Origin of the sequence: Staphylococcus sp. HMSC035D11, from assembly GCF_001836075.1 — a bacterium.
In the GTDB taxonomy this organism is placed as follows: Bacteria; Bacillota; Bacilli; order Staphylococcales; family Staphylococcaceae; genus Staphylococcus; species Staphylococcus hominis.
Genome location: NZ_KV827285.1, coordinates 1 through 42,796 on the forward strand (window position 1 = coordinate 1; position 42,796 = coordinate 42,796).

General features: G+C 32.5%; 40 protein-coding genes, 4 pseudogenes and 1 riboswitch. Of the genes and pseudogenes, 8 read left to right on the forward strand and 36 right to left on the reverse strand.

Translation table 11 applies throughout. From position 1 onward, the window contains the following. Positions 1–449 precede the first annotated feature (449 nt). Positions 450–545 carry a type I toxin-antitoxin system Fst family toxin gene (locus HMPREF2647_RS11065; protein WP_000493114.1) on the reverse strand — a complete coding sequence of 32 codons (96 nt, stop codon included), beginning with the start codon at positions 543–545 and terminating at the stop codon, positions 450–452. 522 nt (positions 546–1,067) lie between these two features. On the opposite strand from HMPREF2647_RS11065, the pseudogene HMPREF2647_RS09950 reads away from it, so the two are divergent. Beyond that, a pseudogene (locus HMPREF2647_RS09950) lies at positions 1,068–1,217 on the forward strand (alcohol dehydrogenase); the annotation flags it as partial. Between the two features lie 82 nt (positions 1,218–1,299). On the opposite strand, the pseudogene HMPREF2647_RS11395 reads toward HMPREF2647_RS09950, so the two are convergent. From HMPREF2647_RS11395 to HMPREF2647_RS09960, 3 genes and pseudogenes are all read right to left on the reverse strand, one after another. Beyond that, a pseudogene (locus tag HMPREF2647_RS11395) lies at positions 1,300–1,410 on the reverse strand (winged helix-turn-helix transcriptional regulator); the annotation flags it as partial. Between the two features lie 80 nt (positions 1,411–1,490). Next, positions 1,491–3,749: an ATP-binding cassette domain-containing protein gene (locus tag HMPREF2647_RS09955; protein ID WP_070860020.1), complete on the reverse strand. Its 2,259-nt coding sequence runs from the start codon at positions 3,747–3,749 to the stop codon at positions 1,491–1,493. A 572-nt stretch (positions 3,750–4,321) separates the two neighbouring features. Then, positions 4,322–4,840, reverse strand: coding sequence for an immunodominant staphylococcal antigen IsaB family protein (locus tag HMPREF2647_RS09960; protein ID WP_017174773.1), 519 nt, complete (start codon positions 4,838–4,840; stop codon positions 4,322–4,324). A gap of 603 nt (positions 4,841–5,443) precedes the next feature. Between HMPREF2647_RS09960 and HMPREF2647_RS11500 the strand changes: the two genes are divergently transcribed. Further along, a complete protein-coding gene (locus HMPREF2647_RS11500; protein ID WP_017174772.1) occupies positions 5,444–5,566 on the forward strand; it encodes a hypothetical protein in 123 nt (40 codons plus the stop codon). A 24-nt stretch (positions 5,567–5,590) separates the two neighbouring features. Next, positions 5,591–5,725: a hypothetical protein gene (locus HMPREF2647_RS11505; RefSeq protein WP_002449300.1), complete on the forward strand. Its 135-nt coding sequence runs from the start codon at positions 5,591–5,593 to the stop codon at positions 5,723–5,725. Positions 5,726–5,796: 71 nt separating this feature from the next. Here the strand turns inward: HMPREF2647_RS11505 and rarD are convergent, their stop codons facing one another. The 10 genes and pseudogenes from rarD to lpdA form a co-directional block, all read right to left on the reverse strand. Beyond that, entirely contained in the window at positions 5,797–6,702 is a 906-nt protein-coding gene (gene rarD, locus HMPREF2647_RS09965; protein WP_070508237.1) for an EamA family transporter RarD, read from the reverse strand. A 136-nt stretch (positions 6,703–6,838) separates the two neighbouring features. After that, complete coding sequence (gene thiC / locus HMPREF2647_RS09970; RefSeq protein ID WP_049416101.1) at positions 6,839–8,581, reverse strand: phosphomethylpyrimidine synthase ThiC; 1,743 nt, start codon at positions 8,579–8,581, stop codon at positions 6,839–6,841. Between the two features lie 202 nt (positions 8,582–8,783). Then, positions 8,784–8,888, reverse strand: a riboswitch (TPP riboswitch). Between the two features lie 187 nt (positions 8,889–9,075). After that, complete coding sequence (locus tag HMPREF2647_RS09975; RefSeq protein WP_017174769.1) at positions 9,076–9,291, reverse strand: zinc ribbon domain-containing protein; 216 nt, start codon at positions 9,289–9,291, stop codon at positions 9,076–9,078. 6 nt (positions 9,292–9,297) lie between these two features. Further along, a complete protein-coding gene (locus tag HMPREF2647_RS09980) occupies positions 9,298–10,071 on the reverse strand; it encodes a membrane protein (protein WP_048680853.1) in 774 nt (257 codons plus the stop codon). After that, entirely contained in the window at positions 10,061–10,399 is a 339-nt protein-coding gene (locus HMPREF2647_RS09985; RefSeq protein ID WP_048680855.1) for a PadR family transcriptional regulator, read from the reverse strand. Before HMPREF2647_RS09985 ends, HMPREF2647_RS09980 begins: the two co-directional genes overlap by 11 nt. 152 nt (positions 10,400–10,551) lie before the next feature. Further along, a pseudogene (locus tag HMPREF2647_RS09990) lies at positions 10,552–11,490 on the reverse strand (dihydrolipoamide acetyltransferase family protein); the annotation flags it as partial. A gap of 180 nt (positions 11,491–11,670) precedes the next feature. Beyond that, positions 11,671–11,835 (reverse strand): annotated as a pseudogene (locus HMPREF2647_RS11635) (biotin/lipoyl-containing protein); the annotation flags it as partial. 14 nt (positions 11,836–11,849) lie between these two features. After that, entirely contained in the window at positions 11,850–12,890 is a 1,041-nt protein-coding gene (locus tag HMPREF2647_RS09995) for an alpha-ketoacid dehydrogenase subunit beta (protein WP_049419901.1), read from the reverse strand. A gap of 69 nt (positions 12,891–12,959) precedes the next feature. Next, positions 12,960–13,913 carry a thiamine pyrophosphate-dependent dehydrogenase E1 component subunit alpha gene (locus HMPREF2647_RS10000; RefSeq protein WP_017174766.1) on the reverse strand — a complete coding sequence of 318 codons (954 nt, stop codon included), beginning with the start codon at positions 13,911–13,913 and terminating at the stop codon, positions 12,960–12,962. Positions 13,914–13,954: 41 nt separating this feature from the next. Further along, a complete protein-coding gene (gene lpdA, locus HMPREF2647_RS10005) occupies positions 13,955–15,307 on the reverse strand; it encodes a dihydrolipoyl dehydrogenase (protein WP_049419900.1) in 1,353 nt (450 codons plus the stop codon). Between the two features lie 259 nt (positions 15,308–15,566). Here lpdA and HMPREF2647_RS10010 point away from each other — a divergent pair, with 259 nt between their 5' ends. After that, the gene (locus HMPREF2647_RS10010; RefSeq protein ID WP_049419899.1) at positions 15,567–16,184 is read left to right on the forward strand and encodes a CadD family cadmium resistance transporter; all 618 of its coding nucleotides are present in this window, start codon (positions 15,567–15,569) and stop codon (positions 16,182–16,184) included. Positions 16,185–16,235: 51 nt separating this feature from the next. Here HMPREF2647_RS10010 and HMPREF2647_RS10015 read toward each other — a convergent pair whose 3' ends face one another. From HMPREF2647_RS10015 to HMPREF2647_RS10045, 7 genes are all read right to left on the reverse strand, one after another. After that, on the reverse strand, positions 16,236–17,069 hold the full coding sequence (locus HMPREF2647_RS10015; protein WP_049419898.1) for an energy-coupling factor transporter transmembrane component T family protein: 834 nt from the start codon (positions 17,067–17,069) through the stop codon (positions 16,236–16,238). 2 nt (positions 17,070–17,071) lie between these two features. Next, on the reverse strand, positions 17,072–18,778 hold the full coding sequence (locus tag HMPREF2647_RS10020; protein ID WP_049419897.1) for an ABC transporter ATP-binding protein: 1,707 nt from the start codon (positions 18,776–18,778) through the stop codon (positions 17,072–17,074). 87 nt (positions 18,779–18,865) lie between these two features. Continuing rightward, complete coding sequence (locus HMPREF2647_RS10025) at positions 18,866–19,420, reverse strand: ECF-type riboflavin transporter substrate-binding protein (protein WP_049419896.1); 555 nt, start codon at positions 19,418–19,420, stop codon at positions 18,866–18,868. Positions 19,421–19,436: 16 nt separating this feature from the next. Further along, entirely contained in the window at positions 19,437–20,285 is an 849-nt protein-coding gene (locus HMPREF2647_RS10030) for an SAM hydrolase/SAM-dependent halogenase family protein (protein ID WP_049419895.1), read from the reverse strand. 195 nt (positions 20,286–20,480) lie between these two features. Further along, a complete protein-coding gene (locus HMPREF2647_RS10035; RefSeq protein ID WP_049382215.1) occupies positions 20,481–20,888 on the reverse strand; it encodes a carboxymuconolactone decarboxylase family protein in 408 nt (135 codons plus the stop codon). A 16-nt stretch (positions 20,889–20,904) separates the two neighbouring features. Continuing rightward, positions 20,905–22,101, reverse strand: a complete 1,197-nt coding sequence (locus HMPREF2647_RS10040; protein WP_070548079.1) for a 3M3SH-releasing C-S lyase — start codon at positions 22,099–22,101, stop codon at positions 20,905–20,907. 172 nt (positions 22,102–22,273) lie between these two features. Beyond that, positions 22,274–22,786, reverse strand: a complete 513-nt coding sequence (locus HMPREF2647_RS10045) for a DUF308 domain-containing protein (RefSeq protein ID WP_049419894.1) — start codon at positions 22,784–22,786, stop codon at positions 22,274–22,276. 291 nt (positions 22,787–23,077) lie between these two features. On the opposite strand from HMPREF2647_RS10045, the gene HMPREF2647_RS10050 reads away from it, so the two are divergent. After that, positions 23,078–23,764 carry a type 1 glutamine amidotransferase domain-containing protein gene (locus HMPREF2647_RS10050; RefSeq protein ID WP_049419893.1) on the forward strand — a complete coding sequence of 229 codons (687 nt, stop codon included), beginning with the start codon at positions 23,078–23,080 and terminating at the stop codon, positions 23,762–23,764. Between the two features lie 70 nt (positions 23,765–23,834). On the opposite strand, the gene HMPREF2647_RS10055 is transcribed toward HMPREF2647_RS10050, so the two are convergent. After that, positions 23,835–24,656: a LysR family transcriptional regulator gene (locus HMPREF2647_RS10055; protein WP_049414181.1), complete on the reverse strand. Its 822-nt coding sequence runs from the start codon at positions 24,654–24,656 to the stop codon at positions 23,835–23,837. Positions 24,657–24,769: 113 nt separating this feature from the next. Between HMPREF2647_RS10055 and HMPREF2647_RS10060 the strand changes: the two genes are divergently transcribed. Next, positions 24,770–25,765 carry a YeiH family protein gene (locus HMPREF2647_RS10060; protein WP_049419892.1) on the forward strand — a complete coding sequence of 332 codons (996 nt, stop codon included), beginning with the start codon at positions 24,770–24,772 and terminating at the stop codon, positions 25,763–25,765. A gap of 76 nt (positions 25,766–25,841) precedes the next feature. Here the strand turns inward: HMPREF2647_RS10060 and HMPREF2647_RS10065 are convergent, their stop codons facing one another. The 7 genes from HMPREF2647_RS10065 to HMPREF2647_RS10095 all read right to left on the reverse strand — a co-directional run bounded on the left by HMPREF2647_RS10065 (position 25,842) and on the right by HMPREF2647_RS10095 (position 33,438). Beyond that, on the reverse strand, positions 25,842–26,699 hold the full coding sequence (locus HMPREF2647_RS10065) for an ABC transporter substrate-binding protein (RefSeq protein ID WP_070813089.1): 858 nt from the start codon (positions 26,697–26,699) through the stop codon (positions 25,842–25,844). Between the two features lie 135 nt (positions 26,700–26,834). Next, the gene (locus HMPREF2647_RS10070) at positions 26,835–28,178 is read right to left on the reverse strand and encodes a dihydrolipoyl dehydrogenase family protein (protein WP_070860022.1); all 1,344 of its coding nucleotides are present in this window, start codon (positions 28,176–28,178) and stop codon (positions 26,835–26,837) included. Positions 28,179–28,195: 17 nt separating this feature from the next. Continuing rightward, entirely contained in the window at positions 28,196–28,636 is a 441-nt protein-coding gene (locus tag HMPREF2647_RS10075) for a MarR family winged helix-turn-helix transcriptional regulator (RefSeq protein ID WP_070860024.1), read from the reverse strand. Positions 28,637–29,003: 367 nt separating this feature from the next. Beyond that, the gene (locus HMPREF2647_RS10080; protein WP_070860026.1) at positions 29,004–30,707 is read right to left on the reverse strand and encodes an ABC-ATPase domain-containing protein; all 1,704 of its coding nucleotides are present in this window, start codon (positions 30,705–30,707) and stop codon (positions 29,004–29,006) included. A 265-nt stretch (positions 30,708–30,972) separates the two neighbouring features. Continuing rightward, complete coding sequence (locus HMPREF2647_RS10085; RefSeq protein ID WP_017174751.1) at positions 30,973–31,212, reverse strand: hypothetical protein; 240 nt, start codon at positions 31,210–31,212, stop codon at positions 30,973–30,975. Between the two features lie 449 nt (positions 31,213–31,661). Continuing rightward, positions 31,662–32,441, reverse strand: coding sequence for a (S)-acetoin forming diacetyl reductase (locus tag HMPREF2647_RS10090; RefSeq protein ID WP_017174750.1), 780 nt, complete (start codon positions 32,439–32,441; stop codon positions 31,662–31,664). A 106-nt stretch (positions 32,442–32,547) separates the two neighbouring features. Next, a complete protein-coding gene (locus HMPREF2647_RS10095) occupies positions 32,548–33,438 on the reverse strand; it encodes a LysR family transcriptional regulator (protein ID WP_017174749.1) in 891 nt (296 codons plus the stop codon). 130 nt (positions 33,439–33,568) lie between these two features. On the opposite strand from HMPREF2647_RS10095, the gene HMPREF2647_RS10100 reads away from it, so the two are divergent. After that, positions 33,569–34,753, forward strand: a complete 1,185-nt coding sequence (locus HMPREF2647_RS10100) for an MFS transporter (protein ID WP_017174748.1) — start codon at positions 33,569–33,571, stop codon at positions 34,751–34,753. Between the two features lie 118 nt (positions 34,754–34,871). Here HMPREF2647_RS10100 and HMPREF2647_RS10105 read toward each other — a convergent pair whose 3' ends face one another. From HMPREF2647_RS10105 to HMPREF2647_RS10115, 3 genes are all read right to left on the reverse strand, one after another. Next, positions 34,872–36,266 (reverse strand): YfcC family protein, encoded by a 1,395-nt coding sequence (locus tag HMPREF2647_RS10105; RefSeq protein WP_070860028.1) that lies wholly within the window; start codon positions 36,264–36,266, stop codon positions 34,872–34,874. A 177-nt stretch (positions 36,267–36,443) separates the two neighbouring features. Next, positions 36,444–37,733, reverse strand: coding sequence for an arsenite efflux transporter membrane subunit ArsB (arsB, locus tag HMPREF2647_RS10110; RefSeq protein ID WP_061544165.1), 1,290 nt, complete (start codon positions 37,731–37,733; stop codon positions 36,444–36,446). A 185-nt stretch (positions 37,734–37,918) separates the two neighbouring features. Beyond that, the gene (locus HMPREF2647_RS10115; protein ID WP_017174745.1) at positions 37,919–38,794 is read right to left on the reverse strand and encodes a hypothetical protein; all 876 of its coding nucleotides are present in this window, start codon (positions 38,792–38,794) and stop codon (positions 37,919–37,921) included. Between the two features lie 204 nt (positions 38,795–38,998). Here HMPREF2647_RS10115 and HMPREF2647_RS10120 point away from each other — a divergent pair, with 204 nt between their 5' ends. After that, positions 38,999–39,670 (forward strand): M15 family metallopeptidase, encoded by a 672-nt coding sequence (locus HMPREF2647_RS10120; protein WP_017174744.1) that lies wholly within the window; start codon positions 38,999–39,001, stop codon positions 39,668–39,670. 104 nt (positions 39,671–39,774) lie between these two features. Here HMPREF2647_RS10120 and HMPREF2647_RS10125 read toward each other — a convergent pair whose 3' ends face one another. The 4 genes from HMPREF2647_RS10125 to panB form a co-directional block, all read right to left on the reverse strand. After that, entirely contained in the window at positions 39,775–40,584 is an 810-nt protein-coding gene (locus HMPREF2647_RS10125) for an alpha/beta hydrolase (protein ID WP_017174743.1), read from the reverse strand. A gap of 235 nt (positions 40,585–40,819) precedes the next feature. Then, positions 40,820–41,203: an aspartate 1-decarboxylase gene (gene panD, locus HMPREF2647_RS10130; protein WP_002449536.1), complete on the reverse strand. Its 384-nt coding sequence runs from the start codon at positions 41,201–41,203 to the stop codon at positions 40,820–40,822. Between the two features lie 5 nt (positions 41,204–41,208). Beyond that, on the reverse strand, positions 41,209–42,060 hold the full coding sequence (gene panC / locus HMPREF2647_RS10135; protein ID WP_061544151.1) for a pantoate--beta-alanine ligase: 852 nt from the start codon (positions 42,058–42,060) through the stop codon (positions 41,209–41,211). Next, positions 42,044–42,796, reverse strand: a 753-nt coding sequence (gene panB, locus HMPREF2647_RS10140; protein WP_070860029.1) for a 3-methyl-2-oxobutanoate hydroxymethyltransferase, incomplete at its 5' end; no start/stop codon positions are given. The genes panC and panB, both read right to left, overlap by 17 nt.

Genomic DNA, 42,796 nt, shown 5'->3' on the forward strand with positions numbered 1-42,796 from the left:
TTATATTATAAATTCAACTTTGCAACAGAACCAAGATTTATTTCACTCATTAGATAACGTGTTACAAAATTATTTAAAAAGTATTGTTAATTATGACGAAAATTTACATGATTATTTGAAGGATTATAGACATTATTATTCTCATTATTTTCCACCATAAGAAAAAACCTACATATCAAAAAGATAATATATTTAATATCTCCAATTTTGTTCTTCAACTTCATAAATCCTTTATAATGTTTAAGATAGGCATTCCCTCTAGTGAAATAGTATCTTTATTAAAGATCACTCACTAGTTAGTAATCAATAAACTATTTTGCATTCCTCTATTAACCAGTGTTATAATTTGATTAACAAATAGTGTACTAACATGATAAACACCGAGCCCGATAACTATTCGCAGTAGTTATCGGGCTCTTTTGGTGTATTAGCTATATGTCGTCGCTAAATTACTTTTCACGATTATTCAGCCAATGAGAAAATAACGTGAGTATAACTCCTACTATGATAGGAGCTATAATAGTTACAAATAGTGTACTGAACATGATGTCACCTCCTTCCATGCTAAATACAGCACAGAAGTGAACGACGACCTTTGTATTATATCATTTCTAATAATTGAGTTACAGATGACTTCCGATAAGTTAAATTATGTATTATTTTCTGTTTTTCTCTTTCCTTGTATTTTTTCAAATTCTTCTATATGGTTCAAAATCATTGTTGGAGTAATATTAATATATATACTTTCAAACTTTATTTTGGGGTAAATAATAGAAAAATTATTTACATTGATATTCTGAGATAGTGAGGCGTATAAGAAAATAAATTTGATGGTGAATGAATGGGGAATATCCTCCTTTTGTTATAGATACTATTTTCAAAAAAAGATGATTATATTCAATAAATTCACATGATTTATATGTAAATTATGTATATTTAACACAAAATAATAATTACTTAATTTACTCGTTTGAGTTTGTATTTTAATAACAGGCGCATATTTGCTAAAAGAGGATGATTGTATGAAATCAGTTACTTATCAAGGATATAAAAATATGGAAGTATGTGAAGTAAATAATCCAACAGAAATTATCACTCATACTATGCCGTTAGAAGATGTAAAAGAAGTTTATGACATCTTTGATCAAAAAAAAGATAATACTATTAAAGTTATTTTAAAACCACAATACTATATAGATAAAGACGCCTTACTTTGAATAACTCGTTCAAAGTTGAGGCGTCTTTTACCTATATATTTAAATTTTAACATTTTTCTATTTAGAAATTTCTTCCAGAAATTCATCCCCCCCAATCACAAATTGCATAAACTACTTTATCGAGTGTTTTTCCTATGTTTGTTAACTTATACTCAACTTTTGGTGGAACTACTGGATAGACAATTCTTTCAATATTTCTATATTGAAAGAATCTATGATAAGAAAAGAGTTGAATGAATATAATAAATATAAACTCATCCAACTCTTCTATTTCTACTGATTGATATAGCGTTTCAAGTGTTTAGATGTCAATGTTTCTGAACTATCAATAAAGTTTTTAGGTGTTCCACTAAATTGGACCTTTCCGCCATCCAACCCAGGGCCTGGACCGACATCGATGATCCAATCTGCTTCACACATAATCGATAAATTATGTTCAATCAAAATAACTGTATTGTTTTGATCAATTAAATCATCAAAACACTCCATCAATATAGGGATATCCGATTCATGTAGGCCTGTGGTTGGTTCGTCAAAAATAAAAATACTATTTTTTATCTCTTCATCTAAATGTTGTGCTAGTTTCACGCGTTGAATCTCTCCACCAGACAAAGTGGATAAAGGTTGTCCAAGTGACATATAATTCAAACCTGTTTTACTTACAGATTGTAATTTTGACTTAATATCATTCTTTTTATCAAAGAAAATAATACCTTCGTCAACCGTCAAATCGAGAACATCGGCGATTGAATACCCATCTATGGTAGCATCTAATACTTCTTGTTTATAACGTTTACCATGACAAACTTCACATGTCTGTGAAAAATCACCCATAAAAGCAAGTTCCGTTTTAATGTAGCCCTTTCCACCACAATTTGGACAGGCACCTTTTGAGTTATAACTAAACATAGCTTTATTTAAGCCTGTTTCTTTACTGAAAAAGCTTCTTACGCTATCAAAAACACCTAAATACGTTAACAGATTAGATCTATTAGATCCTTGAACTGCTTTTTGATCAATAAAGATGGTATGGTCATTATTTTCAAAACCTGCTTTAACAAGGGTACTCTTACCTGAACCAGCAACGCCTGTTAAGACTGTTAATACGTGTTTAGGTATAGACGTTTTTACGTTATTTAAATTGTTTTGTGTCACAGGACCGATATTATAAAAATGGTTCGCTTCACGAATATTCTCTTTTAAATTATGTTTGTGACGTAATGCGTTACCTGTCGAAGTATTTGAAGAGAGTAATTCATTATATGTTCCTTCAAATGTGATTTCACCACCATTTTTTCCTGAACCTGGTCCCATATCTATGATATAGTCCCCTTCTTTAATAACATCGGGATCATGTTCAACAATTAACACAGTATTACCTTTGTCTTTTAAAGATTTTAAAATTTCATTGATTTTAGCTATATCTTCCGGATGCAAACCAACACTTGGTTCATCTATAATGTAAACTAAATCCGATAAAGAACTATTTAAATGACGTATTAATTTAAGACGTTGCGCTTCACCGCCTGATAATGTCGTTGTGACACGGTTAAGCGTTAAATAACTTAATCCAATATATTTTAGTGCTTCTAACTGCTTTTTGAGAGGATCAATAATATATTTAGCTGTTGGATCCTCTAATTTATTAAGAAACTCTAAATTTTCCTTAATTGTCATTTGTGTGAAATCAGAAATATTTTTACTCATAATTTTAGAACTTAATATTTTCGAGTTTAAACGTTGACCTTTACATGTAGGACATATTTTATTATTTACTACATTTTTAAGATGTTTGGCATAGCGTTTTTTATTAAATTCTTTATCGCCTAAAAATATTCTACTGAATCTAGGTATTAGCCCTACATATTTAGCTGACTTTCTCCATTCTTTAGGAGGATTTTTTAACGTCATTGGCTCTTGATATAAAAATAATTCTAATTCATCTTTTGTATAGTCTTTTAATTTTTTATTATTATCAAATAAACCACTATCTCGATAGGCTTTACCACGTTCTTTATCTGGTCCAAAAGAAGGAAAGTCTATGGCACCTTCATTTAAAGACTTATCCCAATCTAGTAATTCATCTAAGTTAATGTCTTCAATATACCCTAATCCTTCACAAGTTTTACACATGCCCTTAGGACTATTGAAGGAATATGCATCTGAATAGCCAACAAACGGTTCGCCTATTCTAGACCACAGTAATCTAACGGAGGCATATATATCCGAAACTGTTCCTACCGTAGAGCGAGAATTCCCATTGAATCTTTTCTGATTAATTGTCATTGCTACAGGAAGATTTTTAATTTTTTTCACTTTCGGTCTAGGTTGTTGATTTAAATGAAATTGGATATAACTGGAATAACTTTCATTTAGTAGCTGTTCAGATTCCGCAGCAATAGTATTAAACACTAAAGATGATTTCCCTGAACCAGAACGTCCTGTAAATACGGTTACTAAGTGTTTTGGGATATTTACATCTATGTTTTTCAAGTTATTTTGTGAAGCACTTGTAATATTAATAAAATCCATTAAGTATCCTCCCTTTATAATCTTTACAACATTGATTATTGCATATTAATCAATGATTAACTACTTATTCAAAAGACGACAACTTTAAGTCTTTTATATTACAAATTATTCCACCAATTCAATCCGTCTTCACTAAGTAATTTTTCACTTTCTTTAGGTCCATAGCTTCCAGAGTCATAATTAGGAAACTGCGGCTGTTCTTGTTTTCATACATTTACAATATCAACGAGTAATATAAAAATGTTTTCAAAATTCAATTACACTATATTTATATCAATAGCGTTAATATTTATTAATACTGAAATTTTTGTCATCTACGAACATATTAATATAAATAGAATTATAAAATTTAAAATATAACTCATTTGTCAGTATTATTTTAGGATTGCTAGTTATCATTTCATGGTTATTTGTTTTACGAGAGTACCAACATGGACATGAGAAAACAGAAAAAGGAAAGTTAGTCATTATCATTGCTTGTATATTAACTTTCATTATGACATTCATCAATATACTTGATTAACACAAAGAACAGCACCTCGCGATGAGGTGCTGTTCTTTTATATCTTTTATTATGACACAGTAACATGATCCACGTAGCCATCCGTAACATGGAATGTAATATGACCTTTGCCTACTGTGTAACCGTATAGTCCATTTGTTTCATCTGTTTGTTTCTCAGTCAGTGATGGTTGATATTGATAATGATCTCCGTAAACGTCTTTCACTTGTTCTAAGCTTACTTTTTTAGGTGCGACCTTAAAATCAATCATTGCTGCTGTGTTGCCTTTGACTTGATTAAATGTTTGGTCATATACTTTTTTTGTTGATGTACCGTTTTGATACTGCTCATTCACTTTAATTCCGTTAAATGTTACATTTCCAGCTTTTAACGCATTATAGAACGTGTGATTTAATACGAATTCGCCACCTGACTTTGTATAACCATGATAATGATAATAATAGCCTTGTGACGTATGTGTTTGTGCCTGTGCTTCATTTGATACACCGTTATGCTCAGTTACATTAAACCCTAATACTGTTCCTAAAGTAATACCACCAACGACCATTGCTTTTGCAAATTTCTTCATTATGGATCACTCCTCTTATAGAATTATAATGAACTTCCACCTTTAATATATAATATTACACTCAAATATTCAAATTTTTATAAATTAAAATATAAATTTATTGAAATATAATTAATTGAAAATCCAATTAATTATATAATACTTATAATATTACTCTACTTTTTATTCTTTCATTATTTTTAATTTGTATTCAACACATGTTAGCCTTAAATCATACATATTTTAATTGATAAGGAGAGAACTAATGAAAACAATACGTTATTTCCTATACTTTTTTATCGTTTATTTTATAATCTTTTATTTAGCACAACGACTTTTAAAATTAGATCTAGGTATTGTGCGTTGTTTCATTTCATCTGTTGTTTTCGCTATAATGATGAGTTATTTTGCTTACTTTGCGAAGAAACTTAATAGATAATACCTATGTTTATTTGTCATACTTCTGCTTCATTCTATTAACGGTACTTCTTTCTATATCAGTAGTCATCCTATGAAAAGTTAAAAAACGTCATGACATGGTATCAATTGCTAGAAATGTAAATAATAAAAATAATGAAGAATATGTCGTGCAGATTCTTAGATTTAAAGGAGGTATTGTCTATAATGAAGATCATTGATGTAGCTATGTATCTTGTTCACTCTACAATACCTTTATTAAAATTAACGATGGACATGTTTTTTTATTTTGAAAACGGGAATACTTCACTATACGCTTTAACTACGTAAAACTTAATAAATGGAGGTCATATTATGGCTGGATATAAATCACCAGGACGTAAAATTTCTGAATATATTGGCATTATTGCTATCGTAGCAGTATTTGCTGGCGTTTTTTATAAAAACCTTAAAAATGAAAACCAAACTGGTAACGGTTCTTTAGGCTAATTTAAATATTTTTTATAGATGATAAATAGAGCCATCCTTCACTCATCAAGTAGTGAGGGGTGGCTTGTTTTTTATTCTGGTCTAGGACTACGTTTCATTTTAATATATTGAGAGATACTATAAAGCGCAATACCAATCCAAATAAAGATAAATGTAATGAATTGGTGGATATCGAATTTTTCTTTAAATACGAAGATACCGAGTAAAAAGATAATCGTTGGACTAATGTATTGAATAAATCCTGTCAGTGATAGCGGAATGCGACGAGCGCCCGCTGAGAATAAAATAAGTGGGACAGCTGTTACCGCTCCAGAGAATAAGAGTAAAAATGTACTCATATTCAAACCGACTGATGATTGGTGTGCTTGCCATAAATAAATGATATAAATCAGTCCTGCTGGTGCTGTCACAATACATTCAATCGCAATCCCACTCATTGCTTCAACACGTACCAATTTTTTTAGTAAACCGTAAATCCCAAATGAGAATGCCAACATTAAAGAAATAATTGGAAATTCTCCTATCTTCATTGTCATGTAAATGACGCCAATTACGGCTGATACAATCGCTAACGTTTCAAACTTATTGAAACGCTCTTTTAAGAAAATAAATGCGAGTAAGACACTCACTAATGGATTAATATAATAACCTAAACTGGTTTGTAGCACATGACCATTAGACACTGCCCAAATGAATGTTCCCCAGTTAATCGTAATCACATAACCTGCAATAATAATCGCAACAAGTTGAATCGGATGTGCTACGAGTTGATTGATATCATGTTTAAGCGCTTGTGATTTTTTTAATACAAAAATCATTAGAATCATAAAAACCATCGCAAGGATAATGCGATATGCTAAAATTTCAAATGCGCTAATACCGTGAATGAATCTCCAATAAATAGGTAGAATCCCCCATAATAAATGCGCCCCTAACGCAAATAAAATTCCTTTTTTAAATTCTGCATGATTATCCATGCTAAACCCTCCTAGCAATATTACCCTGGAAATATGTATAACTCTATCGTATCAGTAGTTAAACGAAATGGATATATCTAGAAGAATTTTTAAAAAAAAGGTAGCAATTTATATCGCTACCTCTTTACCATTATCATTAATGATATATTCTATTGCCGCCTTCTCTAAATTCTTCGGCTTTCTCTTTCATGCCTTCAAGTTGTTCTTTGTAGGAATCGCGAATATCATGTGATAAGCGCATTGAACAGAATTTTGGTCCGCACATACTACAGAAATGTGCAATTTTCGCTGATTCTGCTGGTAATGTTTCATCGTGAAATTCTCTCGCTCGATCAGGATCTAACGCGAGGTTGAATTGATCAATCCAACGAAACTCAAAGCGCGCTTTACTAATTGCATCGTCGCGTTCTGTTGCCCCTGGTAAGCCTTTAGATAAATCTGCTGCATGTGCTGCAATTTTATAAGTGACCACACCATCACGTACGTCATCTTTATTTGGTAAACCTAAATGTTCTTTAGGTGTCACGTAACATAACATTGCCGTACCATGACTCGCAATTTGAGCAGCACCAATGGCAGATGTAATATGGTCATATGCTGGTGCAATATCTGTTACAAGAGGTCCTAATGTATAAAATGGTGCTTCTTTACAATAAAAATCTGCTAAATCTTGGTTTTCTTTAATTTTATGCATTGGAATATGCCCTGGACCTTCAATCATAACTTGCACATTATGTTTCCAAGCAATATCCGTTAACTCACCTAACGTTTTCAACTCCGCAAATTGACTTTCATCGTTAGCGTCATAAATTGAACCAGGTCGTAAACCATCTCCTAGAGAAATAGCAACATCATATTGACTTAAGATTTCACAAATCTCATCGAAGTGTGTATATAAAAAGCTTTCTTCGTGATGTGCAAGACACCATTGTGCAATAATTGAGCCACCACGAGAAACAATCCCAGTTAAACGATCAACAGTTAATGGAATATAGTGAAGACGTAATCCTGCGTGAATAGTAAAATAATCGACCCCTTGTTCAGCTTGTTCAATTAATGTATCTCTATACGCTTCCCATGTTAAATCTTCTGCCACCCCATTTACTTTTTCTAACGCTTGATAGATGGGCACTGTTCCTACTGGTACAGGTGAGTTACGTAAGAGATACTCACGAGTTGTATGGATATTTTTTCCTGTAGATAAATCCATAATCGTATCTGCACCCCAATGTGTGGCCCAAACTAATTTTTCAATTTCTGCTTCAATAGATGAAGACACAATAGAGTTACCAATGTTCGCGTTGATTTTTACAGAGAAGTTTTTACCAATAATCATTGGTTCAGATTCAGGATGATTGATATTATTAGGAATAATCGCGCGTCCTCTCGCAATTTCTTCCCTTACAAATTCTGGTTCCACTTGTTCTCTAATTGCTACAAATTTCATTTCTTTAGTGATAATCCCTTGTTTAGCGTAGTACATTTGTGTAACTGGTGTATCTTTACTGCCACGTCTTGGTTGATATTCGAATGGATGAGCTACATAGTTTTTATGGCCTTCTTTTGAAAAACCGTTATCAATCGATTGAATACGGCGACCTTCATAATGTTCAACGTCTTCACGTGCTTCAATCCATGCATCGCGAACCTTTGGAAGTCCATGATTGATATCAACCTCATAACTGTCATCATGATAAGGACCTGCTGTATCGTACACTACGACAGGTTCATTTTGAAAACTACGTTGTTCTAATTGGGTATCAGAAAGTTCAATTTCTCGAAATGGTACAAAAATATCACTATCATTACCTTCACCTTTTTTAAAAATACGTTTACTTGCTGGGAACGTTCTTTTAAAATTGATTTTTTCTTGTTTCATTAACAATGCCTCCTAAGTTAGGTTACTAGAAGGGTCTAATATCACTGATTATATAATTCATAAAAAAAGCATTCAGCTTAATACTGAATGCATAAGAATAAGTGAATATATACGAAAATATATGTAAGTATCATAATGAAGAAAATGATTCATCGTTAAATTGACCTTTTCATCAAATTATGAAAACATCCATATGTCATTGTAAAGTGACTCACTGGCTTCCCTACGCTAGTATTAACTAGATCAGGTTCAAAGGGTTGGAACATGATGTTCCTTTCAGCAATATAAAGCACCCCTAGCAGAGATTATTAAATTATAGGTTACTTAACCTATACTTATACAATGACTTAAAATTCCAAGAATATCAAGTCATTATATTAAATATTTTTATAACTTTTAGACATCCGAAAGTCTAACTTCACACAACCCGAAGTCTTACCCAAAGATTGAAAAAGCAGCACCCATAAGGGTTACTGCTGTTTTATTCCTTTGACTTATCCTCCAAAGAACAAATCAATAAAGTCTCTACTTCTGTTTCTATCTTGTTTATAAAATTCGGTATATCCACAATTTTTACAAGTTATCGTCTTAAAATTATTATGTTGTACATCTAAAAATTTAGACAATCCTGAGCCTGTTGCAGATAATGTACCTTCTTCTACTTCTGTATGACCACATTTTATACAACCTTGATTTTGGTTTTCTGACATAATGAATCACTCCTTCACTTTATTTTTACGTTTTTTAAATGTAGAGATGAAAAATGCAATATTCAATATTAACAATAAAGCAATGGCTACGATTAATGAAACAATAATAGATTGAGATTCTGAGCGACTGCATATTTTAACTACCCACCCAATTATATCTGGTAAACAAACAATGAATATCACTAAAGCAAACAAACGCTGTTTCAACATAAAACATAAAGTCATTACAATTAATAACAGAATCAGTCCTATGATCACACTCTTTGATTCAGTTAGTGTAATGATATGATAAATGGAATAGCGTTTTGTAAGATACGTACTTAATAAGATGAGACCAAAAATAACTGCACCCCATATAAAAGCATAAATATATACTCGTCGTTGCTCTCCATACTTTACAAGACCGTTTCTAATTAAGAAAAAAGGTAAAATCGTAGTTATACAAAAGATAAATAAGATATTAATAATAAAACCAATTGTCACATTAAGTTGTTCTGTAAAAAAGTTTGGGATAATAAAAATAGCTAGCATAAATGCTGAAAATAAAGCTAAATATTTAAATAACCCCCTAGTTAAAATTATATATTCTGAGAATTGATCAGCATAATCTTTTACTGGCGTATTTAGAATATCACTAACATCATCGTGATTCTTTTCAGCAAGTTCGAAATGATCTCTTAACTCTTCTATAATATCATTAACCTCATGTTCATCTTTGCCTCTAAATAAAAGTTCAGCCTTTAACTTAAATAAGTAGTCTTCTTTTTCTTTACTTATCATTATTATCACTCCTGAATATATGATTCATACCTTCATTAAGCGCTTGCCACTTTTTCTTAAACTGTTGTAGTTCTTTGAGTCCACTTTCTGAAATAGTATAGTACTTACGTTTAGGTCCACCGTTGTCGGATTTACGCATGGTTGTATGTACATAGCCCTTTTTATCTAATCTTAAAAGTACCGGATAAATACTGCCGTCACTAATTTCGGGAAATTGATGTTCCTTTAATTTCTCAAGAATTTCATATCCATACGTTTCTCCTTTTGCAATAAGACCTAATATTGCCCCATCTAAAAGTCCTTTCATCATTTGATTAGATATTGTCATGTGATCACCTTTTACTAACTATCTTATAATATAAGATAGTATAAAATAATAGCTCCGTCAACTAACTTATAATGTAAGATAGTTGAGTATAAATAAAGTCCCAGAAGTACTTTAGACTCCTGGGGACTTCATGATAAAAAGTTATTTATTATCTATAACATCAATAAATATGGATTTTCAATATATTTAGCAAGTACTTTTAAGAAATCAGCTGCGCCTGCGCCATCTAAGATTTGATGATCGAATGTTAAACTTAATGGGATACGAGAGATTTGTTTTACATTATCTCCTTCAAGAACAAGTTCTTTAGCTAGAGCACCGACACCTAAGATACCTGTTTCACCTAAATTTAAAATTGGTGTGAAGTATTCGATACCACTTGCACCCATATTCGTAATTGTAAATGTAGCGTCACTCAGTTGAACGTCACCTGTATTTCCTTCACGTACTGCTTCAGCTGATGTTTTAATTTCTTTTGCTAAAGTGCCAATACTTTTAGTATCTGCATTATCAATGACTGGCACCATAAGACCATCTTCAAGTGATGTCGCAATACCTAAATGTACATCATCGTATTCTGTTAATTCACCGTTTTCATAACGAGCGTTCATTGCGCCATATTCTTTAAGTGCTAGGACTACTGCTTTAGCTAATAAAGCTGTGACTGTCAATTTTACATCTTGATCTGCATCTTTTAATTCTTCAGATAATCGAGCTTTAAAGTCTAATAAGCGATCTGCATTGACTTTGCGATGTAATGTTAATTGAGCAGTATTATTAAGACTTTGACGCATATTTTGAGCAATACGTTGACGCATTGGGTTTAGACCTTCACCAATGCTAGACACATCGAAGTTTTGCGTCGTTGAAGATACACTTTCGTCAGACGTACCCGCTTCACCTTCATAATCATAGCCTTCTGAGTCTACACGTTGAACATCTAATTTTGTAATACGATCATTTCCACCTGTACCTTTGATTCTTGTGATATCAAGGTCCTTATCTTCAGCCATATTACGTGCTAATGGAGAGATAAAGATACGTTTTCGTTGTTCAGGCTTCGCTTTGTTTTCTGTATCTTTTTTATCAGATTGTTCTTCATTTGAAGATGCTTGTTGATTTTCAGAAGTTGTGTCGTTATCTTTATTCTCTTGGGTAGTTTCTTCAGAATCATCGTCATCGCTTCCTATGTCTTCGCCTTCTTCTCCGATGATACCAAGCACTGCTTTTACTTTTGCATCTTCGCCTGCTTGCACTTTGATTTTTAGTAATGTTCCGCTTGCAGGTGCTTCGACATCGTTGGTTAATTTTTCAGAGCTAATTGTGACAATGCTTTCGCCTTCTTCTACTGTATCACCTTCTGATTTAAACCACTCTTCTACAGTACCTTCTTTCATTGTCATACCGAGTTTTGGCATAATAATATTTTCACTCATTGTGATACACCTCCCTACGCGTTAGCCTTTTTTAAGTCATCAACTAATTCAGATGCTACGTCTAATACTTTATCTGCATTTGGAATATATGTCGCTTCTAAGTTTGATGCAAATGGTACTGGTGTATCTGGTGCTGTTACTTTTTTGATTGGACCGTCTAAATAATCGAATCCGATATCACCAATGACAGAAGCGACGTCGCCAGCAATGTTACATTGTGGACTTGATTCATCAATAACAATTAAGCGACCTGTTTTTTTCACTGATTCTAACACTGTATCTTGATCCCATGGAGACACTGAACGTAAATCAATGACTTCTACTGAAACATTATCTTCTTCAAGTCGATCAGCTGTTTCTTCAGCCACTGCAACCATTTTACCAATTGCGACAATCGTTAAATCATCACCTTCTCGTGTGACATTGGCTTTACCAATCTCAATCGTATAAGGTTCTTCAGGCACATTACTTTTTTGGCCAAGTAATGTTTTATCTTCTGAAAATACAACTAAGTTATCATCTTGAATCGCTGACATTAATAATCCTTTTGCATCATATGGATTTGATGGTACAACTACTTTAACACCTGGAATTGTTGCGAACATATTATATAGAGATTGAGAGTGTTGTGCTGCCGCACTTGCGCCAGCGCCATGAACGGTACGTACTACTAATGGAATTTTAGCTTTACCACCAAACATATATCTCATTTTTGCACCTTGGTTTAAAATTGGATCTAAACCAAATCCGATAAAGTCGTTAAACATAAGTTCTGCGATGGGACGTAATCCTGTTGCAGCAGCCCCTACAGCTGCACTTAATGTAATATGTTCAGAAATAGGTGTATCAATCACTCGTTTACGACTATATTTTTTAGCCAGTCCTTTTGTAACACCGAATACGCCACCAAATGTATCGTCGTCTTGAATATGTTCTACTTTTGCGCCACCTGAAACGTCTGTACCAATTAAGATGACATTTTCATCTTTCTCCATAGATTGATCAATCGCTTCATTAATCGCGCCCATAAATGTTAATTTACGTTCTTCACTCATCGTAAAAACCTCCTCGTCTGGTTAGGTTCGTTCTTATCTATTTCTTCATTTTAGTGCTTTAAAGGTTTGTTATGCAAAAACATCTTTGTATAGTGAATCTTCATCTGGTAATTCACTTTCGTCCGCAAATTTCACAGCATCTTCTACGGCTTGTTCAGCTGTTTTTTCAATATCGTCTGCTTCTTCTTCAGTTAACCAACCTTCTTCAATCGCTTGTTTTCTGAATTCTACAGTGGCATTTTTATCCGCATTACGATCATTTGGTGATTTAACTTTTTGTTCGTCACCTTCAAAGTGACCATATTTACGATACGTATCACATTCGATTAATGTAGGACCTTCCCCTTTTTTAGCACGTTCTACTGCTTCTTGTGTCGCTTGATAGACTTCTAAAACATTCATGCCATCCACACGTACGCCTGGCATATTATATGCAGAAGCACGTTCAGCAATCGTTTCAGATGCACTTGCATAGTCATGTGTCGTACCTTCAGCGAATTGGTTATTTTCACAGACAAAGATAACTGGTAAGTTTAAAATTGAAGCGAAGTTTAAACCTTCGTGAAATGTGCCTTCATTTGCGGCACCATCACCAAAGAAGCATACGGCAACATTGTCTTTACCTTGATTGATAATTGAAATACTTGCACCAATCGCAAGACCAAAGCCACCGCCTACGATACCATTGGCACCGAGCATCCCTTTGTCAATTTCGGCAACATGCATTGAGCCACCTTTACCATGACCTAAACCATCACGTTTACCCATGATTTCTGCCATCATACCGTTTAAATCGCAACCTTTTGCGATAGCATGTCCATGACCACGGTGTGTACTTGTAATATAATCATCGTCAGTTAGTTGTGACATGACACCTGTGGCAACGGCTTCTTCACCGACATATAAATGTACAAATCCTGGGATTTGACCATCACTAAAAATTTTGTGTACCTTCTCTTCAAAAAATCGAATTTCATTCATTGTTTTATAAATCCAACGTGCTTGTTCTTTTTCCATTTTCATTGTCAATTCCTCCTATCTTTCATAGGGCGTAAGTGTAATAACTACATGTGAATTGCAGAACCAAAGTATGCATCCCCACCTTCGCCAATCGCTTCTAATAATGCGGGATGTGGTTGAATTATTTCGGATAATTCATAGATGGTACCTTCTGACGCTTTTACTCCTAGGACTTCGCCAATTAAGTCTGTCGCATGAGGACCTACCATAAAGGCGCCGAGTATTTCCCCATATGTTTGATCAATAACTAATTTTATAATTCCTTCGTTTTCCCCTTTAATGAGCGCCTTCGCATTACCTTGAAACGCTGATTGTGTGACTTTCACATCATATCCCGCTTCTTTTGCTTGTTCTTCTGATAAGCCAATGGATGCCGCTTCAAGTCGTGTATAAATACAACGTGTAATGTTTTCTTGACGAACAAGTGGTGGGTGTTCTCCAGCAAGTGTTTCTGCTACATGAATACCATGTGCACTTGCAGCATGTGCAAGTTGATAACCTTTGACTAAATCACCAATCGCATAGACATGTTTTTGACTTGTTTGATAATGGTCATCCACTTTAAAGAACTTGCCATCCATCTCTAAATTTAAATCTTTAGCCACTTGTGTATTCGGTTGTCTACCTGTCGCGACAAGTAACGTGTCGAAGCTGACGTCATCTTGACCATCGAGTACAATTTTAGTTTTATCTACTGTTTTAATTTTCGCCTTTGTAATAATGTTAATACCTTGATTTTCTAAATGAGCTTTTAATAACTCACGTGTATCATCAATTTCAGTAAGTAAAATATCATCTGCCACTTCAACAATGGTTACTTTCACCCCAAGATCGGCCATTGATGAAGCGAGTTCTGTTGCGATGACACCACCGCCAATCACTGCTAACTGTTTAGGTAGTTGTTTTAAATCGAAAAATGTATCGGTTGTTTCATAATCGACGTTATCTAATCCTTCAATAGGTGGTACAAATGGTTTACTACCTGTCGCTAAAATAATATCTTTACCTTGATACGTTTCATTATTTACTTTTACGTTTAAGTCTTTTGAAATGCTTGCTTCTCCCTCAATATAAGCTACTTTATTTTTCTTTAGTAACTGTTTAACGCCACCCGTAAGTGTTTGTACGACTTTCTTTTTACGTTGTACAAATTTAGGAAAATCGATATTTAATTCTTTCGTCGTCATTCCCCAGTCATTCGCAACTTGAATGCTATGTGCTTTTTCCCCGTGTTCTAATAATGTTTTAGATGGAATGCAACCCACATTTAAACAAGTGCCTCCAGCATTGAATTTTTCGATGACTGCCACCTTTTTACCCAATTGTGCGGCACGAATGGCTGATACATACCCTCCAGGTCCTGCACCAATCACAATCAAATCATATGATTCACTCATGAATGAACGCCTCCTTCCGTAAGAGAACTTTTATCATTTTATTATAAAGAGATATTTGTAAGCGCTTTCTAATCTCTTCATTTTCATTTTACACTTTATATTTTGAATTTTCAAATTATTTAGTATTTATTGTTTTTTATTTTTTCCATGCAAGTAGACATTAAAAATTTGGTGAAAATTTTAAAATAAAATCTATATAATTCTTATTTGAAATGCGTTATACTTTATTCAATATCACTTTTAAAAGGACAGTTAAACTATGATTCAAACTATCATTACTGCTGCGATATTGTATATCGCAACTGCAGTCGACTTACTTGTTATTTTGCTTATTTTTTTCGCGCGAGCACAGACAAAAAAAGAATATAGAAATATTTATATTGGTCAATATGTAGGATCTGTGACATTGATTGTCGTAAGTTTATTCTTTGCCTTTGTCTTAAATTATGTGCCTGAAAAATGGATTTTAGGATTACTTGGTCTTATTCCTATCTATTTAGGATTAAAAGTAGCTATTTTTGATGATTGTGAAGGAGAAAAAAGAGCGAAACAAGAACTAGACAAACACGGATTAACTAAACTAATTGGCACGGTTGCGTTAGTGACGATCGCAAGTTGCGGAGCAGATAACATCGGATTATTTGTCCCTTACTTTGTCACATTAAGTGTCTCTGAACTCATTGTGACATTAATCGTCTTTTTAATTTTAATCTATGTCTTAGTGTTTACTGCACAGAAGCTTGCATCTATTCCTGAAATCGGAGAAACTGTAGAGAAGTTCAGTCGTTGGATAATGGCAGTGGTCTATATTGGACTTGGTTTATTTATTATTATCGAAAACCATACCTTGCAGACGATTTGGAACTTTTTCTTCTAATTTAAATATAAACTCCCCACTAACTCTAACGTTACGGGGAGTTATTTTTAGTTATTTCCAAGGGTTATAGAATCTACCTTCATTTATATAAAATAATGTTATTACTATCACAATAAAAAGTAATGCTATAAAGATTACAATAATATCTTTCTTTTTAAAAGGTTCACTTACATACCATGTACGCGATTTATGTTGTCCAAATTGGCGTAATTCCATAGCCGTACTTATTATTTCAATCCTATCCAAACTCGAAAAAATTAATGGTAAGACAATTTTAGAAGCCCCTTTAAGTCTATTTAGTAAATTTACTTTTTTAGACATTTCAAACCCTCTCGCTTGTTGTGCCTGAGAAATATTAAAGTACGTTTCTTGTATGTCTGGTATATATCTTAATGCTAAAGCGACTGCATAACTAATTTTATAATTAACTCCTATTTTATTCAGACTAGCCGCAAAATGACTTGGATTTGTAGTAAGTAAGAATACTAGAGCTAAAGGAATAGTACAAATATATTTTAATAGTAAATTAGATAAATAAAATAATTCTTGAGATGTAATCGTAAATCGTCCTACTCCATTCCAAATAATATCTCTTTCATCATATAAGCGAACTCCATATTCAGGATCAAATAGATACACTGCAAATAAATTCAAGACAGTAAAGAAAAATATAAATTTCACCACGAAACTTACTTGATACCATTTAAGGTGAGACACTTTAAATAATAAAATGGATATGATAGCTACTACAATCAAGTACCTTGTATCATATGTAATCATTGCTGAAACAGAAACTAATAAAAAGAATACTAACTTAGCTGTTGCATTTAAATGATGAATAGAACTTGTACCCGGATGATATCCTAATGTATTTAAATCAGACATATTTATCTCACCTCTTTATCATATTCTATGAATTTTTTTACAAATTCTTGAGGTTTTTGGATATCTAACTTTCTTGCTACATCATATAAAGATGTCGTATGTAGCGAAGCTTGCACGCACAATTCGTTATTTAACAAAACGTCAATTGGAGTTGAATCTGCTATAATTTGTCCTTCAGATACTACGATTGTACGTTCTGTGTATTCTACTAATAAGTGCATATCATGTGTAATCATTATAATTGTTTTACCCTGCTGGTTTAACTTACTAAGAAATTCCATCATTTCAGTATAATGATAGAAATCTTGCCCTGCAGTGGGCTCGTCCAAAATTATAACTTTAGGATCTAATACAAGTATTGATGCAATGGTTACACGTTTTTTTTGTCCATAACTCAGTGCCGCAATTGGCCAATTTCTAAATGAATACAAACCACATATTTTTAAAACACTATGAACCTTTTCTTTAATTTTCTCTTCATCAATATTTCGAAGCCTTAATCCTAATGCAACTTCATCATAAATCATTTTTTCGCATATCATATGATTTGGATTTTGCATAACATAACCTACATAACTAGACCGTTCGCTAATAGACAATTTATCAAACCGTTTGTCTTCCCAATACATCTTACCTTTAGTTTTTAAAAATCCACATATAGCTTTAGCAAGTGTGGATTTTCCGGCTCCATTATGACCTACAATACTTATCATTTCTTTATTATTAATATCTAAATTAACATTATTTAATACTTTGACGCCTCGTTTATTATATTGATATGTAATGTTAGACAAACTTAGTAATGTTTCATTATTACTATTTTCTATTTCTCTAATTTTTATATGGTTAAACCATGACAGTATCGAATTTTGAACAGTTTTAAACTCTAATATTTTTTCTTTATTCGAAATATTATCTAAATTCTTTAATGGTACATTAGCATATTTCATAACAGTAACATATAAAGGTTCACGAATACCTGCTTCTAATAGTTGATTAGTTTTAAGCAAATGATCTGGCGTAGTATCAGCTATAATCTTACCTTCATTAAATAAGATGACTCGATCAAATGTTTGATTTAAAGCTTCTTCTAAACGATGTTCAACCATCAAAATAGTAGAATTTGTTTTGTGATGTATTTCTTCTAATAAATGTATCGTTTCTTGACCAGTCTTGGGATCAAGATTCGCTAATGGTTCATCAAATAATAAAATGGGCGTTTGATGAATTAATATACCTCCTAAAGAAACTCGTTGTTTTTGACCTCCAGATAAATCTTGAGGCCTTTTAGATAAATGTTGCTGAATACCCACGATTTTCGCCCAATGGTTTACGCTATCTTTCATTTCTCTGTTTGAAATATTATTATTTTCAAGAATAAACGCCATATCTTCAGCTGCTGTCAGCCCTACAAATTGTCCATCTGTATCTTGTAGTACTGTTCCTACGACATTCGAACGTTCATGAAATGTGTAATCATTAGTATTTTTACTTTTAATCTCTATTTTTCCAGTTAATTCACCTTCATATTTATTTGGAATTAAACCATTAATACAATTGATAAATGTTGATTTACCACTACCTGATGCGCCAACTACCAATACTTTTTCTCCAGGATAAATATTAATGTTTATACTGTGAAGTGTAGGTTCTGCCTGACTATGATACTTAAAATTTACATTTTTAAATGAAATAATCGGTTCGGCCATATACATAAATTCTCCTTATCTAGTATTTACTGATTATAGAGAAAATCGAGAAAACATTTCAATATGTTTTCTCGATAAATTTTCAAATTAATCTTTTTTAAGGCTACCTTTTTTAATTTGAGTAGCTGCATAAGCTTTTAGAAGGATAGTCCCAATAATTCCTACTGCAATAATATCAAGTGTCGCTGACAAAATACCTTGTGTAAATACTTTATTAGCAGGTTCACTATAAATTAAAATATCTAAAATTGGCGCAATAATTGCCCAACATACAATATTTCCAATAACTTGTGCCACATTAAAGAAAACAATATTTTTAAATGAAAATTGGCCTGAAGATAAATTAATTTTTTTACCAATCCATCCATAATAAAAACCAATAAGACCAGAACATACTACCCAACTCCACCATGCACTTCCATACATTGTAAAATCTTTAATTGCATGACCAATTAGTCCAGTAAGTAATCCTGTGATTGGTCCGAATACTACAGATAATAATGCTAAAAATGGATAAGTTGTTTCAATATTCGTATCTGGAAATCCAGTTGGTATTACGATAAATCTACCCAAAATTACAAATACAGCTGCGCCAATACCTATAGCGACAATGGTTTTAACTGAAATACCTTCATTTTTCATAAAACATTTTCCTCCTTTAAAATTTTGGTGCTTTTGATAATTTAATTGTCCAATCATTACCTGTACCAATGTGGTATAAATCTGAAAAAGAATCTTGGTTGACTGCAACCCCAATATTAACTAATGAATTGACATAAACTAATGGTTCTCCTACATTTACATCAGCAAATGAACGAACAAATTTAATTATATTTTGATATACTCTTTTTTCTTTATGGTAGATTTTTACAATTAATTCATCACCATGTGAAATATTTGCGTTTTTTAAATAAGAGAGCGGTATATTAGTCCATAGCGATCCAAAACGAATGTCTAGTACATCGATACTTCCAGAAAGTTCAGATTCACTTTCGATAGCTTCAGTAATGTCTAATTTTTCAATTGAATTTAAACTAATTGATTGCCCTAAATCTTCAAATTCTACTTGTTTAGAAGCTAATCTTGCTCCATTATAGGCGTAAACATCTCTTCCATGGAATGTATGACTTTCCTCTGAATGAGGAAGTCGACTGACTACTTCATCGATTGCAATAACCTTTTCAATGCCCTCATAATAATTAATATGACTTAATGAGCCATTATCTGGTGTAATAATATAATGTCCTGATTTAGTAAGACAAGCAATACTACGACGATCGCTTCCAACGCCAGGATCAACTACAGAAACAAATACTGTGTCTTTTGGCCAATATTTTACTGTTTGATATAAACGGTATGAAGCTACCCAGATATCATAAGGTGGAATATCATGAGTCAAATTATTAATTTCTATATCTTCACTCACAGTGTATGCTACTCCATACATTGCACTAACTGCTCCATCCCCCAAACCAAAATCTGATTGTAAAACTAAATGGTTTCCCATACATAACCTCCCAAATGCTATTTATTTCTCCCTTATTTTATGTCCGAATTTTCAGAATTATATTAAAATATTACTTTTATAAATAATGAAAGTCAATATAATTTCGATAAAAATAATATGAATTCGTATTCACTTTATATATTATTTTAAATTAAAACTATAAAAGGACTCTAACCTAAGCTAGAGTCCTTTTATTTAAGGTTGCAATTTCATAATCGCACCAAATTGTTGTTGGGCATTTGTAAATGTGATGAACGTAATAAGTTCGACAATTTCTTTATCTGATAAATGAGACTTTAAGATTTCTGTATACGTTGTAGGTATTTGATCTCCCAGCTTGATATAGACTTCTGTAAATCCAATGCATATTGCTGATTTTTCATCTGTTAGACTCCCGGTAGGCTTGCCTTTTGCTTTACAATATTGGCAACCATTTTTCTGCGCTAGCATACGGCGTATCTCTTCTTTGAGTTCTGCGTTTAAAGCACTAGTATTTTCTAGTGTGTCACTCAATGCTGACCACGTCTTCATAATGTCCTCATGATGACCTAATAATTGTTGAAATGGTGTATGACCTATGTGTGAGGGTTCAATAATAGCCATGATATATCACTTCCATTTAAACTAAAGCCGCTTTTATTTTTTGTAGTCCCTTTTTCATCACTTCTCTAGGCACTGCAATATTAATTCTAATGTGACCCTCTGCGTTATGAACAAATTGCTCTGCGCCTTCAATGATGACACCAGCGTTTTTAATAAAGAATTTCGCCATTGATTCATCAATATCTTTTTCTTTAATATAATAGCTTAAATCTACCCAAGCTAAATACGTCGCCTCTGGAATTTTAAATTCTGCATGCGGCAGTTCTTTTTCTAGGAAATCTGCTAAATAGTTAAAATTATCATCTAAATAATTATTCATTGCTTGTAACCAATCTTCCCCTTTTTCATAAGCAGCTTGCGTGGCAACCACACTTAGAGGATTTTCTGTACCAAAGTGATGGGTGTTCCAAGTTTTTAGAAGTGATTCATTTTGAATAATGATATTTGAAAACATCAAACCTGCAATGTTGAAGGCTTTACTTTGAGACATAGTAGTGATGATTTTGTCGTAATCTGGGACAGCTTTGGCAAATGGCATATGTGATTGACCTGAACGTTTGATATCACAATGGATTTCATCTGAAATGAGCCATACATCATTGTCTTTCATAATTTGACCCAATGTGGCTAACTCTTCTTCTGACCAGACACGTCCCGTTGGATTATGTGGATTCGCAAAAATGCATAATTTAATATTTTCTGTCTCTATTTTTTTACGTACATCGTCAAAATCAATCTCATAATATCCATGATGATTGATTAGTGGAGAGTATACTGTTGAAATATGATTTTTATCACATGCCATTTTAAATGGGCCATAACTCGGCGTAAAAATTAATGCTTTATCATCCTTATCACAAATATAACCTACAAGTTCAATTAACCCAGCCACAATACCATGAGAGAATACAAGATGCTCTTGAGGAAAAGTGAAACCATAACGTTTCTTTGTCCAAGAAACAAAAGCTTCATAATATTCAGAACCGAAGACGTTTGTGTAGCCTAAAATTTTCTTATTTAAACGTTCACGAATCGCATTTAATACGACTTCTGGTGTACTAAAGTCCATATCTGCTACCCACATACGAATCAGTTCATCATTATCTTTTAAATCTGACGTATCTGTATTACCAAAAAGATAACCTTTATAGCCTTCCACATTCATTGAATTTGTATAACGACGATCAATGATTTCATCAAAATTGTAATTCACGATAGTTCCTCCTAAACATGTTCATATGTTTTATCAATTATCATTCTAATACTTACGTCATATTCTGTATATCAACTTTACTTTTCATTCAACACAGTAGATATTCTTTTTAAAAGAAAAACTCCTCACTTTACAACAGTGAAGAGTTTAAAGTTTAATACGTTTAAATATATTATGCTAGGCCATCAATCACGTATGTCACACCTAGGATTGCGAATGTAAGTGCGATTAATGTTGACACAAAAATCATACCCATCATTGGGTTAAATAATAAGATTATCCCTAAAATAATACCTAGGATATTTACGATAATTGATAAACCGCGTAATTGATGTTGTTGTGATATGGTAAACAGACCGATAACCGAACTGAAAATAAACCAAAACGCAAACATAAATACAAAGAATACTGAACTTGCTCCAACATTAAATACAACAAGAATTCCAAAAATTAAATCGATAATACCATTAATTAAAATTAATTTTGTATTTACTCCTACGAGTTTTTTTGCCGTACGACGGAATAAAAGTTGAATGACACCGCCTACCATAATGAGTAAGCCAATCAGCCAAGTAAGTGTATAAAAGTTTTGCACTGGATTACTAAATATAACCACAGCAATAATTAGTAATAACGTACCAATGATTAAACTTGACCAATTTAATTTTCCATTATCTTGGGCCATTATTATCTCTCCTTTTTATATTTAAAGATTACTACAAGTATAATTTATCTATTATTGGAATACAAAAAAACTCACTAATCGATGGATTAGTGAGGCCACTTTTACGAATTCATAGAATTGGTAAATTGTATATTAATATGTACCACTATTTAACGTTTTTAAACAATTTTTGTAACATTATTTTCAATCACATTAATTTATAATTTTAATATAAAAAATATACCTAGCATGTGTTATTCCTCCTTAAAAATGGGTAATTATGAATTACGTAAACAATTTAGGAGGTATACAATGAGTAAAGCATTAGTAGTTGTTACAAGTGTTTCAAAATATCCTGATATGAATCGTCCAACTGGATTATGGTTAGGTGAAGTCGTTCACTTTGCAGATGTATTGTACAAAAATGGTTATGATATCGACTATATTAGTCCAGAAGGTGGCTATACAGCTATTGATCCTGCAAGTCTACAAGAAGATATGATGTCTGAGTTAGATTGGAAATATTATCAAGATAAAGACTTCATGACACGTCTTGGTAGTACACTTACACCAGATGCTGTACGTGCTGAAGATTATGATATTATCTATTACGCAGGTGGTCACGGAACAATTTGGGACTTCAAAGATAATAAAGATTTACAAGAATTAACACGTAAAATTTATGAAAATAACGGTGCAGTTTCTTCAGTATGTCATGGTGCTATCGGCCTATTAAATGTTACAGATAGTGAAGGTAATTCTATTATTAATGGTAAAACTGTAACTGGTTTCTCTAATACTGAAGAAGAAGCAGTTGGCTTAGCAGATAAAGTTCCTTACTTAACAGAAGATGAACTTAAAAATCGTGGTGCACATTACGAAAAAAGTGACAACTGGAGTCAATTCGCTGTTATTGACGGTCATGTGATTACAGGTCAAAACCCACAATCTGGTAAAGCTGTAGCTGAAAAATTCTTTGAATTAAAAAACAATAAATAAGACACCCCGCAGTGTTAATAAAAAAGTTGGACCTTTCAATCCTTAGAAAGATCCAGCTTTTTTACATACTCTACTTCATAATCATTTCAATGACAGCTCTAATATTTTTATCAATATATTTATCAACATGTTGAGCAAGGTAATAGTGACGTTTCACATTTAAAGTTGTTATCATTAATTTTTCATAATCCTCGGGATGAATTGCTGATTTTGAAATAATCGCAAACCCATTTCCAGCCTCTACCATTTGTTTGATAATCTTAATATTATTAATTTCTATCAAATATGGATTTAATTTTAACTCAGAAAGACCTACTTCCTGATAAAACCTTGTTCCAGACCCTTTTTCTCTAACGAAACATATATCCATTCTAGGTTGAACCGATTTTTTGTAAATATACACCATTTCGTCTTCTATTATTTTCTTACATTTTATTACATTGTCTTGAATTTCCTTTTCTACAATACCTATATCTACTCTGTTGTGTTTAATATCATTTATAACAGAATCTGAATTATTAACACGTAAATGAATATGTAACTTAGGGTATTGTTGCATAAGACTGGTAAGCTGTTTTGATAATAAATATTCACCATATGTATAACTGCTTCCAATTGTTAAAGTGCCTGAGATGATTTCAGATTCCGATGTTAAGTTTTGCCATAATTCTTGTTCAATACTTTCCCGCTGCAATGCGTATTGTAATAGCTTTTCGCCATCTCTAGTTAGTTTTAAATATGGAGATTTAAATTCAAATATTTTAACATTATATTTTAATTCTAAACGTTTAATATCACGACTCACAGAAGGCTGCGAAGTATATAAATTTTCTGCTGCTCTAGTAAAACTTTCTGTTTTGATTACTTCAATTAATACCTTATACGGATCCATGCATCATTCTCCTTTAAGTCTAATATAACATTTTTGATATATATACTATACTTATTATTTATTTAACGTTATAACAATAACGTGCTAAGATTTCATATCGAGGTGAAAGTACTATGAAATCAATCACGCAGCCTTCATTTATGAAAGGTATTATGTTTACATTTATGATCGCAATGATCAGTTATATATTAGCTAAATTTCCTATTTTACATACGATTGGGGCATTAGCTATTGCTATCATTTTTGCGATGCTATATCGCCAAGTGATGGGATATCCAGAACACATTCGTCCAGGTATTACGTTCGCATCGAAACGTTTATTAAAATTTGCGATTATCTTATATGGGTTAAAATTAAATATGGGAGATATTCTAGGTAAAGGCTGGAAATTACTACTTATTGATATTATCGTAATTATCTTTTCAATAAGTTTAACTTTAATTTTGAATCAAATTATTAAAGGAAATCAAGATATCTCTATACTACTTGGTATTGGTACAGGAGTATGTGGAGCTGCAGCTATTGCAGCTACAGCACCAATCTTAAAATCTAAAGAAAAAGACATTGCAATAAGTGTAGGTATTATTGCACTAGTTGGAACTATATTTGCACTTATTTATACAGCTATCGAGGCTATTTTTAACATACCTACTATAACTTATGGCGCTTGGACAGGTGTGAGTTTGCATGAAATCGCTCATGTCGTCTTAGCAGCAGATATTGGCGGGCCAGAGGCAATGACATTTGCTTTACTTGGAAAATTAGGCCGTGTGTTTTTACTTATTCCATTAAGCATTGTCTTAATTTTGTATATGCGTTATAAGTCACACTCAAGCCAAGTACAACAAAAAATCGATATTCCTTACTTTCTCATTGGATTTATCATAATGGCTTTTATCAATACATTTGTTCCTATTCCTTCATTACTTATGAATATTATAAATGTTATTACAACGGTATGTATGTTAATGGCGATGGTTGCTCTAGGATTGAATATCGTTTTAAAAGAAGTTATTTCAAAAGCACTTAAACCTTTCATAGTGATATGTATAACTTCAATTTGTCTGTCTGGTGTGACTCTCTTAGTTACTTCTATAATATTTAAATAAGTAAACATGTTATATGCTTATATTTAAAATAAAAAGCATGCATTTCACCATTTTGAAATGCACGCTTTTTTAATCATTATTCTTCAATGTTTGTTAAATCTTCTAAGATTAATTCTGAAGCGATTAATCCTCTATATTTTGCCCAACGTTCACGGTTTACATCGTGTACACGATCATTTCTAACTGCTTCAATATTTGACCACGCTTCTGATTCTTTTAATTTTTCATAATCTGCTTTGTTATCTTCATCTACCATAATCAATATACGTTCTGGATTGAAGCTTGCAAATCGGTCTGTATCTACTTTTAAGTAATCTGCACCCATATATTCAGGTAGGTGGTTCTCCATATCTTCAGGAATAGAACCATTAAAACCAACTTTTTGCAAGAATTGTCCAACATATGAATGTGATGCATGAACATATAAGCCATCATGTGTTGGTACAGCAGCAATAGTTGATAAGTCTTTATCAAGTTTAATATCTTTGCTTAAGTCTTCAACTTTTTCATTGTGTTGAACAACAAGTTCACGGCCTTTATCTTCTTTAGATACGAGTTCTGCAATTTGTTTAAATGTTTCAATACTTTGGTCATAGTTAGCATCAAAACTTTCTAATAATACTGTTGGTGCTGCCGTATTTAATTTTTCAAATATTGATTCATGTCTTGTTTTATCTGCTAGTATTAATTGTGGTTCTGCTTTTTTAATTAATTCTGTATCAGGCTCTAAACGTGAACCAACAGATGTGTAGTTACCTACTAATCGTTTAATAGAATCTTCTAAGTTATTTTTATCTTTGTCATCAGCAATACCTGTGACATTCAATTCTAATTTAGCTAATGCTTCTACAAAAGAATATTCTAACGCAACAACTGATTCTAATTCATCTGGTATTTCTACGTTAACACCATTTGATTCAAATTCTTTAACCATAATATAAATCCCTCCAAATGAGATGACGTTTCATTTTTCGTACAATATAGTTATTTACATTTTAGAGAAATTTAAACATAGCATTCTTCCGTAATAAAAACGATTAGTCACAAGGACTAACCGTTTTATTATTACCTATAGCATGTTTAATCTTAATAAATCGATCACGCCTGTTGAAGCGCCTGGGAAAGCAAAAATCAATTGACTTAATTCTTTAGTTGTTAAACGTTGATTAATGATAAATACAAGTAAGTTTACTAAATCATTGGCAGCATCTGCATAGATTTCAGCACCTACTAAGTGTTTATGTTCATCTAGTACAATATACATTTCAGCTTCTGTTTCATTCTTATATTCGAATACCATTTGTTTACCGAATGGCACATGTTTTACTGTATATTGATCATTTTCTTTTGCGTCTTCTACAGTTACACCAATTTGTGATAAACGTGGAAGCGAATAAAGTACCGAAGGAATAGCTGGATATTTAATTTCATCTTGTACCATACCTAAAATATGTGCAGCAATGTAGTTTGATTCAAACGTCGCAGTTGGCGTTAATTTAGGAATCGTTTTATCTAAAACGTCACCACTTGCATAAATATTTTTAACATTTGTTCTTAAGTACTCATCTACTTCAATACCTTTTTTACTGTAATGAATGCCAACATTTTCTAATCCAATACCTTCAACATTTGGAACTCTTCCTGTTGCATCTAGTACATATTCTGTATGGATTGATAATCCAGATTCAGTTGTTAGTGTAAACGCGTCGCCTTCTTTTTTAACTGCAGTAGTATTTTCGTTTAGATAGAATTTAACGCCTTCATCTTCTAATTTTTTAACTAATTTATCTACATGATTACGGTTAAATCCTGGTAAAATCTCATCTGTATGATGAACCACATGAACGTCAGCGCCAGTTTTAATCATGATAGATGCAAATTCGATACTGATAATTCCGCCACCAATGAATGTGATACTTTTTGGTGTGTCTTCCATCGATAAGAAGTCACGGCTATCATGTGTATATTCTTTACCTTCGATAGGTAATTTATTACTATGTTGACCTGTCGCAACTACGATATTTTCAGTTTCAATAGATTCACCATTTACTTCAACTGTATGTTCATTTTTGATTACACCCGCACCATCATATACATCAATACCTTGTTGTTCAAATAATGATTTTAAATGACCAGCCATTGGATCAATCACTTTATGTTTATAATCCATTAAGTTTGACCAATTGACTTTAAGATCTTGTGATTCAACAATACCTGAATAGTGGGTTGCTTCTTCTAATACTTCAAATGGATTTTCAAGTAAGATTTTAGCATTACAGCCCCAGTTTGTGCATGTTCCCGCAATACGCTCTTTTTCGATAATTGCTACTTCTTTACCTGCATGTTTTAATGTTAAAGCTGCATGCCAAGCTGCATGTCCACTACCAATAAATGTAACGTCGTATTTTTTCATTTAACTCATCCTCTTCTTTATTTTTTATTGAGTTGTTTCAAACCATGTTCTAATTGTTCTAATACGTCTTTTGCTTGGTTATAATTCGTTTTATCAAAATTTGAAGGTAAACATTCGGCTACAGCTTCAAAAACTGCTTCTTGTTGTTGGTGTGCTTTTTCAGTAAGTGTCACCATCAGTTGACGTTTATCAGTTTCAGAACGTTCTCTTATGACCCATCCTGATTGTTCTAATCTTTTTAAAAGTGGTGTCAACGTATTACTTGATAAATCAAGTTGTCTACCAATCTCATGTAATGTTCGATTATCTTCTTCCCATAAAGCCAGTAACACTAAATATTGAGAATACGTTAATCCAAATGGCCTTAATTGTTGTTCATAAAATTGAGCAAATAAGCGACTCACATTATATGCAGAAAAACATAATTGATTCGCTAAAGTCATCTCGTTCTTGTCCAATACAACACCTCTTTTCAATCGTGCAAGATTTATTTTAGTATAAACAATCGCGCGCGATTAATCAAATGATAAATATCCAAATATTTCTAAAATATTGAAGGTGTAGAATAGAATTTATTTTAAATTTACTGTTCCACTCCCCTAACACTTTTGCTAGTTTAATTAGAAAAGACTCACTTTCCTTTAATAAAAGAAAATGAGTCCATGGTTTACTTATATCCAATCGGTAAATATTTATTTTTTAATCTTTTTTTCGTGATTTTTCGTATTCTTCCGTTATTAATTCAGATGCTTCACTATTAATCAGACTTTTAATTTTTTAAAAGTAAGACTACCTGCCTACTAAAAAAGATAAGATATGCTCTCTTTATTTCACTTTCAATCCTCTATATCGATTTAAGGTACCGATAAATTCTTGTTTACGAGGTAAGGCAAGATTTCCTGGATGTCCATTAAAATGAGAGAGCGCTTCTAATCCTTCATGCTCAATTAAGCGATACATTTCATTTGTTGCTTGAATTATGGAATTCTGATTATTGATACCATGACGTCTAAAGTAATCTAACATCACCGTAATAGCATTGGTCTGACTATCATCCACAAGTTGTTCTAATCCTGTTAGGTTAATAGGCTCATGACCATACATAATAGAATGTAATCCTTTTGCTTTAAAACGTTTTTCTTTTCCTTTTTTAGAGAAAGAATCTGTTAACGGTATGCGATGAGATAGCACTCCAAATGACTGATCACCATCAATTTCTCGCTTATAGCCGTCAGTATTCGCAATTTCTTTTGCTTCTTCTGTTACATCTTTTAAATGATATTCATCCATCATTAACACTTGGTCAGCAACATCAAAGTAATCTCCTGAACCGCCAACAATAAGAATAGTAGAAACACTATAATCTTCATATAATGATTTTACTTTATTAGAAAATGGAGTAATCGGCTCTTTTTCTGGAGCAATCAGTTGTTGCATGCGACCATCACGAATCATAAAATTGGTAGCTGATGTATCTTCATCGACTAATAATAATGAACTTTCTGCTTCTAAAGCTTCGATTACATTTGTGGCTTGAGATGTACTACCACTTGCGTTTTCTGTAGAAAAGTGTGTCGTATCTTTCTTTCCTGGCAGATTATCAATAAATGGACTAATATCGACATTTTCAACGTTTCGACCATCCTCAGCACGTATTTTCATTGCATCATGTTGAGTCACCACAAATTCTCGACCGTCATGTTGAATGTGATCATATACACTACGCTCAAGCGCTTCTAATAGTGTCGATTTACCATGGTAACCTCCACCGACAATAAGTGTAATCCCTTGTGGAATAGCCATCCCTGTGACTGACCGACCACTTGGAAGATTGAATGTATGTTCAAATTTCTTAGGACTTGTGAATTGAATGGCACCTTTCATTGGAGCGTCTGACACACCACTTTTTCTTGGCAAGATTGAACCATTTGCCACAAATGCGACTAAATGCTCTGTTTCAAGTTGTTGTCTAATATAGGTCTGGTCTAGTTTTAATACAACTTGTTCTTTCAATGCTTGTTGATTTAAATTTTTATATCGTATCGCTTTTTCTACCATTTGAGGAATGCCATGTATTATTGTATATGCTGCTGCTTTTCCTAGAATCTTACGTCCAGCTGCCGGTAGTCCAACTTCAATACGTATTTCAATCTCTTTATCATTAATCACTACAGATGTACGTTCGAGTATCTCTTGTCCTGGATGATCGATAAAGATCTTCCCATTTTTACCCGAACCTTTCACTGTACGATTGAAATGTTTTAACTGGGTATCCACTGTTCGAGTTAAAAAGTCTGAAGTCGCTATACGTTTATCTTTAGTGTCTAATAATTCATTAGGAATTTCAGTCTCATGTTTCTCAATAATGACACGCATTTTTGAAGGTGGCGCAAAAGGATCGACTTGGACATGATCGATAGCTAGACGGAATTGATCAAATTGATATATCCCTTTCATTCGTTTATAAGCGCCATATTTTTGTCCGTCTAAAGATTTAAGTAATCGTTCTAAATCTTTTGACTGTTTCATCTTAATTCCTCCGTTCATAACATTGCTTTTTTATGTTTACCCTTTTTTAAAAAAATAAAAAATCACTACTCCAAATCATTGAAGTAGCGATATATATACGTTATTCAGATTTAACATCTGTTCGTCACCATAAATCATGTTCAATTTTAGCTAAATTGCGACCCCGTGTTTCTGAAAGATGCTTAATCACAAAGAACATCGCGAGTACACCAATAGCTGTAAAGATTACCATTCATATTAATATTATATAAAATCGTTTTCTTTTCTAAGCAAGTAATAATGGACTTGAAAAAATAAGAAAGAAAATAATTGTTAAAAATAACGTGATACCATTAAATACTTTGCTGCTACTCATTAGACCTACAACACTTGAAACCACTGACAATAGCATGACAAAAAAGCCAGGTAAATACCAAAACATATCTGTAAATGTAATCGAAACTGCAAGTAGAAATGATAATACACATAAGATACCAGAAACTATATTCATATTGTTTATTCTCATTGATGTCTTCCTTTCTGTAAGATATTAATAACATTATATACTATATTTACATTTAAATTTACTATATATCATTATTTTTTAAAAATATAAAACACTCTCATTAATAAATATCTAAGTAAGCGTATTTTATCTTTGATTGCGTCTCTAAATCTTTTTGTTACTTGTAGGTGTATTAGCTTTTATTGCTTATTATTTTTGCTAATTACTCATTTTTAATGAGTTATACAATTGCGATGAGTCCAATCATTATTGGTCTATATTTATAGGAAAGGTAACGTTGTCATCAATTAGACTAGTACATAAAAAAACAATAAGGTTAAGTATTTCATCAATATGCAGATAGTATCTACTAAAAGAATATAAAAATGCACCCCAAAAGTTAGATTTTAAGTCCAACTTTTGGGGTGCGTATCAGTTTTAAAAATAATAATATATATTTGTTGTTTAAATTAGTGGAATCTCATACCGCCATCAACAATAATAGTTTGACCAGTAATGTAATCAGAATCACTGCTAGCTAAGAAACCAACCACATTGGCTACATCTTCTGGTTTAGATAAACGTTTTAATGTGATTTGATCAGTGAATTGTTTCCAACCCCATTCTTCTGGTTGATTATTTTCTTCGGCTAATTTTTTAGCAATACCTTCCATCATAGGTGTTTCAACGATACCTGGTGCAAATGCATTTACTGTAATACCTTTGTCAGCTAAATCACGTGCAGCAACTTGAGTTAATCCACGAACTGCGAATTTAGTACTACTGTATAAAGATAATCCCGCATTACCTTCAACACCTGCTTGAGATGTTGCGTTTATAATTTTACCGCCATGACCTAATTTTTCAAATTGTTCTAAAGCTGCTTGAATGCCCCAGAATACGCCTCCAACATTTACTCCGATAACTTGATTAAATTGTTCAGGTGTTACTGTATGAATAGGTGTTGTTGGTCCTAAACCAGCATTATTTACAACTACATTTAACTCTCCAAAATGTTCTACAACTTTACGTGTCACATCAAAAACATTTTCACGGTCGGATACGTCAGCTCTAAATGCTACTGCTTCTTGACCTTCTTTTGAAAGTGCTTCAGCAGCTTTTTTTGCGCCTTCTTCATTAAAATCGACAATAGCAACGTTAAAACCGTCATTAAATAAACGTTCTGCTATTTTGAAACCAATACCTTGTGCTGCACCTGTAACAAGTGCTACTTTTTTAGAATTGTCCATTTACTACACCTCTTAAAGTAATATAACTTTCAATTATTATGTTAGCACTTTGTATGTAAAATACTATGAAAAGTTTGTGAACTTTTGAACAAAGTTTTGTTAATGATTACTTCTTTAAATAATCAATAAATCGTAATAAAGAGGTTTCATTTTTTCTGTTGTCATTGACTATCGCTGTAAAATACACTGAATAATCAAAAGGATGGCCTAGAGGTATGGCCTCAATGTATTCGTCATTTAAAATGGGTTCGTCTTCGATCATGTAACTAGAAATCATACCTACACCTAAGCCTTCTGCAACAGTTCTTAATAAAACGATGGGATTATGCGTACGAAATACAATTTTTAATTCCCCATTTTCTTCTTCGAATTTTTTCAAATGATGATGGTAAAAGCTACGATCATAGAGAATAAAAGGATAGTCTTTAATATCCTCTAAATTAACAGTATCTTTAAACGTAAGTTTAGATTTAGCAGGTACAATAAGTTTAAAATTCGTCGATAAATTAAGAGGAAATTCATGAATTAATGACATTGTTTTATCTGATTCTTTTTTACCAATTAATCCTAAATCTATCTCATTATTTCTCAACATTTTTATAATATTTTCACGGTCAGATTCTATAACTTCAATATCTACGTTTGGATAATCCACTTTAAATTGAGAAATGACTTTAGGAAGTAGTTTGTGAAATAACGTTGGTATAGTGGCTATGGTTAATTTTCCTGTTATATGTGTTTGTAAACGTTCTACTTCTAGCATGAGATGTTCTTTCGCTTCCAAAATTTCCAATATTTTTGGAATCAATCGTTTGCCAATTTCTGTCGGTACTGTCCCTTTTCTGGAGCGATAAAATAATGAATATCCTAATTCTGTTTCCAGATTAGCAATCGATTGACTCATGGCAGATTGACTAATATGCATTAGTTCACTTGCACGAATCATTGATTCTTGTTCGTATACTGATTTAACATATATTAGCTGTTCAAAATTCATATGTTCTCCTCCTTTATATCAGTTTTACTTATATTAAATTAAATTATTCTAATTATACATTAAGTCTTACTAATATTATAATAATTAAGTATAAATTAAGATAAATAGGATTAAATAGAGGAGGTTAAACATGTCGCAACGTTTATGGTCGAAAGACTTTATCTTTGTAACGATTGTGAATTTATTTATGTATTTAATTCACTACATGCTTATTGTGACAATTACACAATTCACAATCGAAACGTACCATGCTTCAGAAAGTATTGGCGGATTAGCAGCTGGTGTATTTATCATTGGCATGCTAGCTGGAAGATTAGGCGCTGGAAGAATCATCGATCATCTTCAACCTAAGAACGTGCTCATTGGCGGTGTCATTGGCTCTATTATAGCTATCGCTTTATATTTTACAATTCATAGTATTCTTATTTTGATGTTTGTTCGTTTTATTCATGGAATTGCCTTTGGTTTCTCTTCAACAGCAACGGGTACGATTTCTTCTAGATTAATTCCAGAAGAACGTAAAGGTGAAGGTATCGGTTACTACGGTTTAAGCGTGACGCTTGCTTCCGCTTTTGGCCCATTCTTAGGACTAGTATTAAATAATAATTTAGGATTTTCTTCAATTTTTGGCATCAGTTTGATTAGCATTGTCGTTTCATTTAGTTTTACTTTATTAATTAAAAAATTACCGATGAATCATGACATAGTTACTGAAGAACAATCACGTCCTAAAGGTCTCAGTGCTTTCTTACAAAAAGAAGCATTGCCTATTTCATGTGTCGTCATCTTAGTAGGAATTGCTTATGCAAGTGTACTTTCATTCTTATCAATATACAGTGAAATGTTACATTTAGTTACTGCATCTAGTTTCTTCTTTATTGTATTTGCAGTTGTGACCTTTGTGACACGTCCATTCACTGGAAAAATTTATGATCATTTTGGCGAAAATAAAGTCATGTATCCTGTACTTCTAAGTTTTGCAATAGGATTAGCTATTTTAAGTATAGTAAGTTCTCCATTTTTACTATTACTATCTGCAGCATTTATTGGCTTTGGTTATGGAACCATCGTTCCAACTGCACAAGCCATTGCCATTCAACAATCACCCACTAGTAAGATGGGATTAGCTACATCAACGTTCTATATCTTTGTGGACTTTGGTGCAGGCATGGGTCCTTTCATTTTAGGTCTACTCATTCCATTTATGGGCTATCGCTATTTATATCTTGCAATGGCAGGTCTAATTATTATTGCAATGATTTTATATTTCTTTGTACATGGTCGTTATCAAAACAGTACTTCATCAAAAGGTTAATGTATAAAAAAAGCGTGCGCTCATTTAACATGAACACACGCTCTTTCGTTATTTTCACAAGATTTTCAAGACATCCATCTCACTAACTTCAGACAACCGTCAGTCTTACCTGATTTTTTTAATATCCTATTACTAAAGCAATAGACATAGCAACGCTACATATAATTATCCATATTAATATAGGTTTCCATACAAACTTCAACCATTCAGTATAAGAAATTTTACCTACAGCTAGAGCTCCCATTAAAATTGCTGATGTAGGAAATAGAATATTACTTATTGCATCACCATATTGGAAGGCTAAGACAGTAAGCTGACGATTAATATGTAACAAATCAGAGATAGGAACCATTAAAGGCATCGTCGTTAATGCTTGACCCGAACCTGATGGAATAAAGAAATTAAGAATGAATTGTAAAATAAACATAGCTATAATCACTAATGACGTTGGTACATCTGATAATAAGGTCGTCAATGCATGAACAATGGTATCTATGATTTTCCCATTTTCTAACAGTACGATAATTCCTTTTGCGATACCAACAATCATTGCTCCAAATAGAATATTTTTCATTCCATCTACTAAAGCATCAAACGTACCATTAAACCCTAAGCCACCTACTAAGCCCGCTAAAATTCCTGCAAATAAGAAATTAGCGCTCATTTCATTGAAACTCCATCCAAATTTAAAAATACCAAATATATTGAAGAGGATAGTTGCCATAATAATCATTAAACTAAATGCTTGTTTTTTACTAAAATGTTGATAATCGATGTCTTGATTAACTTGTCCTTCTTCTTTTTTTAAATGATACACAATACTTTTAGTTTTATCTTTTTTAACTTTACTAGCATATAACATTACAGTTGAAATGGCCGTTGCTAATATAAAAAGATATATGATAGTTCGAAGGCCCCAACCTGAAAACATTGGAAGTTCAGCAACTGTTTGAGCCACCCCAACTGTAAAAGGATTTAACATGCCCCCACTAAAACCACTAGCTGCCCCCAAAATAACCATGGCAGCACCGGTTAATGCATCATAACCTAAGGTACGAGCAATAATAATACCAATGGGAACAAATATAATAGTTTCTTCAGCTAAACCTATTGTAAAACCTAATATTGAAAAGATGATCATCGTTAGTGGAATCATTAAAAAGTTGGCTTTTCCCAAAACTCTCATAGCTTTATTTACACCATTTTCAAAAGCACCTGTTTTGTGGACAATTCCAAAAGCGCCACCCACTAAAAATACATAAAAAACAATTTCTCCTCCACTAATCAATCCTTCTGGGACAGCTCTAAATATATTCAAAAAATTTAGATGTTCTGAAGATACTGTGTGGTAGGTGCCAGGAATAACTATGGTTTGTCCGTTTTTCTTTTCTCTCGCATATTCTCCAGCAGGAATAATATAAGTAAGTAACCAGGAAATTACTATAATCAACATTAATATTGCATAGGTGTGCGGCGTTTCTAGTTTAAACTTTCCAGTTTTATTCTTTTTCATTTATGTCATCCCCTTGTTATTCATTACATATGAATCAAAACTCAAAATATATATAATTTATCATAACCTATTTAAACAAAAATGATAATATTACATTTTTAATAATTTTAAACTTTTTGTTTTATATAACAAAAGCCAAAAATTATATCATTTTTGGCTTCTTTTTAATAAGTCTGTCTATATCAATTTTAATGTTAAATATAAACCTAGTAAGGTCATGAATAAAACTGGAAGGGTAATAACGATACCTGTTTTAAAATAGGTGCCCCACGATATTTTAATTCCTTTTTGAGCTAAAACATGGAGCCATAACAATGTAGCTAAAGAACCAATCGGTGTAATTTTAGGTCCTAAATCTGAACCTATTACGTTAGCGTATATCATTCCCTCTTTAAGTACATCAGTAGCTGCTGATTGATGAATGGCAATCGCATCAATGAGTACGGTAGGTAAATTATTCATTATTGACGAGAGTATAGCTGAGATAAAACCAACACCCATAATACTAGTAAATAAACCTTGATGTGCGATATTTGAAAATATATGACCTAACACATGAGTAATCCCCACGTTTTTCAAACCGAAGACAACTAAGTACATTCCCAGTGAAAATATAACAATATTCCATGGTGCGCCTTTTACAACTTTTCTAACTGGAACGGCATTCGATTTCGCCGCTAAAATAAGAAAAATAAAAGCAATACTACCTGCAATAATAGAGACAGGCACACGAACAAACTCACTCATCATATAACCTATAAGTAATAAAACTAATACGAACCACGATATACGGAATAATGAAGCATCTTTAATAACTAATTGAGGTGCCTTCATTTTTGTTATATCCACTTGCTTTGGCATTGCCTTTTTAAAATAAAGCCACAATACAACAATACTTGCGATTAATGAAAATATATTTGGAAGTATCATACGACTTAAATATTCTATAAATCCAATATTAAAATAATCTGCTGAAACAATATTTACTAAATTACTCACTGTAAACGGTAAGGATGTAGTATCCGCAATAAAGCCACTGGCGATAATAAATGGAAATACCATCTTTTCTTTGAAACCTAAGTGACGTACCATTGCTAATACTATAGGAGTGAGAATAAGTGCTGCCCCATCATTCGCAAAAAATGCTGCTACTATCGCTCCAAGTATCATAATGAAAATAAACATCTTTCGTCCATCGCCTTGAGATGCCTTTACCATATGAAGTGCTGCCCATTCAAAAAAGCCAATTTCATCTAAAATAAGTGAAATAAGAATAATAGCCACAAATGTTAGCGTTGCATTCCATACTATACTCGTCACTTCCATAACATCTGACCATCCTACTACGCCCGTCAGAAGTGCTACAACTGCACCAATAACAGCAGTAATCGAAATATCTAATCCTTTGGGTTGCCAAATTACAAAAATTAATGTGAGTACAAAAATGGTAATGGCTAAAAAAGTCATCATCTATCATCACCACTTTTATACTTTAAATACTGCCATGTATTCCTTGAAAAATGAAATGTTGTATTTTTATATTTCATTTGCTCCGAACCTCCTACAATCTTATTCATCGTATCATAATAAACAGAAAAACGTTGTAAAATGTCTTAATTTAAACATCTCACAACGTTTTATTAACAATTCATTTATTTTTCTTCTTTTACCATTTTGCCATTTTCATCTAATTTTTGAATTTTTCCGTGTTTCATTCTATATGTACCTAGAATCTCGCCTTTTTTGTTACGATAGTTCACAATCCAGTTACCATTATGATCTGTCATTTTGACATCATCCCATAAATAACCTGATTTTTTTAATTCTACGTCATCAAAATCAGAAATTAATTGATACACTTCGTTACGATAACGCGTATTGACACTACCAGATTTTTCTAAATCATTTGAAGCTAACGGATTCCCATTATCATTAGCACTATCAGGTAACGAGTTTGAAATATGCATTTTACTTATAAGTTCTGGTAAAGCTTTATTATCTTTATTATGTTTATATACTTCTTCTAAACTAGCTTCTTTTCCTTTATCAAGTAAATCGTTATAATCCAATGTACCTTTTTGCATACGTCCTACATAAACTGTATCTTTATTAACTCCAATTAGCGCTTGATAGGTACTTTTATCTGGATAAACCGTAAAGAACTGCATATGTTTTGGTGCATGTTTTACTGGTTGTTTCACTTTAACCAATGTAAAATCAACTAATTTATAATTATGTTTGCCCGTAGGTAATCTATATTCATAAATTCCAGTTAGAATTTCATTTTTAGTCAATGTATATTGATCGACACCATCAATACAGAATGCTAATGCTAATCGTTCTTTCGTTGATAATTTAGACGTATTGGTTAATGACGTTTCATCTTTTTTATCTGATTCGTTCTTTTTAGCTTTTTGAACGTTATTTTGATTTGATTTTGATTTATTATCTTCTTTTGAAGATTCATGCGTACTACAAGCAGCTAATAACATCATCATGATACTACCCAAAAATAAAAATTTTTTCATCTATTGGCCCCTCATACATTCTTCTTATTTTACTAATATACTATACATTATTTATACATTATTTGAAGAGGAAGATAAATATAAATTTTGTTAAAATACCATTTTTTCATAAAAGTTGTATCTTATATAATTAAAAAACTATGTTACACTGTGTACAATGTTTCATTATTGTTTATAGTAATTAAAATTTAAAGGAGTTTAAGCATGAAAAAATTCTCTGCAGTCCTAATGACAAGCGCTTTATTACTTTCAGCTTGCTCACATAGTAATGATGAAAATGAAAATAATACTAAACAAACATCTCAAACTAATAAAAGTGATGACAATCAACAAAAACATAAAAAAGTTATTAAAGAGGGTCGTACATATATCGATGGTATTTTAATTGTAAATAAAAATATAGGTCTTCCTTCAAATTATAATCCTGGTGAAGATCCAAAAGCCCAACAAGCCTTACAACAATTATTTAGTGCTGCACAAAAAGAGGGTATTAACTTATACAAAATGAGTGGCTACAGAAGTTATCCTACTCAAGTTCAACTATACAATCGTTATGCTGCACGCGATGGTAAAAAAGCTGCAGATAAATATAGCGCACGTCCTGGCTACTCAGAACATCAAACAGGTCTTACATTTGACATCGGTGGCGTTAATTCAGATAAAAACTTATATGCAAGTTTCGGAAAAACAAAAGAAGGGCAATGGATTGCGAAAAACGCACATAAATACGGCTTTATCGTGAGATATCCTAAAGGAAAAGAAAAAATTACTGGTTATCAATACGAACCATGGCATTTACGTTATTTAGGAAAAGATACTGCAACCAAAGTATATCAATCTGGTAAAACTTTAGAAGAATATGTAGGATTAAAATAACTTCGCCACACATATTATTAGTCAATTAAAAACCATGAGTGAGAATACTCCTACTCATGGTTGTTTTAATATTAACTTCATTGTTTCACGTCAAACATCATATTTTATCTATTTTTACTATCCAACCAATCAATGATATCTCTAAAAATACTTTGATTATATGACGACTCATTGAAAATTTCATGTTGTAAATTTTCATAAATATACAGAGACTTTTTCTTAGAAGCAATTTCATTATATAAATCGATAGAATCTTTATAGCTTACGAGACCATCTTCTTTACCATGTAAGATGAGTACTGGATCTATAAAATGGCTTGGATGTTCTTTTAGATAGGCAATACCATCCATCAGGGTAAATATGAGGCCTATAGAAATCTCTTTAGCGACTAAATCATCATCTCTATATTTTTGGATAATTTCTTCGTCAGAACAAACACCGTCTTCCAGTTCATTTTTGACATATGTATCTGCTGAAATATTTTTATCTGGCTCTCCGAATGTACTTTTATTATAGCGCGTTAGTGCGCCAGAAGTAATAATGCCATCTACTTTATTAGGGTATTTGGTACCAAATAAAGTTACCGCGTAACCTCCCATACTATGTCCGATTAAAAATACTCTTCCACTATAATTCTCCTTAGTGTAGTTAATTATCCTATCCAAGTCATCAATGATTTCATCCACATGACTATAAAATACTCTCTTACCTTCAGAACGCCCATGACCACGTTGATCAAAACGAACGACATTATAATGATGCTCATTTAAAAACGCGACCAATTCATCATAACGGTCTAGATGCTCTGCAAGACCATGTGCAATTATAATATTTGCTTTACTTTCTTTAACTTCATTAACTTTTGTATAGAGTTTAGTTCCATCTTTTGATTCTAAATATTTTATATAATTCATTTTTATCATCCCTTTTATTTACCTTTACTCGTATCTACCCTTCGTTAATTAGAATAAACACATATAAAACCTCTTAATATTCTTATTTCGTTTGATGGTTTTCCTCTTGTTTTTCCCATAATAACATCACTATGCATCAAAACTTTCTAAAAAACTCATAACTCTATACTCTTAATATATAAAAAGCGTGCTAGTCTTTCCAAAATAATCTCTTTAAGACTGCACGCTCACTTCATTATTTAATTATTGTATTTTCTTTTTCATGAATCATTTGAATTATTTCATTATTTTCGTTCATAATCGCTACTTTAGGTGCATGATCGATTAATTCACGTTCGTCCAACTGTACATAAGTCATAATAATAACAATATCATCTACTTCTACTAAGCGAGATGCAGCACCATTGAGACAAATTTTTCCACTACCACGTTCACCCGCAATCACATATGTTTCGAAACGTGCTCCATTATTATTGTTTACAATAGCAACCTTTTCATTTGGAAGAATATCAACCGCATCTAAAATATCGGCATCGATCGTGATACTTCCTACATAATTTAAATTGGATTCTGTGACACGTGCTCTATGAATTTTACTATTCATCATTGTTCTAATCATTTTCTCTATTTACTCCCTAAAATAATATTATCTATTAAACGTGCTTTAGAAAATTTGACAGCTAAAGCAATAAAAATTTGACCATTTATTTCATTAACAACTTCAAGTTCAGGATAACTATAAATTGCGACTTCGTCGATATGACCGCTTGTATGTTCTTGTAAGTATGTTTTTATTGCACCTACAAGTATATGACTTCGACGTTCACCTTCTGCATACATGTCTTTGGCTAATTTTAAACTTTTACTTAGATGAACCGCTTCTTTACGTTCTTCATCAGTCAAATACACATTACGAGAACTACGCGCCAGTCCATCGTCTTCACGTACTATATCGACGCCGACAATTTCAATAGGATGATTAAAATCTTTTACCATTTTCTCAATAATTGCTAATTGTTGTGCATCTTTTTTACCAAAGTAGGCTTTATTAGGACTTACGATATTAAATAATTTATTAACTACTGTAACGACACCATCAAAATGTCCAGGACGTTGTGGGCCTTCTAAGACTTTCCCTAGACGTCCCACCTTTAATGTGACGCCTAATTCATCTGGATACATCTCTTCAACGGAAGGATGGAATACATAATCGACATGAATAGCTTTAACTAAAGAAACATCCTTATCAATTTGGCGAGGATATGCATCATAATCTTCATTAGGTCCAAATTGTAATGGATTTACAAATACACTAATGACTGTCACATCGTTTTCTTCAACTGAACGTCGCATCATACTTAAATGTCCTTCATGAAGCGCACCCATTGTTGGAATGAAACCTATTGATTGACCAGACGCTTTTATGCGTTGTGCGATTGTTTGCATCTCTTTTACAGTATTAATTACTTGTGTCATTTTTATTAACCTCATCTAATACTTTTTTCTTATACGTATGTGCTTCTGCAGGAAATGCTCCTGCTTTCACTTCTTTATCATATTGCTTCATACCATCAATGCCTACAGATAAATCTGCAAACTGTTTTACGAATTTAGCATAACGTTCTACGCCATAATTTAACATATCGTGATACACCAATACTTGTCCGTCTGTATCTTTACCTGCCCCAATACCAATAACTGGAATGTCTAATTGTTTACTAATTAATCCAGCTAAGTCACTTGGAATAGCTTCTAATACTAACGCCACTGCACCTGCTTCTTGAACGGCATGTGCATCACGAATAAGTTGTTCTGCTGCGTCTTTTGTACCACCTTGTAACTTGTAACCCATAACACCGACACTTTGTGGCATTAAACCAAGATGTGCAACAATTGGAATACCCATTTGTGTCGATTTTTTAATGAAGTCAGTTAAATGGGCACCTTCTGCTTTTAATGCATTCGCATTGGTTTGTTGATATAACGTTATCGCATGATTTAAATCATGTTCCGCACTTACGCCTACCGCTCCGATAGGTAAGTCTACAACGATAAATGTATCATCGGCGCCTCGACGAACAGCTTTACCATGATGAATCATATCATCTAAAGTAACTTGAGTGGTTGTATCATAACCTAAAACTGTCATTCCTAGCGAATCACCAACTAGAATCATATCAATATTGGCTTGTTGCGCTTGTTTTGCACTGGG

Excerpts from the sequence above, each read along its gene's own strand:
- HMPREF2647_RS10010 (WP_049419899.1), top strand. The coding sequence starts at position 15,567 with ATGATTCAAACTATCATTACTGCTGCGATATTGTATATCGCAACTGCA.
- HMPREF2647_RS10120 (WP_017174744.1), top strand. The coding sequence starts at position 38,999 with ATGAAAAAATTCTCTGCAGTCCTAATGACAAGCGCTTTATTACTTTCA.
- HMPREF2647_RS09980 (WP_048680853.1), bottom strand. The coding sequence starts at position 10,071 with ATGATAAGTAAAGAAAAAGAAGACTACTTATTTAAGTTAAAGGCTGAA.
- HMPREF2647_RS09955 (WP_070860020.1), bottom strand. The coding sequence starts at position 3,749 with ATGGATTTTATTAATATTACAAGTGCTTCACAAAATAACTTGAAAAAC.
- rarD (WP_070508237.1), bottom strand. The coding sequence starts at position 6,702 with ATGGATAATCATGCAGAATTTAAAAAAGGAATTTTATTTGCGTTAGGG.
- arsB (WP_061544165.1), bottom strand. The coding sequence starts at position 37,733 with ATGACTTTTTTAGCCATTACCATTTTTGTACTCACATTAATTTTTGTA.
- HMPREF2647_RS10045 (WP_049419894.1), bottom strand. The coding sequence starts at position 22,786 with ATGGCCCAAGATAATGGAAAATTAAATTGGTCAAGTTTAATCATTGGT.
- HMPREF2647_RS10080 (WP_070860026.1), bottom strand. The coding sequence starts at position 30,707 with ATGAAACAGTCAAAAGATTTAGAACGATTACTTAAATCTTTAGACGGA.
- HMPREF2647_RS10030 (WP_049419895.1), bottom strand. The coding sequence starts at position 20,285 with ATGGGAAACCATTTAGTTTTACAATCAGATTTTGGTTTGGGGGATGGA.
- HMPREF2647_RS10035 (WP_049382215.1), bottom strand. The coding sequence starts at position 20,888 with ATGGCTATTATTGAACCCTCACACATAGGTCATACACCATTTCAACAA.
- lpdA (WP_049419900.1), bottom strand. The coding sequence starts at position 15,307 with ATGAGTGAATCATATGATTTGATTGTGATTGGTGCAGGACCTGGAGGG.
- HMPREF2647_RS10085 (WP_017174751.1), bottom strand. The coding sequence starts at position 31,212 with ATGAGAATAAACAATATGAATATAGTTTCTGGTATCTTATGTGTATTA.
- HMPREF2647_RS11505 (WP_002449300.1), top strand. The coding sequence starts at position 5,591 with ATGGCTGGATATAAATCACCAGGACGTAAAATTTCTGAATATATTGGC.
- HMPREF2647_RS10115 (WP_017174745.1), bottom strand. The coding sequence starts at position 38,794 with ATGAAAAAATTTTTATTTTTGGGTAGTATCATGATGATGTTATTAGCT.
- HMPREF2647_RS09995 (WP_049419901.1), bottom strand. The coding sequence starts at position 12,890 with ATGAGTGAAGAACGTAAATTAACATTTATGGGCGCGATTAATGAAGCG.
- HMPREF2647_RS10090 (WP_017174750.1), bottom strand. The coding sequence starts at position 32,441 with ATGGACAATTCTAAAAAAGTAGCACTTGTTACAGGTGCAGCACAAGGT.
- panD (WP_002449536.1), bottom strand. The coding sequence starts at position 41,203 with ATGATTAGAACAATGATGAATAGTAAAATTCATAGAGCACGTGTCACA.
- HMPREF2647_RS10065 (WP_070813089.1), bottom strand. The coding sequence starts at position 26,699 with ATGGTTAAAGAATTTGAATCAAATGGTGTTAACGTAGAAATACCAGAT.
- HMPREF2647_RS10025 (WP_049419896.1), bottom strand. The coding sequence starts at position 19,420 with ATGAAAAATGAAGGTATTTCAGTTAAAACCATTGTCGCTATAGGTATT.
- HMPREF2647_RS10050 (WP_049419893.1), top strand. The coding sequence starts at position 23,078 with ATGAGTAAAGCATTAGTAGTTGTTACAAGTGTTTCAAAATATCCTGAT.
- panC (WP_061544151.1), bottom strand. The coding sequence starts at position 42,060 with ATGACACAAGTAATTAATACTGTAAAAGAGATGCAAACAATCGCACAA.
- HMPREF2647_RS10000 (WP_017174766.1), bottom strand. The coding sequence starts at position 13,913 with ATGAAAATGGAAAAAGAACAAGCACGTTGGATTTATAAAACAATGAAT.
- HMPREF2647_RS10100 (WP_017174748.1), top strand. The coding sequence starts at position 33,569 with ATGTCGCAACGTTTATGGTCGAAAGACTTTATCTTTGTAACGATTGTG.
- HMPREF2647_RS10060 (WP_049419892.1), top strand. The coding sequence starts at position 24,770 with ATGAAATCAATCACGCAGCCTTCATTTATGAAAGGTATTATGTTTACA.
- HMPREF2647_RS09985 (WP_048680855.1), bottom strand. The coding sequence starts at position 10,399 with ATGACAATATCTAATCAAATGATGAAAGGACTTTTAGATGGGGCAATA.
- HMPREF2647_RS11500 (WP_017174772.1), top strand. The coding sequence starts at position 5,444 with ATGAAGATCATTGATGTAGCTATGTATCTTGTTCACTCTACAATACCT.
- HMPREF2647_RS11065 (WP_000493114.1), bottom strand. The coding sequence starts at position 545 with ATGTTCAGTACACTATTTGTAACTATTATAGCTCCTATCATAGTAGGA.
- HMPREF2647_RS10105 (WP_070860028.1), bottom strand. The coding sequence starts at position 36,266 with ATGAAAAAGAATAAAACTGGAAAGTTTAAACTAGAAACGCCGCACACC.
- HMPREF2647_RS10055 (WP_049414181.1), bottom strand. The coding sequence starts at position 24,656 with ATGGATCCGTATAAGGTATTAATTGAAGTAATCAAAACAGAAAGTTTT.
- HMPREF2647_RS09960 (WP_017174773.1), bottom strand. The coding sequence starts at position 4,840 with ATGAAGAAATTTGCAAAAGCAATGGTCGTTGGTGGTATTACTTTAGGA.
- HMPREF2647_RS10070 (WP_070860022.1), bottom strand. The coding sequence starts at position 28,178 with ATGAAAAAATACGACGTTACATTTATTGGTAGTGGACATGCAGCTTGG.
- HMPREF2647_RS10095 (WP_017174749.1), bottom strand. The coding sequence starts at position 33,438 with ATGAATTTTGAACAGCTAATATATGTTAAATCAGTATACGAACAAGAA.
- HMPREF2647_RS10125 (WP_017174743.1), bottom strand. The coding sequence starts at position 40,584 with ATGAATTATATAAAATATTTAGAATCAAAAGATGGAACTAAACTCTAT.
- thiC (WP_049416101.1), bottom strand. The coding sequence starts at position 8,581 with ATGAAACAAGAAAAAATCAATTTTAAAAGAACGTTCCCAGCAAGTAAA.
- HMPREF2647_RS09975 (WP_017174769.1), bottom strand. The coding sequence starts at position 9,291 with ATGTCAGAAAACCAAAATCAAGGTTGTATAAAATGTGGTCATACAGAA.
- HMPREF2647_RS10020 (WP_049419897.1), bottom strand. The coding sequence starts at position 18,778 with ATGGCCGAACCGATTATTTCATTTAAAAATGTAAATTTTAAGTATCAT.
- HMPREF2647_RS10015 (WP_049419898.1), bottom strand. The coding sequence starts at position 17,069 with ATGTCTGATTTAAATACATTAGGATATCATCCGGGTACAAGTTCTATT.